Source organism: Agarivorans gilvus, from assembly GCF_001420915.1.
Lineage (GTDB): Bacteria > Pseudomonadota > Gammaproteobacteria > Enterobacterales > Celerinatantimonadaceae > Agarivorans > Agarivorans gilvus.
On sequence record NZ_CP013021.1, the window covers coordinates 298,358 to 355,542 of the forward strand.

Sequence of the window (57,185 nt, forward strand, 5' to 3'; positions counted from 1 at the left end):
CTGTACCGTGAAGCGCGTAAAGTGGAAGGTGTTAAAAAAATCTTAATTGCTTCTGGAGTGCGTTACGACTTGGCAATTGAGGACCCTCGTTATGTGAAAGAGTTGGCGCTGCATCATGTGGGTGGCTATTTAAAAATTGCCCCAGAACATACCGAAGAAGGGCCTTTATCGAAGATGATGAAGCCGGGTATGAGCACCTATTACAAATTTAAAGAATTGTTTGATAAATACTCTAAAGAAGCGGGCAAAAAACAATACTTAATCCCTTACTTTATTTCTGCCCACCCCGGCACCAAAGATGAAGATATGGTGACCTTGGCGCTGTGGCTGAAGAAGAATAAATTTAAGTTGGATCAAGTGCAAAACTTCTATCCATCCCCTTTGGCTAATGCTACTACCATGTACCATACCGAGCGTAACCCTTTGCATAAGGTGAGCCATACCAGCGAGCGGGTATCGGTAGCCAAGAAGGGGCGTCAGCGCCGTCTGCACAAAGCCTTATTGCGTTATCATGATGAGAAGAACTGGCCGATTATTCGTGAAGGTCTAAATAATATGGGCTTAAGCAAATTAATCGGCAACGGACTGCATCACTTGGTGCCGCCAGATAATCGCCGCGGCGGACGAGGGGCGGCTCAACGTGGTTTTAAAGGAGCGAAGAACAGCCAACTGGCGGCGACTCGCTTTACCAATAAACAGTTTAAGCAAAAGCGATAAATTGATGATTAAGGCACTTGTTTCGATAAGTGCCTTTATTTTATCTTGCGCTGGGGTGAGTTAAAGCTTAGAGAAGTCCACTTGAGGTAAGCTTTGAAAGCCCGGTTTAGCGAAGTAATAACCTTGCATGAGCTCGACCCCACAGGCGTTTAAAAAACGCATTTCTTCACGGCTTTCTATGCCTTCAGCCAATACCGTTACCTTCAGCTCCTTAAACATCGCCAAGCTGTGTTTTAATATGGTTTGCCGCGCAGCGTCACTATCAATGTTACGGATCAGTGCCATGTCTAACTTAACGATGTCGGTTTGAAAATCAGCCAACAGATTCAGATTTGAATAGCCGGCACCAAAATCGTCGATGGCCGTTTTAAAGCCTAGCTGCTGATAGTGCGCAACAATATTTTTAATGTGCTGGGTATCGGTGACTTGTTCGGTTTCGATAAACTCAAACATGATTTGTTGGATCGGAAACTGATACTTTTGGGCGGCCTCAAGGGTCGTGCGAATACAGCGCTCTGGCTGATAAACGGCATTGGGTAAAAAGTTAATGCTGAGCATGCCCGGTAGTTTAAGCTCGGCGGCCAGCGCAATGGCTTTAACTCGACATAGCTGGTCGAAACGGTAGCGGTTCTGCTCACTTAGCTGCGAAATAATGGTGTAGGCTGGTTCATTGTTTAATCCTCGCACTAAGGCTTCATAACCAAAAATTTGTTTACTGGGGTAGTGAACAATCGGTTGAAAGGCCATGCTGAAGTCAAAGTCTAGTGGATGTGATTCTCGGCATTGCTGACAAGAGCTATCTTGAGTAGTGTTTGCTTGTTTCATCAAGTTCATGAATGACCCAGTGGATGGATTTTATCTCTAAGCATTAGACTAGTTGCTGACATATCGCTGAACAACTTCAATCAGTATAAAGCGTTAACTCAGACCAATAATAAATCATTGGTCTGCGGTGGGTTATAGCAACAGATCTGGTCTTTAGCTCTTAACAGGAGCGCTATTTATGCCATATGTTCTAAGTACATAACGGTTAACTCCACTCGAGATTTTGCATTCAGTTTACGAAGCAAACTTTTAACGTGAACCTTAACCGTGCCCTCGGTAATACGCAGTTTGTCGGCCACTTCACGATTGCTTGCGCCTTTAGCAATTTCATTAAGGGTTTGTAATTCTCGCTTGGTAACGGTCTCGAGTTTGTTGGCAAATTCGTCACTTTCGTGAAGGCAATTTAGGTAGGGCAATAGTTCATCACTGAGCACTTGCTGGCCAGCTGCGGCCAATTTGAGTTGCTCATGTAATTGCTCTGGCTCCATATCTTTTAGCAAATAGCCGTCGGCACCGGCATTAATTAGCTTAATTACGTCTTGTTTAGCATCCGATACGGTAAGAATAATAATGGTGGAGCTGATGTTTTTTTCTCTGAGTAATTTAAGCGTATCTAAACCAGATAAACCCTTCATGTTTAGGTCTAATAACACTATGTCGGGTTCGAGTTCACTACAAATCTCTACCGCTTGAGCACCGCTGCCAGCCTCGGCGACTACTTCAAATCCCGGCTCTATATTTAGAAATTGCACAATTCCCTTGCGCATTAAAGGGTGGTCATCCACCACTACAATTTTGATAGCTTGGTTCATCGCTAGCTTTTCCTTACTGAGTTTTTCTTGGAACGCTTAGTTTGACTGAAACGCCGCCGCTGAGTGACTGCTCAAAACATATTTTACCGTTTAGACGTTCAGCGCGTTCCTGCATAATTTGTAAACCGTAGTGTTCGTCGAGGTGTTTAAGTTTGCTTCCGTGTAAACCGTTATCCGCAACTTCGATGGTAATTTGCTCCGCATCCCCGACACAAGTTATTGAAATTTTATCACAGTCAGCGTGTTTTAAGGCATTGATGATCGCTTCTCTAACGATCTGAATAATATGAATTTGCTTGTTGGCTTCCACCATGTCGTTGGCGATATCGGTAGTCAGTTCAATCTGTTGCGGATATTGGCTGGCTAACTCTTCCACTAATACTTGCAGTGATTCTACCAATAGGGCGCTTTTTATGGTTAAGCGGAAGGTCGATAGTAACTCCCTCAGTTGTACATACGCGGCACTCAGCACCGATTGGATTTCTTCGCTTATTTCCAGGCTTTGCTGGTAGTCACAGGGGATTGTTTAAGTTGCCTTTGCAATAAGCTGGTTTGAATTTTTAAATAAGACAGCGTTTGGGCGAGTGAATCGTGTAGTTCGCGAGCAATGGTGGCGCGCTCTTCCATCAATAATAGTTTTTGTTTTTGCAGTAAACCCTGCTCAAAGCGTAATACCTTAGTAATGGTTCGACAGTAGCTGTTAACAATAGCGGCTCTGCTTTCAGGCACTTCAGGCAATATTAAGTAACCGTAACGCTCTCGGTCTAACTCCAAGGCAATGGGGGAGATAGCTCAACTTCACCGGCTTGGTAGTTTACTTCCATACCCAGTTTATTTAGCTGTAGTTTAGCACCCCGAATGCTAAGAGTTTCGCAGAGTAGCTGCAAAGACTGCTTGAAATGTTGCTGGTTTAAGGTGCTGTTAAAAAGAATTTGCTCCAAATTATAAAGGAAGTTGAGATCTTGGTTGGCGCGACGCAGCTCTTTAGTTTTCTCTTTGACTTGATTTTCCAGCGTTTGATAACTGCTGTCTAAATCTTGTGACATCGAGATGATTCCCCGTGCTAGGGTTTCCATTTCTATGCTGGCATAACGGGTGGGAATAGAAATTTTGAAGTCGCCACTTTGTACTTGGCGTACCGCTTCCACCAGCCGATAGATCGGCTTAGAAATATTCCGCTGAATGTACCAAAGGGTGTAAATGGCGATTAAAGTGATAATAACAAAGGCGAATATTTGAAGATAAGTCAGTGAAAAGACTTTTCCCTCAGAATTATATTGGGTTTCCGCAACGAATTGATCAATCAGATCAACAAAACCCACCACATGATGGTCGAAGTAGACCGTGTCGTGATTCACAACATAGGGCTTAAGCTGCTGCCAGCGTTGCTTAACCTTTAAGTAACGCTGGTTCATTTCATTATCTTGCTTAGCGACCTTTTGTAGAGCCGAACTATTTAAAGAGCTCTCAAAACGAGCAATCTTGTCTTCTAGTGCTTGGTCGTTAATATTCAGCGCATGGGCCATGCGGTAGCTTTGCATGCGCAAAGAGCCCGCGATATTGATGGCCTCTGCATCATTTAAACTATTGATTAAGGTGGTAAGCGAGCCCATGGCCACCAAGGCAAAAAATACCATCATTAAGCTAAGTAGCCGAATAACGGCGGTGGCGATAGAACGTTTCCCGAAATAAAGCTTCAACTCAAAATCCTTGTTAAGTCGACAATTTGATTAATCTGCTTACTGTCATTTAGTGTAACTTTTACAAAGCACTTAACAAATACTATTTTTTTGCATAGCATTGACAGTATCACCGAAGTCTAAAATGACCTAAGTCCTAATGATATGGCGTTTAGACCCTTAGCACTGACTAAGCAGGGTAAATCGCAGAAATGGTTTTGCCTCCCGTATTTGGAAAGGTTGATTTATGTTATCGGATGCGTTTAACCGAAAATTTTTCTATTTGCGTTTGTCGCTGACTGACGAATGTAACTTCAAATGCAATTACTGCCTGCCTGACGGCTATCATTGCGATGCGCCTAAGCAAAATCTTAGCTTGTCTGAAATCGAGCACTTAGCTAGTGGGTTCGCTAAGCTGGGTACTAACAAAATTCGCTTAACTGGCGGTGAGCCGAGCTTGCGTAAGGATCTTACCGAGGTTATGCAGATTTGTGCTAATACACCCGGTATTAAACAGCTAGCTATGACCACCAATGGTTTTCGTTTAGCTTCTCAAGCTAAGCGCTGGAAACAAGCAGGCTTAAGCCACATTAATGTGAGTGTTGATAGCCTCGACCCCCGTCAGTTTGAATTGATTACCGGCACCAAAACCTTCACTAAGGTAATGGCCGGTATTGATGAAGCCTTAAATCAAGGTTTCAGTGCCGTTAAGCTAAACGCCGTGTTGTTAAAGGCCGAAGCGCAAGCGACCTTTGAAAAATATTTGCAGTGGATAAAACAGCGCCCAGTGGAAGTGCGTTTTATTGAATTAATGCAAATGGGTGAGCGGCCAGAATATTTTACCCAGCATCATATCGACGGCGCTGGGTTTAAGCAGTACCTGTTAAGAGAGGGCTGGGAACAACAAATTCGCGCCCACAATGCAGGACCCGCACAAGTTTTTCATCATCCCGATTACGCTGGTAAGGTGGGTTTGATCATGCCTTATGCCAAAGATTTTTGTTCCACCTGTAACCGACTACGGGTTTCTTCTCAGGGTAAACTACACCTTTGTCTGTTTGGTGAAGAGGGCATTGAGCTTCGTGATTTGTTGCAGCAAGCAGAGCAGCAAGAAGCATTATGCCAACGTATCGAATCAGCCTTACAAACTAAAAAAGTTAGCCACTTCCTTCATCAAGGCAATACCGGCGCTACCCCCCACCTCGCTTCCATCGGCGGCTAAGCTCTAGTGCGTGATAAATATCACGCACTATACTTGATCTAAGTCAATCATTTTAGCAAACACCTCTTTAGAGGTATGTTATTGAATGTTAATAGAATCTACGCTTTACCCCATTAAAGCTAGGGTTAAGCTCGTAGGTGGGGGAGTCATGTCTATAGATCTGTCTAAACGGCGTCTGTTTAGTAACAGTCCTAGCTTAAGAAGTAAACAACATCATCGCCTACCGTGGTTGAAGCAGCCAATAGAGCAAGCTTGTACTCAGTGTGGTGAATGCATAAAAGCCTGCCCAGAAAAGATAATTGTAAAAGCCAGCGGTGGCTTTCCTATTGTGGATTTTACCCAAGGTGAGTGCAGCTTTTGTTATCAATGTGCCGCGGTGTGCCCCGAAGGTTTGTTTCACGAGCAGCATCAAGCCGCTTGGGATAACAGTATCGCGGTGCTTGAGACTGCTTGCCTGGCGCAAAACGGCGTTTATTGCCGTAGTTGTAGTGACAACTGTGAACAAGCTGCCATCAACATTCGGCCGTTAATTGGCGGTAGAGCCGAGGTAAGGGTAGATGATGATAAATGTAATAGCTGCGGTGCTTGTATTAGCGCTTGCCCAAGCCAAGCCATTGAGATTAAGGAAGTACTATGAGTGATGAATACCATATAAGTAGTGCGGTGGTGCTCTGTAAGCCGGATAAAATTCAGCAGCTTATTACGCAAATTAGCGATTTTTCCGGTGTGGAAGTACATGGCTTTAATCCTGAAGGCAAAATCGTGGTCTCTATTGAGAGTGACAAGCGCCACAACATCGTTAGTACCTTAGAAGATATCGCTAAGTTAGATGCTGTGCTAAGCAGTAACTTAGTTTTTCACCAATTTGAATCAGCTAGTGAGGAAGTATCATGAAATGGACTCGCCGACAATTTGTTAAAGCGAATGCGGTAAGCGCCGCAGCCACGGTTGCGGGGATCACATTACCAGCCAGTGCCACCAATCTGATTACTTCATCAGAGAAAACCGAAATGACTTGGGCAAAAGCCGCATGCCGCTTTTGTGGTACAGGTTGTAGTGTATTGGTAGGCTCGCAAAACGGCAAGGTGGTGGCCACCCAAGGGGATCCTGAGTCGCCAGTTAACCGCGGTTTAAACTGTATTAAAGGCTATTTCCTTTCCAAAATCATGTACGGTAAAGACCGCTTAACCACGCCCCTACTGAGAATGAAAGACGGTAAGTTTGATAAACAAGGCGAGTTTACTCCGGTGTCTTGGGATCAGGCCTTCGATGTGATGGCGGAAAAATGGAAACAAGCCATCGCCGATAAAGGGCCGACTTCGGTGGGCATGTTTGGTTCTGGTCAGTGGACGGTGTGGGAAGGTTATGCCGCAGCCAAGTTGCATAAAGCGGGCTTTTTAACTAACAACATTGACCCCAACGCGCGCCATTGTATGGCTTCTGCTGTGGGTGGTTTCATGCGTACCTTTGGTATCGATGAACCAATGGGCTGTTATGATGATTTAGAGGCTGCCGACGCTTTTGTGTTGTGGGGCTCTAACATGGCCGAAATGCATCCGATTCTTTGGTCTCGCTTAACCGATCGCCGTTTATCCGCGCCGCATGTAAAAGTGCACGTATTGTCTACCTTTGAACATCGTAGCTTCGAGTTGGCTGACAATGGCATTGTATTTACTCCCCAGACAGACTTGGCGATTCTCAATTACATTGCCCATTACATTATTGAAAATGACAAAGTGAATTGGGACTTTGTGGATAAACACACCCACTTCAAACGTGGTACCACCGATATTGGTTATGGCTTGCGTCCAGAACACCCATTGCAGCAAGCTGCGGCTAATCCTGATTCTGGCAAGATGGTGGATATGAGCTTCGATGAATATCGGGAGTTTTTAAAAGATTACAACCTAGAAGCAGTATCGGCTTTATCTGGTGTACCGGCAGAAAAACTAGAAGCCTTGGCTAAAGATTATGCCGATCCAAAGGTTAAAGTCACCTCTTTCTGGACCATGGGCTTTAACCAACATACGCGCGGCGTATGGGCAAACTGTTCTTGTTACAACATTCATTTGTTAACCGGAAAAATTTCTGAGGCGGGTAACAGCCCCTTCTCACTAACCGGCCAGCCATCGGCGTGTGGTACGGCTCGTGAAGTAGGTACCTTCTCGCATCGTTTGCCTGCTGATATGGTGGTGGCGAATCCTAAACACCGTAAAATTGCTGAAGACATTTGGCAGCTTCCTGACGGCACCATCCCGCCTAAGCCTGGTTATCACGCGGTATTACAAAACCGCATGTTGAAAGATGGTAAATTAAATGCGTATTGGGTGATGTGTAACAACAATATGCAGGCCGCGCCCAACATGAACGAAGAAGGCTTACCCGGTTACCGTAACCCCGAAAACTTCATTGTTGTATCTGATCCTTATCCAACAGTGACGGCTCAAGCGGCCGACTTGATCTTACCCACCGCAATGTGGGTGGAAAAAGAGGGTGCTTACGGTAACGCCGAGCGCCGAACTCAGTTTTGGCATCAACAAGTGACGGCACCGGGTGAGGCTAAGTCAGATCTTTGGCAGCTGGTTGAGTTTTCTAAACGCTTTAAAGTTGAAGAGGTTTGGCCTGCCGAGTTGCTGGCTAAAAAGCCGGAGTACCAAGGTAAAACCCTTTACGATGTGCTGTTCCGCAACGGCGTAGTCGATAAATACCCATTAGAGCAGATAGATTCGCCATTAAATGATGAATCACATGATTTTGGCTTCTATTTACAAAAAGGCTTATTTGAAGAATATGCCAGCTTTGGTCGTGGTCATGCTCATGATTTGGCCGACTTTGATACCTACCACCAAGTACGTGGCCTACGTTGGCCGGTGGTGGATGGCAAAGAGACTCGCTGGCGTTTTCGCGAGGGCCACGATCCTTATGTTAAAGCTGGGCAGGGTGTGCACTTTTACGGTAAGCCAGATGGCAAAGCCTTTATTATCGCCACACCTTATGAACCAGCAGCGGAGTCCCCTGATCAAGAATATGATCTATGGCTCAGCACGGGTCGGGTTTTAGAACACTGGCATTCAGGCTCTATGACACGGCGAGTACCTGAGCTGTATCGAGCTTTCCCTGACGCGGTATTGTTTGTGCACCCTGAAGATGCGGCACAGCGCGGGCTTAAGCGTGGTGACGAAGTTCTGATTCAATCGCGTCGCGGAGAAGTGAAATCACGGGTGGAAACTCGCGGGCGTAATCGGCCACCAAAAGGCTTGGTATTTATGCCTTGGTTTGATGCTAAACAGCTCACTAATAAGCTGACCTTGGATGCAACGGATCCTTTGTCTAAAGAAACTGATTTTAAAAAGTGCGCCGTGAAGTTGCTTAAAGTTTAAGGCTTTATTCAGAATTATTTGCCGAGGTGGCGGAGAGATTATTATGAAAATGAGAGTGATTCTATCAGGGTTAATCGGCGGTTTGCTGCTCTGTGGTGCAGTTGTTGCCAACGACTATGTCACTAATGGGGGCCTGCAGTCCTTGCGCGGTAGCACTGAGCTAGATAGCCAGCAAGACGCTCAACAAATGAAAAAGGTGGTTGAACAGGCCAAACCTTACGAAAACGATTACGTTTTCCAACCGCCTTTGATCCCACATCAAATTCGTCATTACGAAGTGAATTTAAATGCTAATAAATGCCTGTCGTGCCATAGCTGGAAAAATGCTCGAGACAGCGGTGCCACCAAAATTAGCGTGACTCACTATGAGGCAAGAGATGGCGAAGTATTGTCTGATGTGTCGCCCCGTCGATACTTCTGTTTGCAATGCCATGTACCGCAAAATGATGCGCAACCGCTAATAGAAAACCAATACCAACGTGTTGAGTCTTTACGCTAAGCATGAGTTTAACCGAGGCTAGATTATGAAGTTATTAAAAGCATTTTGGCGAAAGCTTCGCACACCGAGTAAAGCCGCGGTGGGGCTGGTGTTGGCGCTGGGCTTTATTGGCGGTATTTTGTTTTGGGGGCTTTCAACACCGGTATGGAAGCCACCAATACCGAAGCCTTTTGTTCTGGCTGCCATGCGCCAATTGTGGCTGAAATACAAGAAACCATTCACTATTCCAACCGTTCAGGGTAAGGGCGATTTGCTCCGATTGCCACGTACCACATAACTGGACCGATAAAATTGTTCGTAAAGTTCAGGCCAGTAAAGAGCTAGTGGCTTTTGCTATGGGCACCATCAGCACTCAAGAAAAATTTGAAGAACGCCGCAAGCATTTGGCGAGTCGAGAATGGCACCGTATGAAGAAGAACGACTCACAAGAATGCCGTAACTGCCATGAATTTGATTATATGGACTTTTCTGAGCAGCGCCCGCGTAGTGTTGCCCAGCACCAAGATGCTCTAGCCAGTGGTGAAAAAACCTGTGTGGACTGCCACAAAGGCATTGCCCACCGTTTACCGGATATGAGTGGTGTTGAAGGCTGGCAATAAAGACAAGGAAAATACATGAGTACCTTAGAATCGATTATTTGGCACGTATTGGGTTATGCGGCCATGCCAACCATATTGGTGATGGGCTTTATTGGGGTGGCTATCGTCTCTTTGGCGATCCTGTCCAAATGGGATAAAGACCAGTAACTTGTTGGTAACAAGTCTTTTAATTCACGGGCTTAGTAGGCATTATTAGCCTATTAAGTCGTTTTAAGCTGAACTGAATGGACACAAACTGTTTCGCTACTATTACAGGTGTAGTGCTCGCTGGCGGTCAATCTCGCCGTATGGGTCAAGATAAAGCCAAGCTTAACTGGCAAGGGCGCAGTTTGCTGGAAGCGCAGCTTCAGTTGTTAGAGTCGGTATTGCCCACACCCGCGCTAGTCAGTGGCAGCTATTCAGAGTTTAACTGTATTGCCGATCAACAACCCTCGCTAGGTCCCTTGTCAGGCCTAGCCAGTTGCCTAGAGGCGCTGCCCGAGCAAAGCTGTTTGTTCATTCCGGTTGATATGCCGATGATTCATCAACAGCTATTGGATTACTTACTCGAGCAGTATCGCGCAGCACCAGGAAATTACTTTTGTGAAAACAGCGTATTTCCGATTATTTTGCAGTCTACCCAAGCTAACCGAGTTAGCTTGCAAACCGTGTTGAACTATCCGCAGGCTAAACAACGATCAATTAAAACCTTTCTTCATGCTATTCAAGCCACTGAACTTAGCTTACCTTCGCAGTGGGCGAGCGCCTTGGTTAATACCAATACGCCGCAGCAGTGGCAGCAAGTGCAACAACTCATCGAGGAAAAATCATGAGCCATTTGGCCAACGATAAACAAACATTCTTAAACATTGCCGTACTTACGGTATCAGATACGCGTGACGACACTACCGATAGCTCTGGCCGCTACTTGGCTGAAGCGTTAGTCGAGGCTGGGCATAGCCTAGCGGATAAAAAAATTGTGGTAGATGATGTTTATCAGATCCGTGCGGTACTAAGCCAGTGGATAGCCGACCCTAAAGTGGATTGTGTTATCACTACCGGTGGCACCGGCTTTACTGCTAGAGACAATACCCCAGAAGCGGTAAAAGTCTTATTTGATAAAGACATTGAAGGCTTCGGTGAGCTGTTTAGATACATCTCTTACACCGAAATTGGCACTTCTACCGTACAAAGCCGAGCCTTGGCTGGTTTTGCTAACAAAACGGTGGTTTTCTGTGTCCCAGGCTCAACCAACGCCTGTAAGACTGCTTGGCAAAAAATACTGTTAGAGCAGTTAAATAGCACTCACAGACCTTGTAATTTTGTTCCGCATGTAGGTTAGCTTTATGAGTCAATTAAGTCATATTAGCGCCAAGGGTGAGGCTGTAATGGTGGATGTATCGGATAAATCCGAGACTACACGCATGGCCAAGGCGCAAGCACTGATCAAAATTAATCAGCAAACGGTGGCCAGTTTAGTGGCGGGTGAACATCATAAAGGGGATGTGTTTGCCTGTGCTCGAATAGCTGGCATACAAGCGGCGAAGAAAACCTCAGACTTGATCCCGCTGTGTCACCCTTTGATGCTAAGTAAAGTCACTATTGATTTAAGCTTAGATGAAGCCGCGGGTGAGATTAAAGTGTTGAGCACGGTAAAACTTAAGGGGCAAACAGGCGTTGAGATGGAAGCCTTAACCGCAGCAAGTGTGGCTGCGCTAACCATTTACGACATGTGTAAAGCGGTGCAAAAAGATATTGTGATTAGCGAGTTAAAATTACTTGAAAAACACGGTGGAAAGTCGGGGGAGTTTATCGCTAATGAAGGTGACAAATGTTAGTTAAGGTACTTTTTTTTGCCCGCCTAAAAGAACAGTTAGGTGAGGCCTCTATACAAGTGGAATTGGCTGAAGGTGAAACTAGCCAAGCTTTAAAGCAAAAGCTGATAGAGCGCGGCGATAAATGGCAGGCCCTCGCCGATAATTCAATCTTGATGGCGGTGAATCAACAACATGTCAGCGAGGCAGTGGCTTTGCACCATGGTGATGAGCTTGCATTTTTCCCACCGGTAACGGGTGGGTAGATGATTAAGGTTCAAACCAAAGACTTTGATGTCGCCGAGCAATATCAGCTGTTAAAGCAGCGCAGCAGTGCTGGAGCAATCGTGTTTTTTGTGGGCTTGGTTCGGGATATGAACTTAGGCTCTGAAGTGAGTGGTTTGCATCTTGAGCATTATCCGGGAATGACAGAAAGCCAATTGCTAAAAATAGTTGAGCAAGCCAAGCAGCGCTGGCCCATTCAAGATGTCAGTTTAATTCATCGGGTGGGCGATCTTGAGGTGAACCAGCAAATTGTATTTGTTGGCGTTAATAGTCCGCATCGAGAAGCCTCGTTTGCTGCTTGTCAGTTCATCATGGATTATTTGAAAACCGAAGCGACCTTTTGGAAAAAAGAACGCAGTGCCCAAGGAGATTCTTGGCTAGATGCGCGGCAAAGTGATGTTAAAGCCAAACAGAAGTGGTCTTAAGCCACTAAAGCTGCCTTGAGTGAAATGACATACTCAAGGCTGGCCTAAGGTTTAAACAACTGGTTCGGCAAACATTTCGATAGTCACTTGTTCACCAGCCTCCACTGAAGCCCTGTCTTGCTCTAATACAATGAAGCAGTTGGCTTGGCTAAGGCTAGTAAATATTGCGCTGCCTTGTTTTCCGGTGCTACTAACTTGTAATTGTCCTTGCGAGTTAAGCTCGGCGTAGCCACGCTGAAAGTCGGTTCTTCCTGGAGATTTTCTCAATTTATTTGCCGCGTAAGCTGGCAGTTTTAACGGCGCTTGATAGTTCCAGCCGCTGGCTTTGGCTATCACCAACATGGCCAACTTATAGAAGGTGACAAAGGCCGATACCGGGTTTCCAGGGAGTCCTACAAAATAGGCTTGGCTTAGTTGGCCAAAGGCAAAGGGCTTACCGGGTTTAATAGCCAACTTCCAGAGGTTAATCTGGCCTAATTCGTCTAATACTAGCTTGGTATAGTCGGCTTCGCCGACCGAGACGCCACCGCTACTAATTATTACATCGGCACTTTGATTGGCTTCAAGAAAGGCCTTTTTTAGTCGTGCTTGACGGTCGGGAATGACCCCTAAATCAATGATCTCAACCGGAAGTTTTTCTAGTAGTGCGCGTATGGCAAAACGATTGCTATCGTAAATTTGGCCGTGTTTTAGTGGCTGGCCGGGCGCCACTAATTCATCTCCACTGGATAACAGTGCAACTTTAAGTTGACTTTGTACTTTCAGTTGGTTAATTCCCAGCGTGGCGAGCAAGCCAATGTGGCTGGCATTAAGCTTAGTACCGACGCTAATGACGGTGTCGCCCTGTTTGACATCTTCGCCTTTACGGCGAACATTTTTACCTTGGCTCAGAGCTTGAGTAAATACAATGCTATTGCCAAGTTGCTGAGTATTCTCTTGCATTTCTACGGTGTCACAACCTTGAGGAAGCGGAGCACCCGTCATTATTCTCACGCAGTGGCCGTCAGCCAATGAGTATTCTTGAGTATCACCTGCTAGCACCTTAGCCGCTAAAGGCAGAGTAGCATTTTTGGGAAGTTGCTCGGCGCATAGGGCATAACCGTCCATTGCACTGTTATTAAAAGGTGGGATATTCAGTGGTGAAACTATGTCTTCAGCTAATATGCGGTTTAAGGCTGACCCTAGCGTGATAGTTTCCACGCGAGTTTGGCAAGAAACCTGAGAAAGCAAGGCTGCTTGGGCTTGTTCTAATGGCATTAAGCCTGGCTGGTTGCAACAATCCATTGATCTTCCTGTTGTTCAGTTATGCTGATTAAAGCGGAGGCCATTTTTACTATTTAGCCTAAATTATCGCATTTTTATTTAGCGTCATCAGTTGGCTTTTAGTGTATCTTATTTAGTTGATAATGCTAACTAGTGCAGCTGGTTTAGTGTATCTATTGGACGTTTTTCTTGAGAGTTGGTGTTTTCATTATCTTTAGCCGCAAATTTAGATTGAATCCGTTGTGCACTAACAGCGCCTTAGGCATTTATTAGGCATAAATTTTCAGTATTTACTTTTAACTCAAGCCTATACTGTATAACATATCGTTTACAAGTGGTCATGGATCACGTTTTGTTTTCTGCAAGGGAGTAAATATGTCTAGTGAGGTGACACCTAGTTTGGTGGTTCGTGCAATTTCTAGCATCGAACTTTACCAGTTTTGCGAGCTACTCATGGAAGCCGCTAACTGGTTTGAATCTAGAGGGGAGCCTTTATGGAAGTTTGACCAAATAACGCCCCATTCGTTGTTAGCCAATTACCGCTTAGATGAAATGTATATGGGTTATGTAGCTGGCAAGCCAGTCGCGGCGATGGTGTTAAATAACCGCAGCGGTGGAATTGAGGTTGACGTTAGTATTAGACGGGCCAGTTTGTTTATGCATAAGCTCACGGTTGCCCGTGATTTTGCTGGTAAGGGGCTGGCTAAACTGATGGTTGATTGGGCTCGCCGGCATGCACAAAAACAAGGTTTTAGTTTGTTGAGCTTGATCTGTAATTGCCGAGATGAAAGATTACGTTGGACTTTAAGCCAATTCGGTTTTGATGAAGTTGAGCAAGTTAACGCCCAACATCAGTTACAGCGATATTTTTGCTTAGATTTAGCCAATTGCAAGGTGGCATTGGAACCGAGTACTCAGTATTCACCCCGCTTCAACTATACTTTACTCAAGGAAAACAAACCGCTATTGGGGTAGGCCGTGTATCGTTTAAAAGCGTTGGCGAAGGGTAGAGTTCAGGGCGTGGGCTATCGTTATCATGTTCAAGTTGAAGCCACAAAGTTGAAGTTGCTGGGATACGCTAAAAATCTCGACTCCGGAGAGGTGGAAGTGTACGCCGAGGGCGCTGAGCAAGACTTGCTTAAGCTATTAAACTTTCTTTATAGTGCTTCACCTTATTGTTCAGTAGAAAGCGTTGAGACCTTGGAGTTTGTGGCTATAGAGCAGCCGCGTTGTACGCGATTTAGTAGTTATTAGTGGTGTATTGCTAAGCTTATATAGCAAGCTTTAAGCTATACAACAGCAAGTAAAAAGGCGCCAGAGGCGCCTTTGTTATTTACATGACTCGCATACCCGGCTGGGCACCATCGTCAGGGCTTAATACCCAAATGTCTTTTCCACCGGGACCTGCGGCTAGAACCATGCCTTGAGATTCCCCGAAACGCATTTTACGTGGCGCTAAGTTCGCGACCATCACGGTGAGCTTTCCTTGTAAGTCTTCTGGTGCATAGGCAGACTTGATACCGGCAAATACTTGTCGAGTTTCATTGCCAAGGTCGAGCTCTAAACGTAATAGCTTTTCGGCTTTTTCTACATGCTCAGCTTTGACGATACGGGCTATGCGTAAGTCAATTTTGGCAAAGTCATCAAAGCTGATGGTATCGGCGATGGGTTCTATTTCAGTATTGCTTGCGTCTTCGCTGCTGGTCTTTTGCTTAGGTTCTGGTTCAGCTTGGCTCAGGCTTTCCTTAGAGGCGTCTACCATTGCTTCGACGTGGTTCATGTCGATACGCTGCATTAAGGCTTTAAAGCTTTCAATTTTGTGCGATACCAAGGTAGAGCTAAGCTCTGACCAAGTTAGCTCAACATTTAGGAACTGTTCTACTTTTAGCGCCAGTTTTGGAAGCACGGGTTTTAAGTAGGTAACCAGAATCTTAAATAGGTGGATCCCCATAGAGCAGACTTGATGAGCACGTTCTAGGGTTTGTTCTTCTTTAGCCAGCTGCCAAGGTGCTTCTTCAGCGATGTATTGGTTGGCTTTATCGGCTAAGGCCATAATTTCGCGCATCGCCTTACCAAACTCACGGCCTTCGTATAAGGCGGCAATAGTTTGCTCAGCGTCGATGAACTCTTGCAGTAATTCTGGCTTACTAACCGTAGCAGATAGGGTGGCGTCAAAGCGTTTGTTAATAAAACCAGCGGTACGGCTAGCGATGTTAATTACTTTACCTACCAAATCTGAATTTACTCGTTGAGCAAAATCATCAAGATTTAAATCTAAATCATCGATGCGATTATTTAGCTTAGCAGCGTAGTAATAACGTAAATATTCAGGATCAAGATGGTCTAGGTAAGTACGTGCCTTAATGAAGGTGCCACGTGATTTAGACATTTTGGCGCCATTTACGGTTACGTAACCATGTGCATATACGCTGCTTGGTTTACGGAAACCTGCGCCTTCTAACATCGCTGGCCAGAAGAGACTGTGGAAGTAGATAATATCTTTGCCAATGAAGTGGTACACCTCAGCATCAGAATCTTTACTCCAATAATCACTAAATTCTAAATCGTCGTGCTTATCACAAAGATTTTTAAAGCTGCCCATGTAACCAATAGGGGCATCCAACCAAACGTAAAAGTACTTGTCTTCGGTATTAGGGATTTTAAAGCCAAAGTATGGCGCGTCGCGGCTAATGTCCCATTGTTGCAAACCTTGCTCAAACCACTCATTAAGCTTGTTAGACATCTCTTCTTGTAGCGAACCAGAAATTGTCCATTGCTTAAGCATGTCTTGGAAAGCCGGTAAATCGAAGAAGTAGTGCTCGGAATCTTTGAGTACAGGCTCGGCACCGGAAATAACCGACTTGGGAGAGACTAAATCTGTAGGGCTGTAAGTTGCTCCGCAGTTGTCACAGTTGTCGCCGTTTTGGTCTTCACTGCCACACTTAGGGCATGTACCTTTAACAAAACGATCGGGTAAAAACATGTTTTTCTCAGGATCAAACAATTGAGAAATTGTTTTTGTTTTAATGTGTCCAGCTTGATTAAGTTTGTTGTAGATTTCTTCAGATAGCGCCCGATTCTCGGGGCTATGTGTTGAGTGGTAATTATCAAACTCAATATGAAAATCTTTAAAATCCGCACTGTGTTCTTTATGAACCTGTTCAATCATCTGTTCCGGTGTCATTCCCAGTTGCTGAGCTTTTAGCATGATGGGAGTACCGTGGGCATCATCTGCACACACGTAGGTACAGCGATGACCGCGCAGCTTTTGGAAACGAACCCAGATATCGGTTTGAATATATTCTAATAAGTGGCCTAAGTGGATGGGGCCATTCGCATAAGGTAATGCACTGGTGACCAGTATTTTGCGTTGTTCGTTTGTCATGGGATTTAACGTAAGCTCAGTCAATTAACAGGTAATTCAAGGCAGCCAATGTTACCTTAAGCTAAAGATAATGCCTAGGGGGAGATGCCGTTTGGCTAAGTATTTTCGCTTTAACTGCCTTTACTTACGCTATGTAATAATGCGCTTTTTGTCTTTGGCTAGCCTTTAATCTGTAAGTTGCTTTTTAGCCCAATTTAAATTGCTTAAGGAAACAACAAGCGGTTTTAGTCACTCCAATTAAATCAGCTTTTAGCGGGCTTTCGCAGCTTGCTCTTGATGACTAATGCTAAGCTTGAGCTTATAATTGCGTCAAATTTATCGGGCTTATTCTATGCAAAATCAAGATCATAATATTGTCGTTATTGGTATTTCTGGTGCGTCGGCTTCCGGAAAGAGTTTATTTTCCCAAACTATTGTTAATGATATTCGTGCCGAGTTAGGCGATAGCTGCATTGCCGTTATTAACGAAGACAGCTATTACAAAGATCAGAGCCATCTGACGCCAGAGCAACGCAAGTTAACCAATTATGACCATCCCAAGTCAATGGATCACGACTTATTAGTCAGCCAATTAAAATTGCTTAAACAAGGCATTAGTATCGAGCAGCCGCAATACAGTTATAAGGTGAACAACCGTTTACCTGAAAGCAAAACTGTTGAGCCAACTAAGATTATTGTGCTGGAAGGTATTTTATTATTCACCGATCCGGCGATTCGTGAGCAACTAGACATTAGTATTTTCGTTGATACGCCACTAGATATTTGTTTAGCCCGTCGCATACAACGTGATGTAAAAGAACGTGGACGCACTTTAGATTCGGTATTGGCGCAATATAACAATACAGTTCGTCCAATGTTCTTGCAGTTTGTTGAACCTTCTAAGCAGTACGCAGATGTTATTGTGCCTCGCGGCGGCAAAAACCGCATTGCGATCGATATAATTAATGCCAAAATTCGCCATTTGTTAGCATCGTAATAGCTGCATTGAGCACAGCCCTTTAAGGTAAAATTTAGCGCGCTATTTGTAAGTCACTCGTTCATGATCAATAGTATAAGCTATTGTTGTTATGACTTAATACTAGGGAAAATTATGAAAAAGTTGCTTTATGCTATCGCCGCTTTGTTGCTGGTTTTTGTTGTGGTCATTGTAGTGGCTGTTTCCTTAGTCAATACCGATGACATTAAACAGTTACTAGTGACTAAAACTAAACAAGCCACCGGACGAGACTTAGTTATTGAAGGGGACTTATCTTGGCGTTTTTTCCCTAGTATCGGTTTCGAGTTAGGCAAGCTTCGTTTAGTCGACCCTCCTGAATTTGGTGACGGCAATACTTTTAGTATGGACGGCGCAGAAATGTCGGTGGCTTTGCTTCCTTTATTTAGCAAAACCATAGAAGTGGGGGATATCAATATTGCTGGCCTCAACTTACGTTATCAAACTAAGGCCGATGGCTCGACCAACTTAGATGACTTAACTCAGGCGGGTAGCTCACAAACGGCATCAGAATCCGATCCTACGCAGTCGCAACAGCCCGCTTCAAGCAGCGCTAGCGATTGGCAAATTCGTTTATCGGGAATCAATGTGTCTGATGCTAACGTTCAGTTAATCGATTTAAAACAGAACAAAACTCAGCTCTTAGGGCCTGTTAACTTTACTTTGCAAGGCTTAGAACTAGACCAAGACAACGCCTTTAGTATGTCTTTAAAATACACCGATGGTAAGCTGCAGTTAGCAGATGAGTTGCAGGGTTTGTTATTTGTAGCTAGTGATTTTGACCAGCTGGCCTTAAAAGGTGTGACGAATACATTAACCCTAGAAGGCGCATCACTACCCAATGGCAAGATGAACATTGCCAGTGAGTTTGAGCTCGCTTATACCCTGAGCAGTAAAACAGCACAATTGAGTGAGCTAAAAGTTGATATTGATGGTAATACTCAGTTAAACGGTTCTAGTAGCGTGGTATTGGCCGATTTACCCTTAATCAAGTTTGACCTGCATATTCCTTTATTAGATAGCAAATACTTCTTAGCTGCTGATACCCAGAGTAGCAGCAGCGAGCAGCAAACACCTAGCAATAAAGAAAGCACAACACCGAGTGAGCAGGAACCCGATTTAAGCGCACTAAAGTTATTTAATTTAGATGGTCAGCTAAGTATAGATAAGCTGCAACATGGCAAATTGCACATAGAGAATCTAAAGCAACAGCTTAGCTTGAAAAATGCGGTTTTACGTTTGAATGAGCTTAGCGCCGAGCTTTACGGTGGTAAATTTAATACTAGCGCTAGCTTAAATGCTCAAGGAAAAGTCGCCACTTATAAGTTAAACGCTAATCTTGCTAATGTTCAAGCGCGGCCTCTACTTAGCGATGCGGCAGATTTTGAATTTATCGCAGGCTCCTTACAGTCTACGCTTAAGCTACAAGGCAAGGGCTTAACTCAGACTGCGATTAAACAAAATATCAGCGGTCCGATAAACGCATCTTTCACTGACGGTGCTATTTATGGCATCAACATTCCACAAATGATCCGCACCACCAAAGCGCAGCTTCAAGGTGGGGACAGACAACAGGCTCAGCAAGAGCAAAAAACTGACTTTAGCGAACTACTATTAGAGGTTAACTTAGGTAACAGCCTAGCAACAGTCAGTAAAGCACAGCTCATTTCGCCGTTGTTACGTGTTGACGGGCAAGGCAATAGCCATTTAGTGAGAGAAAGCTTGGATTTTGATTTTATTGTTAAAGTGGTCGCGAGTCTTGAGGGGCAGGGTGCCAAGAATGATTTAGCTGGACTTAATATACCGCTAAAAATTGGCGGTAATTGGACTAGCCCTGAAATAAATCTAGACATGAAAAAGTTACTTCAAGGTCAAGCTAAAGAAGCCTTGAGCAAAGAGTTGAACAAGGCCTTGGGTGACGATGAGAATAGTAAGAAATTACTCGACAGCCTGGGTAGTTTTTTTAATTAAAGCATAGCGGCGGCTAAGGCTGCCGCTAATAAGATTAAGGCTTAACGTGAATAAACTTCCTAAGATAAAGTCGATCCTAGTGGTGTGCATGGGTAACATTTGTCGCTCTACCACTGCCGAAGCGGTGTTAAGGACCAAGTTAAAGCAGCGAGGCTTTAACATTAAAGTAGACTCTGCTGGCACTACCGACTATCACAAAGGGGACAAGCCAGACCCAAGGGCTATTAGCATTGGAGAAAAAAAGGGTTATAGCTTCAAAGGGATCCGCTCGAGAAAGGTTAGCGAAAAAGACTTCGCTAAATTTGATCTTATCTTAGCGTCTGATCAAAAAAACTTGGCGTATTTAAGCAAGCGCTGTCCCGAGCAATACTTAGCCAAACTGGATTTATATTTACCGGCTGGTGGTTTAGCTGAGCAAGAAATACCAGACCCTTATTACGGCAGTGTACAGGGCTTTAAACAAGTATTAGAAATGATTGAACAAGCCAGCGACGGCATTATTGAGCGTTTGTCTTAACGCTGATTACTCTGCTTGTAAGACTATACTTGTCAGCAAAACAGACGGTTAATCATTGAAATAATAAAAAGGCCAGCTTATTAGCTGGCCTTTCTGTGTGTAAATAACAGCTTGTTATTCAGGTTTAGCCATTGGACTTTGGGCGCTACTTGAAGAGCTACTGTTTCTCGCTCGTGGCTTACCTACGTTGATAGGTTTACGCACATAGGCTTTTTTAGGTTCTTCAGTTTTGCTTGCCGTGACCTGTACAGGAGCTGGTTTGGCCATGGCTGCTGACGCATTACCTTTACCTTCAACCTTACTCGGTTTCAATTTACCGCGGTTGCTGCGTTTAGGTTTAACTTCAGCCTTACTTGCTTCAACTTCAGCCTTACTTGCTTCAACCTCAGCAGCCGCTTCAGGCGCTTCCGCTTTAGTTGCAACCGGGGTTTCGGTTGTTTCTTCAGCTGGTGCTTCGGCTTTGGTTTCAACAGGTGCTTCCGCTTTTGCTTCAACTGGGGCTTCCGGTTGTTCTTCAACAGGTGCTTCGGCTTTGGTTTCAACCGGTGTTTCAGCTTTTGCTTCTACAGGGGCTTCGGTTTTGGTTTCAACTGCTGCTTCGGCTTTAGCTTCAACCGTTGCTTCGGCCTTGGTTTCAACCGCTGCTTCCGCTTTTGCTTCAACCGGGGCTTCGGTTGTTTCTTCAACTGGTGCTTCGGCTTTAGTTTCAACTGCTGCTTCAGCTTTGGGTTCAACTGGTGCTTCAGCTTTGGTTTCAGCTGCTGCTTCAGCTTTAGTTTCAACTGGTGCTTCAGCTTTGGTTTCAGCAGGAGCTTCGGCTTTAGTTTCAACTGGTACTTCAGCTTTTGCTTCTACAGGGGCTTCGGCTTTAGTTTCAACCGGTGCGTCTTCAGCTTCTGGGTAACGTGCATCTACCACTTCAGTGGCTGATTCGGCTTTGGGTAAATCGTTAAAACGTTTACGTCCGGCATTACTAGACGCGCGACGGCGACGCTTTGGTTTTGCTGGAGCTTCAGAAGCCTCGTTAGCTGGCTTAGCCTCTGGCGCTTTATTTCCTTCAACTGGCGCGTTTTCTTTGCTTGGCGCAGGCGGAGGAGTAGGTTCTACTTTCGCTTGGCTAGCAGTGTCGTTATTAGCGGCCGCTTCTACGCGTACTTTTTTACGTAAATTACGGCGTTCTCGACGTTCTTTGATTTTCTGCTCTTTTGGCGCTTGTTCTTGTTTTGGAACATTGCTGTCTTGCGCCACGTCGTTGCTATCAGGCTTCGGCTTATTACGTTGATCCTTACGACGACGGTTGGTTTGGCCTTCTTTACGCTCGGTTTTCTCTTTGCGTTCAGGGCGTTCTTGGTTGCGGTTATTGGTGTTACGCTTGTCTTTAGCAGCTCGTTCACCGCGTTGTTGGTTGTTACGACGGTTATTGCGCTGCTTGTCGTTATTGTTATTCGCTTTTGTCGCCGAGCTGGATTTGCTTTCAGGTGCTGGCTCAGAAGCAAATATCGAGCTAAAGAAAGCCACAATACGTTCTAGGAATGAAGGGCTGTTGGCGCTGCTTATTTTATTGGCATTAGCAGGCTTAGCCGATTTAGCAGGCACAGACGGGGCAGCAGGCGCGCTAAAGCCTTGTAGCACAGGTTGCTCTGCCTCAATACGCTCTTTTGCTGTTTGATTTGGCTGATAAACAGGAGAAGGGTTTTCAGCTGTTAATTGGTAGCTGGCCTCTTGTGTTTCTTCGCCGCTGCGAATACGGGTAACGTCGTAATGAGGGGTTTCCATATGTTGGTTAGGAATAATCACCAAGCGAACAGTATGGCGTTTCTCAAGCTTGTTAATGGCAACACGCTTTTCATTTAGAAGGTAAGCGGCAACCGGTACCGGCACTTGAGCATGAACTTCAGAAGTGTTCTCTTTAAGTGCTTCTTCTTCAAACAAGCGTAGGATCGATAAGGCTAAAGATTCGTTATCGCGAATAGTGCCCTGACCGCTACAACGAGGACAAATATGGGTGCTTGATTCGCCTAATGACGGACGTAGACGTTGACGTGACATTTCTAATAAGCCAAAGCGAGAAATGCGGCCTACTTGTACACGCGCGCGGTCTTGGCGCACAGCTTCACGGAAGCGGTTTTCAACTTCGCGTTGGTTTTTCACTGGTGTCATATCGATGAAATCGATAACGACCAAACCACCTAAGTCACGTAGGCGTAATTGGCGAGCAATTTCATCGGCTGCTTCTAAGTTGGTTTGCAGCGCTGTTTCTTCGATGTCTCCGCCTTTGGTTGCGCGAGCTGAGTTGATATCGATAGAGGTCAGTGCCTCAGTTGGATCAATTACAATTGAGCCACCAGAGGGCAGGCGAACTTCCCGTTGGAAGGCCGACTCAATTTGTGACTCAATCTGATAATGGTTGAACATTGGCACTTCGCCTTCGTAGCGCTTCACGCGATTTACGAAGTCAGGGCGAACCAGCTCAATGTGTTTTTTAGCTTGCTCAAAAATAGTTTTGTTATCGATAAGGATTTCGCCCACATCGCGACGTAGGTAGTCACGAATGGCACGAACAATAACGTTACTTTCTTGGTGAATTAAGAATGGGGCAGCTTTAGATTCGGCAGCGTCGGTTATCGCTCCCCAATGATTTAGCAGTACTTTTAAGTCCCATTGCAGCTCTTCAGCAGATTTACCTACACCGGCAGTGCGAACAATTAAGCCCATTCCTGTAGGTAGTTCCAAGCCGTTCATGGCTTCTTTCAGTTGAGTGCGTTCATCTCCTTCGATACGACGCGAGATACCGCCAGCACGAGGGTTATTAGGCATTAGTACCAAGTAGCTGCCAGCTAGGCTTATAAAGGTAGTGAGGGCGGCGCCTTTGTTGCCTCGTTCTTCTTTATCAATCTGAACGATGACCTCTTGACCTTCTTTTACTACTTCTTTAATGCTAGGACGGCCTTGATAAACGTAGCCTTCAGGGAAGTATTCGCGGGCGATTTCTTTCATTGGAAGGAAACCATGTCGCTCTGCGCCATAGTCAACAAAAGCAGCTTCTAAACTAGGTTCTACTCGAGTAATTTTACCTTTGTAAATATTCGCTTTTTTCTGTTCGTGACCAGGACTTTCTATGTCTAAGTCGTATAGCCGTTGGCCATCGACCAATGCAACGCGCATCTCTTCAAGCTGCATTGCATTAATTAACATTCTTTTCATTCTTGTTGCCTTGGGGTTGTATTGTTAAAACAACCTTTTGGACAGCAATTAACCTGCCTTAAATGGCCAGACCCTGTGTTTTGGTCAGAGCGTATAGGTAACCTCCCGGTTAGCTTCTCTAGTCTTTAGGGCGCATTTTGGCGCTTTTATAAATAATAGGTCCCGCAGATTTTGCTTGCCGGACTAAACAATCTATTCTATATAGCTTTGATTTAAGGCAAATAATTGTGATTGCCCATCAGGTTGCTATGAAAAATCTTAGTTTTAAGAGCGCCAAAATATACAAATTAATGCGCTCTGAATGCTGTGCCAAATAAGGAAAACCTTTAAAAACGGGCACTTTAAGCCTTACAAATATAGCAAAGCTATATTTTTCCATCAAATTATTTATGAGCATGTTACAATTTTTGCTATGAATACTGAAAATAAAGCAGTTCAGATGGTTACGGTAAGTGACGACGAAGCTGGACAAAGAATAGATAACTTCCTTTTAAAACACCTGAAAGGGGTACCGAAAAGTCGTATTTATCGTATTTTACGTAAAGGTGAGGTTCGGGTTAACAAAAAGCGAGTTAAACCTGAATACAAGCTGGCCGCGGAAGACGTGGTGAGAGTCCCTCCGATACGGGTATCTGAAAGCACTAGCTTGCCTTCAAATAAACTCAATCAAGTCACTCAGCTTGAACAGCACATTGTTTATGAAGACGATTGCTTGCTAGTGATTAACAAACCTTCAGGTATGGCGGTTCATGGTGGCAGTGGGCTTAGCTTTGGTGTAATTGAAGCGCTGCGCTCCTTGCGCCAAGACTGCCGGTATTTAGAACTGGTTCATCGCATCGACAGAGATACCTCTGGTTTATTAGTGGTGGCTAAAAAACGCAGCGCCTTACGTGAAATGCATCGTCAGCTTCGCGAAAAAGTGGTGCAAAAAGATTACCTAACGCTGGTTCACGGCCAGTGGCCAAAATCGATTAAGACAGTGGATGCTCCTTTAAGAAAAAATGCCCTAGCATCTGGAGAGCGGATTGTGATTGTAGATTACCAAGAAGGTAAGCCATCGTTAACCCGTTTTCGTATCGAGCGCCGCTACGCAGATATGACTTTAATGAAGGCCAGTCCGGTAACTGGGCGAACTCACCAAATTCGGGTGCACTGTTTAGAGCAGGGTCACAGCATTGCCGGTGATGATAAATATACCGACAAAGCCTTATTAGCCGAAACACAAGCGAAGGGCTTATCACGCTTATTCTTACATGCTTGGCAAATTCGCTTTGTGCATCCGGCTAGCCAAAAAGAAATGCATCTTACTGCTCCGCTGGAAGCGAGTCTGCAACAATTTTGTGAGCAGCTTACACCACTATAAGCGATAAGTAGCGCATACGGATGATGGCGTGTGCGCTGCTAACGACTTTAGCTAGCCGTCATAATAAAGGGTAATTTTGTCCTTCCAACAAGCCACATAGCTTAATTAGCGGTAAACCAATAAGCGTGTTGGGGTCGTCGCCGCGCAAATGCTTAAATAACACAATACCCGAGCCCTCGCTTTTGAAGCTGCCGGCGCAATTGTAGGGTTGCTCGCTTTGCAGGTAACGTTCTATAAGCGAAGGACTTAATTTGCGAAAACTGACTTCAAAGGTATCTAGCAAACTGTCCATATGCCCAGTTTCACTGTTATAGAGTGCTAAGCCGGTATAAAACATAATGGTTTTACCGCTTGCCCGGCTTAGTTGTTTTACCGCGTTGGCGTGGTTGCCAGGCTTGCCCACGATTTCTCCATCAATACAGCAAACCTGATCAGAACCTATAATTAAATGCTGAGGATAATCGGTGGCGCCCACCAGTGCTTTTTGCTCGGCTAAACGAACTACTAATTGCTGTGCAGATTCGTCTTTTTTGGGGCTTTCGTCGATATCCGGACTAAAGCATGAAAAATGAGGGCTTATTTTTTCTAGGATCTGTTTTCTAAAAGGGGAACTTGAAGCGAGAACGAGTCGATTTTTCATCGTTTTTTAACCAAAATTGAAGCTTACAGGATTGTAAACACAATTTATTGCTGTGACGATGCTTAAAGCCATGAAAAAAGCAGAAATTGTTTTGACTATCTCTAAGCGTAACTATATTATGCGCGCCTTATGCAAAAAGTGAAATTACCAGTAGAGATTGACCCGTTTAAGACGGCTAAACGAAAGTTAGATTATCAAGGCATACTTGAAGTCAAACGATTACCCCGATTAAACGATGCAAGCTTGAAAGTGAATAGTGATGTAGACGTCTGGTTGCGCTTTGAAACCGATCCCCAAGGATTGGTTGTCGTTCAAGGCAAAGCGTTAACTGAGGTGGAGTTGGAGTGCCAACGATGCGGAGAAAGTTTTACTTATCCAATTCATGTTGAATTCAACTACTCACCAGTCTGCGATGAATCGCAAGTGGAAGCGTTACCTGAAGATTACGAACCACTACAGTTGAATGAAGACAACTATTTCTTGGTCGCTGATTTGATTGAAGACGAGCTATTGCTGGCCTTACCAATCATTCCTAAACATGAATTAACAGCATGTAAGGTTCAGCAGAGCGAGCAAGTATTTGGCGAAATCGACAAGGTAGTAGAGGAAGAATCTAAACCGAATCCGTTTGCAGTGTTACAAAGTTTAAAAAAGAAAGACTAGGAGACTGGGTCAATGGCTGTTCAGAAAAGTAAAGTTACACGTTCAAGACGTGGCATGCGTCGTTCACACGACGCAATTGAAAACAATGTTGCATTAACTACTGACGCAACTTCAGGTGAACTTCACCGTCGTCACCATGTTACTGCTGACGGTTACTACCGCGGTAACAAGGTTATCAACAAGTAAATTTTTGCATTTTGCAAAAACTTACTATTGCAGTTGATGCAATGGGGGGCGACATTGGCCCCCATGTTACAGTGCCTGCCGTTGCGCAGGCACTTAACGATTACTCCCATCTCTATGTTACCTTAATTGGTGACCAGCACTTTATACACCCCTTACTGATTCAATTTGGTATTGCTCAGCATCCGCGCCTGTTGTTTATGCATACTAGCCAAGTGGTTACTGCTAATGATAAGCCGATCACTGCACTGCGTTCGCGCCGTCAATCCTCGATGCGTTTAGCGCTGGATTTGGTTCATCAAGGCCAAGCCGATGCCTGTGTTAGCGCTGGTAATACCGGCGCACTAATGGCCATGGCCAAGGTCGTTTTGAAGCTGCTACCAGGAATAGAACGCCCCGCATTGATTAGCCATTTACCTGAAGAAAATGGTAGAGGCTGTTTGTTATTGGACTTAGGCGCCAATTCTAGCTGTGACTCAGAGGTGTTGATGCAGTTCGCTGTAATGGGGGCCGCCTTGGCCGAAAGTGTATGGGGATTAACTCGTCCGCGAGTGGCCTTGCTTAATATCGGCGAAGAGCAAATAAAGGGTAATGATGTGGTTAAACAAACCGCGCAGCTTCTTGAAAACTCAAACGCAATTAATTACATTGGCTTTGTTGAGGGGAATCAGCTATTTAGTGGTAAAGCTGATGTAATTGTCTGTGATGGTTTTGTCGGCAATATTGCACTAAAAACTGCCGAAGGTGTATCTAAGCTGATTCTTACCAAACTAAAAGCCCAGTTCGATGTAAACTGGTTTGCTCGATTTATATTAAAATTGTTTTTGCCAAGCTTAAAATCACAGTTAAAACAACTGAACCCCGACCAGTATAATGGCGCGAGTCTGGTAGGATTGCGCGGCATTGTGATTAAGAGCCATGGTCATGCCGACGAGACGGCATTTTTACAAGCTATTCACCAAGCCGTTGCCGAAATACAGCAGCAAGTGCCAAGCCGTATTACCGACAAACTAGAATCTTTATTAATTGATAAGCATTAAGTCATTTATGTACTCAAAAATATTATCTACGGGTAGTTATCTGCCAAGTAATGTAAGAACCAACTCCGATCTAGAGCAAATGGTGGAAACCAGTGATCAATGGATCACTGACCGCACGGGTATTAAAGAGCGTCGAATTGCTGGTAACGATGAGTCGGTAGCCGATATGGGCGCTTACGCGGCAGAGTTAGCGATAGAAAGAGCAGGCATCGACAAGAGTGAGATTGGCCTGATTATTTTGGCTACCACCTCTAGTGAAAATGCTTTTCCTGCGGCCGCTTGTGAAGTTCAAGCCAAATTGGCGCTGCCAGGCGTGCCCGCCTTTGATATTGCCGCAGCTTGTGCCGGCTTTACCTACGCCTTAAGTGTGGCCGATCAGTACATAAAAAGTGGTTTAGTTAAAACCGCTTTAGTGATTGGCGCCGATAAACTATCTCACATGTGTGATCCTGATGATCGCTCAACCATTATCTTATTTGGTGATGGCGCGGGGGCTGTATTACTTGGCGCTAGTGAGCAGCCGGGCATTTTGTCTACCCATATTCATGCAGATGGTCGTTACGGAGATCTTTTAAAACTACCTCATCCACGTCGTGGTATGTCGGGTAGTGAAATGGAGTCTTACATGACCATGAGTGGTAACGAGGTATTTAAAGTAGCAGTAACTCGCTTGAGTGAAATTGTTACTGATACCTTATCCGCAAACGGGATTGATAAAAGTGAACTTGATTGGTTAGTTCCCCATCAAGCCAACTTCAGAATTATTAACGCCACAGCTAAAAAGCTATCCATGCCGATAGATAAAGTTGTATTAACCTTAGACAGACATGGCAATACTTCTGCTGCTTCTGTGCCTATTGCTTTAGATGAAGCAGTCAGTGACGGACGTATTCAACGCGGACAGCTAGTATTATTGGAAGCCTTTGGTGGTGGTTTTGCATGGGGCAGTGCCCTAGTTAGATTTTAATTAGTAGGATAGATGATGAGTAAATTAGCATTTGTTTTTCCAGGTCAGGGCTCACAAAGCGTTGGCATGTTGGCTGAATTAGTTGAGGAATACCCGATTGTTGCTGATACCTTTAAAGAGGCATCAGAGGTTTTGGGTTATGACTTAGCCGGATTAATTGCTAACGGCCCTGCTGAATCACTAAATGAAACTAGCCGTACCCAGCCTGCTTTATTAGCTGCCTCTGTAGCTTTATGGCGCCTATGGAATCAACTGGGTGGCGAACAGCCTAAACTGTTAGCTGGGCATAGCTTAGGTGAATACTCTGCCTTAACTTGTGCTGGAGTCTTAGAGTTTGCCGACGCATTAAAACTGGTTGAATATCGTGGCCAGCTTATGCAGCAAGCTGTGCCTGCAGGAGTAGGGGCTATGTCAGCGATTATCGGCCTAGCCAACCAAGATATTATTGACGCTTGTGAAAAAGCCGCCGAAGACCAAGTAGTGACTGCGGTTAACTTCAATTCACCGGGCCAAGTAGTGATTGCAGGCCACAAAGAAGCGGTAGAGCGTGCCAACGTATTATGTAAAGAAGCCGGCGCCAAGCGTGCTCTTCCTTTACCGGTTAGCGTGCCATCTCACTGTGCCTTAATGCAACCTGCAGCAGATGAGTTGGCTGGCTACATTGAAGGTATTTCTTTTTCAGAGCCTAAGTTTGATGTAATCAATAACGTAGATGTTGCTATTGAGAAAGATGCTAAAGCGATTAAGTCTGCTTTAATTAAACAATTATACAGCCCAGTTCGCTGGACTGAGACGGTTGAAGCAATGGCTGCTAAAGGCATCGACACCGTTTATGAGTGTGGCCCAGGTAAAGTACTCAGTGGTTTAGTGAAGCGTATTCACAAGCCTTTGGTTGCGGCCGCAATTAACGATGTAACATCGATAAAATCAGCTTTAGATAATAAGTAACGAGGATATTTTAATGTCTTTACAAGGTAAAGTGGCTTTAGTCACTGGGGCAAGTCGCGGTATTGGCCGTGCAACAGCTGAAACCTTAGTCGCCAGAGGTGCAACGGTTATTGGTACCGCCACTTCTGAGAAAGGTGCAGAGGCCATTGCTGCTTACTTGGGAGAAAATGGCACAGGCTTAGCCCTAGACGTCACATCAACCGAGTCGATTCAACAACTGTTTGCCGATATTAAAGCCAAATATGGTGATATTGACATTCTAGTAAACAATGCGGGTATCACTCGTGATAACTTGCTGATGCGTATGAAAGACGAAGAGTGGGAAGATATTATTAGTACCAACCTTACTTCGGTTTATCGTTTGAGTAAGGCTGTATTACGTTCCATGATGAAAAAACGTCATGGTCGTATTATTAGCATTGGTTCAGTGGTGGGCACGATGGGCAACGCTGGCCAGGCTAATTACTCGGCAGCCAAAGCTGGAGTACTAGGTTTTACTCGCTCATTAGCTCGTGAAGTCGCTTCTCGCGGGATCACAGTAAACGCGATTGCTCCAGGTTTTATTGAAACAGATATGACCAGAGCACTTGACGATAATCAACGTGGTGCTATCTTGTCGCAGGTGCCTATGGCTCGTCTTGGTGACGCTGAAGAAATCGCCAAAACCGTAGCTTTCTTAGCCAGTGAAGATGCTGCCTATATTACGGGCGAAACGATCCATGTGAATGGCGGAATGTACATGGTTTAAGCAGTGGCTTAAAAAATGTGCAAAAAATTGATAGATCGCAAGTTTTTTAGAAAAATAACTACGAAAAACGTGGTTAGACCACTACGGTTAGACTTGCAATGTAATTCGGTTTGAATACACTATCGCAACAACGCAGAAGCGTATTTACTAAGGAAAAATATTGTCATGAGTGCAATTGAAGAACGTGTTAAAAAAATCATCATCGAGCAACTAGGTGTAAGCGAAGACGAAGTTAAAAACGAAGCTTCTTTCGTTGACGACTTAGGCGCTGACTCTTTAGATACTGTAGAACTAGTTATGGCTTTAGAGGAAGAATTCGATACTGAAATTCCTGATGAAGAAGCTGAAAAAATCACTACTGTACAAGCTGCAATTGATTACGTTCTAAATAATCAAGATTAATAAAAAGTGGGCGACATCAGTCGCCCATTTTGCATCCCCCTAAGACATGTAAATCCCCCCTTGGAGGCATTTCAGTGACCAAACGTAGAGTCGTTGTTACTGGTATTGGTGCATTATCACCAGTAGGTAATACAGCAGAGTCAACTTGGCAAGCACTACAAGCTGGCCAAAGTGGCATAGGCCCTATTGAACACTTTGATGTAGAAGCATTCCCAACCCGTTTTGCAGGTTTGGTTAAAGACTTCAATGTTGAAGAATTTATGAGCAAAAAAGACGCCCGTAAAATGGACGCGTTTATTCAATACGGTGTAGCAGCCGGTGTCATGGCTTTTGATGACGCAGGTATTGAAGTTACTGAGGAAAATGCTGATAGCATTGGGGTATCTATAGGCTCTGGTATCGGTGGTCTTGGACTTATCGAGCAGAACCACGAAAATTACTTAAAAAATGGGCCACGTAAAATTAGCCCGTTTTTTGTTCCATCTACCATCATCAATATGGTAGCTGGCCACCTTTCTATTATGAAAGGCTTAAAAGGCCCTAACATTGCGGTTACTACCGCTTGTACTACTGGCGCGCACGCTATTGGTTTAGCTGCTCGTATGATCGCCTATGGCGATGCTGACGTGATGTTAGCCGGCGGTGCAGAAAAAGCCTCAACCCATTTGGGTATGGGCGGTTTTGGCGCGGCTAAAGCCCTATCTACTCGAAATGACGATCCTACTAAGGCCAGCCGTCCTTGGGATAAAGATCGTGATGGTTTTGTGCTTGGCGACGGTGCCGGTGTTATCGTACTTGAAGAATACGAAGCAGCCAAAGCGCGTGGTGCTAAAATATACGCAGAATTAGTCGGCTTTGGTATGAGTGGTGATGCTTACCACATGACTTCGCCACCAGCTGACGGTGATGGTGCTGCTCGTTCTATGGCCGCAGCAATTAAAGATGCAGGCATTGAACCTTCAGAAATTGATTACATCAATGCCCACGGCACATCAACTCCAGCAGGCGATATCGCAGAAACTCAAGCGGTTAAAACGGTATTTGGCGAGCACGCTAATAAGGTATTGGTAAGCTCAACTAAATCGATGACCGGTCACCTATTGGGTGCAGCGGGAGCCGTTGAAGCGATTATCTCTATCTTGGCAATTCGCGACCAAATTGCACCACCTACCATTAATCTAGAAAACCCAAGTGAGGGTTGTGACTTAGATTATGTAGTAGGTAAAGCGCGTGCAACGAAAATTGATTACGCCTTGTCTAACTCATTTGGTTTCGGTGGTACTAACGGTTCACTGATATTCAAGAAAATTGATAGCTAATCGCGTATCTTCGCTATAGCAAATTAAAGCCTGATGTTATCATCGGGCTTTTTTATATATAGGATTTTTAACTTGCACGACTCTGGTTTGTCTCAGCTTGATCGGGGCTTAAGTTATGGTGACGGCTTTTTTACTACCATGCTGGTTGAAAACGGCATTATCCAGTTGTGGTCTTATCACCAGCAGCGCTTACTAACAGCTCAGCAGCAACTTGGGTTTCCAGTTCTTCAGCTCGATAAGATAAAAGCGAAACTCGAACAAACTTTGCAGGACAAAGCCTTGGCTGTGGCTAAAATTACTGTTACTAGAGGACTGGGGGGACGAGGTTATAGTCTTCCCGAACACGTTAGCCCTTCTGTATTTACCAGTATTAGCGAGTTTCCTTCTCATTATCTAGATTGGCGTCAGCAAGGCATCCGCTTGGGTATCGCTAAGCTGCGTTTAGCCAGTGGCAATATCACCGCCCATTTAAAAACTCTCAACCGTTTAGAGCAGGTATTGCTCAAACAAGAAGCCGATACCCAACAAGTCGATGATTTGGTTTGTTGTGATATTTTTGATCATGTTGTTGAGGGGGTGGCATCCAATTTATTCTGGGTAAAGGATAATTGTATTTATACCAGTGATCTTAAGGGGGCTGGTGTGGCTGGTACCCAACGGGCATTTTTATTGGATACTGTTAGCCAGTCACCCTATCAGCTGAAAACAGGACAGTTTGCAATTGAGCAACTTTATCAGGCGGATGAGCTATTTGTTAGTAATGCCTTGTTGCAATTTGCGCCAGTTAAGCAGTTCGCAGAATATAGCTATAGCCAGTTTCCAGTTTGTCGGTGGTTCCAAGAAGTGGTGAAGCATGCTTCGTAAAGTTATTTTTAGTGTTATTTTAATCTCCTTAGTAGCGGGTTTTGGTGCTTATCGCTGGTTTGATCACTATTTGAACCAGCAATGGCAGCGGCCGAGAACCGCCTTGCTTGACCAAGTTTCGGTGGATGCCGGGGACAACTTGTATCGGGTTGCCGGTTCTGTGTTTGCCAACGCCGATAAGGATGTTTGGTGGTTAAGAGTGTGGTTTAAGCTGCACCCTCAGCATAGCCAGATAAAGCGGGGTTATTATGCACTACCTGAACAACTCAGTTACGCCGAGCTAGCACAATTACTGGCGAGCGGTAGGGTGATGCAACTTAAAGTCAGCCTTATTGAGGGCGAAACCTTCGCTGAGTTTTGGGCCAAGTTGAATACCACAGAAGGTATTAAACCCAGTGATAAAACCGAGCAGCAGTTAATCGAGTGGCTTAAGTTAGAGCACAGCAAGCTAGAGGGTTTGTTACTGCCAGAAACCTATTTCTTTGTACATGATACTCCCGCGGAGCAGATCGTATTACGAGCCAACCAAGCTCTAAACAAGGTCTTAGAAGAGCAGTGGAGTCAGCGCCAAGAAAATCTGCCTTTAACCAATCCTTACCAAGCATTAATACTGGCATCGATTATTGAGAAAGAAACAGGGGCTAAGTTTGAGCGGCCTACCATTGCCTCGGTATTTGTTAATCGTTTGAATAAGGGCATGCGTTTACAAACTGATCCTACCGTTATCTATGGTATGGGCGAGCGTTATGATGGAAATATTCGCCGCAAAGATTTACGTGAAGCCACCCCGTACAATACTTATGTGATAAAGGCTTTACCGCCTACGCCTATTGCCATGGCCAGTGAGGACGCCATTATTGCAGCCTTAAATCCAGAACATACGCGCTATTATTATTTTGTTGCCAAAGGCGGCGGTGAACATTATTTCTCCAAGTCCTTAGCCGAGCATAATCGAGCCGTAAGAAAATATATTTTAAAGAAGTAAAAGAATGAAGCCTGGAAAGTTTATTGTAATTGAAGGATTAGAAGGCGCTGGAAAAAGCACTGCGGTAGCGGTTATTCAGCAGCAGCTAGAGCAGCACGGTATTGAATATATTCATACTCGTGAGCCTGGCGGTACACCCATTGCCGAAGCATTGCGCAACATTGTTAAGCAAGGGGTAGACGACGAACAAGTCTGTGATAGTACTGAATTATTACTGATGTATGCTGCTCGCGCCCAGTTAGTGGAAACACGAATTAAACCTGCCTTAGTGCAGGGGACTTGGGTTATTGGCGATCGTCACGACCTGAGTTCGCAGGCCTATCAGGGCGGAGGACGGCAGTTAGGCTTAGCTAAACTACAGGCGCTTAAACAGCTAGCCATTGGTGATTTTGAACCCGACTTGACCCTGTATCTGGATATTGAGCCCAGCCTCGGTTTAAGCCGAGCCCGCGAGCGTGGCGTCTTAGATCGCATAGAGCAACAAGCCTTAAGCTTCTTCGAGCGTAGCCGAGAGGTGTATCTGGCTCAAGCGGCAGCCTCTGACAAAATAAAAACCATTGATGCGAGCCAACAATTGGCTAGCGTTTCTAGCGACATTGAAGCGGCCATCAGGGCATATTTAAAGGATGTTGATTAAATGAGTTTGCCTTGGCTGCGTCAAAGTTGGCAACAACTGTCTAAGCAATTGGCAGAACAACAGTTGCCACCGAGCTTGTTGATTCGAGGTGAAAAAGGCCTAGGCAAATTGCAACTCGCTCAGTTTGTTGCCAAAACCTTATTATGCAGCGAACAGCAACACCAGGCCTGTAATCGCTGCCATAGCTGCCAGTTGTTTGATGCAGGAGCGCACAGCAGTGTGTTTCATTTTTCCCATGACAAACCCAAGATAGATGACATTCGCGCTTTAACGGCTTGGGCTAACCAAACTAGTCAACTTGGCGCCTATAAAGTCGCGATTTTGTCTGATATTGGCGCACTTAATCCGGCTTCCAATAACGCCTTACTGAAAACCTTGGAAGAGCCGGTAGCAAATACTCATTTCATATTAATCAATCATTTGCCATTTAAGCCGATCCCCACTATTGCTAGCCGTTGTCAGTTATTGACCATTAATGTTCCGCCGATAGAGCAAGTACAACAGTGGCTGGTTCAGCAGAAGCTCAGACTTGATCAGTATTTCCCGTTGATCCATCGCTTCTGCAACGGCTCTCCCTTAGCCATAGCCGATTTCTATCGAGAACAACAACTGAGTGAATTACAAAGTTTTGTCGAGCAATATCAGTTGGCGTTGAGCCAGCAACCAAATAAATTGGCAGAGCAGATCAGCAAAGACCCGCTTAAGTTGCAATGGTTAGGACATTGTCTATTACTCAGCATTAGTATCGCTAGGGGCTTGGTGAGCGAAACCATGTTTGAGACCTTTAACTTTAAGGCTGCGTCGGTAAAAGCGCTTGAATTGGCTTATCAAGACTGGTTAGATCTTTGTAAACAATGGGAAACATTTCCCGGGCTCAATCTAGGCCAACAGCTTTACCCTCTGATTAGTAGATTTAAGGATTGATATTAAATGTTAGTCGACTCCCATTGCCATTTAGACCGTTTAGACTACCAAAACAACCATAAGAATGTTGCCGATGCCTTGGCTAAGGCAAAATCTGCTGGAGTCGATTACTGTTTGGCGGTGGCTATTTCACCAGAAAAATTTCCATCCATGCTAGAGAAGGTGGAACAGTTCGAGCAAGTGTTTGCCTCCTGTGGTATGCATCCTTTGTATGTGCAAGATCAGCCCTTCGACTCAGCGCAAATGGAGGCTTACATACAGCATCCCAAAGTAGTGGCTGTTGGGGAAACCGGGCTGGATTATTTTTATGCCAAAGAACACAAAGTTCTGCAACAACGGGTGTTTGTTGAGCAAATTAAACTGGCGGTAAAACACAACAAGCCGCTGATTATTCATACCCGCGATGCTAGAGAAGATACTCTTGAGTTGCTCAAAGAGCATCAAGCTGATAGCTGTAAAGGGGTACTACATTGCTTTACTGAAAGTTTAGAAATGGCTGAAGCCGCCATGGAGATGGGCTTTTACATTTCAGCCTCGGGAATCATTAGTTTTAATTCCGCTAAGGAGTTACAGCAAACCTTTAAGCAGATCCCTTTAGAGCGGATCTTGGTTGAAACCGATAGCCCTTATTTGGCTCCTGTTCCGTATCGAGGAAAAGAAAATCAACCCGCCTATACGCGGAAAGTGGCAGAGTGCTTAGCGGAAATCAAGGGAATAAGTTTGCAGCAAGTAGCAGAGCAAACCACGCAAAATTTCTTTGACTTGTTCAGTTTGGCTAAGCCTTAAAAAAACGGCTCCACTCTAGTCCTTGAGCGGAGCGTAGGGGAAGGGCTCTTTTTGTTAGAGCCTTGCGCTAATAGTAATTAAGTGTAGTCGCGCTTAGCCACTTTGCAAGCTGAGCGCGACGCTCCCCATTAGCCTAGCCCCTTGTCTTTCACCAGCTCTCGCGGGTAACCATTCTTAATTTTGTTGCGAACCCACTTACCTAGACCAATAATTTGTCCCTGATAACTGACCGCCAGTTCGCCTTGGTTATTATTGGGGTAACTAATATCTTTGCCTTGATAATATTGGTGCGCCTGCTGATGGTCTAATTCCATAAGGTTTTTACTGACTAAGGGGCCTAAGGCGGTTATCGCATCGTGGCTGGTACGAAAGCCTTGTTTAAACTCTTCTGCTAGTTTTATACCTACGCGCTCAAAGCGCATCTCATCTTTAACTCGAAGAAAACTGTTAGGCAGTAGCCAATAATCTTTGCCTTTAAGGTATACGCTGTGGCTTTCTGGTAACTGAATACCAAATTGTTGAGTAAAATGCGCCTGAATAGCCGCTTGCTGTTTTTTGCTAGCGGCCTGGTAAGCAAAGGGTTTTATGCGTTTGTTAACCTTTGGAGTTGGCATCGAGTCAGCGGTTTTGCGTAAAGCGGCAACAAAAAAACCTTCGCTATCGTAATAGTGCGGCCATACATGCAGATAACCTTCTTTAGTAAGGGCTCGGGCACTATCTTCAAACAAACGCTCCAAGCTAATTGGCTCAAAATGCTGTGGATAATTTTGGGCTAGTGTTGCGATCACTTGTTGGTTTTCTTGCTGATTAAGGGTACAGGTAGAGTAAACGACGACGCCGCCAGGCTTTAAGGCCTGTAGCGCACTTTCTAATAGAGTGGTTTGTAGCGCCGATATCTCCGCCACATGCTGTTCACTCCAGTTATCTAGTGCGTAGGGATCTTTACGTAGGGTACCTTCGCCAGAGCAGGGCGCATCAAGCAAGATGGCATCAAATTGTTCACTCATCCATGGGCCAAATACCTCGGCACTAAAATGAGTGATGGCGGCATTAGTCACTCCGCAGCGGATTAAATTGGCAGCTAAGACCTTCACTCGGCTAGCCGAGTATTCATTGGCAACAATAGCACCTTGTCCTGCTAACACCGCGGCGAGTTGAGTAGTTTTAGAACCCGGTGCGGCGGCCGCATCTAACACTAAGCTGTCTGCTTGTGGCGCAAAACAGTGAAATAGGGCGCTAACCGGTAACATTGAGCTGGCTTCTTGAATGTAAAATAAACCTGCGTTGTGTTCGGCGGTATTGCCCAAGGATATTGACTCATCTTGGCGTTCTAGCCAAAAGCCAGTATCACACCAAGGAATAGGGCTAAGTTGCCAAGCTAATTGTGCAGCAAGGGTTTTGAAATCTTGCACGCTGATTTTTAAGGTATTCACTCGAATACTCTTACGCATGGGCTGTTGGCAGATGGCTTTAAAGCTAGCCAAACTCAAATCACTAGGCAGGTCTTGCTCGATACGTTCAATGAATTTGGCTGGAAAATTAATTGTTTTAGTCAAGGTTACAATGTTTATGGCTCAATCGATGGGCTCCATTGTAGCCATTTTTCCTGGTAAGTGGACTGTAATTCAAATTTATCTTGGTCCTGTGCTGGATTAGCGTAAGGCTTGTCATCAGGGGTGGCAAAGGCAATGCCACCGCTTAATAAGGTTTCTACCGAATCAAGACGAATATCGGCGCCACCCAAGCCGACTTTCACATCCACTCCCGAGGCATTCCAAAAGACGCTGTTTTTGCGGACTAAGTGGCGGTATTCACTGCTGATACTCAAACGCGCCAATATTTGTGAGCCATCGGTAGCAAGCTTGGCATCATCAACTTTTCCGACTTGGAATTGCTTGTACAGTACTGGGCTGCCAATTTTTAAGGAGCCAAAATGGCGACTGCTTAACCAAATGTGTAAGCTATTAGGATCACTTTCTGGCGCTTGTTTAAATAGTTCAAAACTAAGCGTCGGTTTACCTTTACCGGGCAGGGCATTAATAAAATCCCCTTTAACTAATGTGTCGAGGTTTTTCACTGAGCTTAGGCTAATAGTGGCACTTTCTTGCCAGTAACGGCTACCTGTACGAGCAAAATCACGATAGTAAGGGAAATCGAGATCGGCTTTGGCATAAAGTGTTTTTAGATCTTCGCTAAAACGTAGTGAGTCAATTTTTCCTATTTGTTGGTCTTTATACTTGATAGGCATATTGGCATAAATACCTTCGCTATTGTTGGTGCTTAGCTCGATGGCAAGGTGGCGCCTTGTGGCGTCGTGTTTGCTACGGTACAGAGTAGCTACGCTCTCTTTAGCTAATTCATCAAAGTTATCGAAGCTTACCCCGCCCATCACTAGGGCTTTTAACGATTCACTATTGACCGACAAGCCTTCTAAACTGGCTTTCACTTCGATACCAGAGGCATGCCAGAATCGGCTACTGTCGGTAATCAAATGCTTATAACTGCCGTCAATACTCAAGCTAACGTCAATTTGTCCATCGGCTTTTAGCTGATAAGCGCTGACTTCACCCACCGGGACACGGCGATAAAGCACCGGAACTCCCTTGGCGATAGAGCCTAAATACTCGGTATTTAGCGTCAATTTGAGCGGCTTTAAGATTTTTCCTTTGGAGAGCTCCGCTGCCTTTTTGTTTTGATAAAGTTTGAAGTTTTGCTGGTTAGACGGTGTATTGGCACTGCCGGGTAACAGCATTATTGGACTTTGAAGAAAACCCGATAATCCGCCACTTTCTACACTAATACCATTAAGGTCGGCGGCAATTTCTAAGGGGCTTTGTTGGTAGAAACGACTATTTTGGCTAAGTAACTCTCGATACTCAGCATCGATATAAGCCTCAAGCTGAAATTTTCTATCCTGAACCTGTATGGCACTTACTTTGCCAATAGTTAAACCCTTGTAGACAATGGGGCTACCTGTTGTGACACCATTAATTTCATCGCTACTTAAGCTAAACACTCGGCTACCTGCAGGGGCGGGAGGCGCGAGGCTTAAATTAAAACTGTTAGCTAAGGGGCCATCTGCGGAGAATACCTCAATCTGTTTGGCACCAATTAGCGCACTAAGGTTTTTAACACCGCTTAAGCTAATATCGGGTTGCAATAGCAGCAGTTGGCTGTTTTCAGTAAACAGGTCTTCATACTTGGGTTCTATTAGCGCATTGGCTTGAAACTGCTGATGGTCGTCACTGATCTCGATATCATTAATAAAACCTACCACATTACCGCGATAGAGTAGCTTACTGTGTTTAGCTACCAGGCCGTTTTGCTGTTGCATGCGAATGCTAATTGGGGTTCCGCGCTGCGAACTTTTAAGACTCTCGAAGAGGGTAAATTGCTGGCCGGCTTCGGCTTGTTGTGATTGGCTTGGGCTATCAAAACTGACTCCGCCACTAATCACACTGGCGAGGCTTTCACTGTCTATTTGCACGCCATCTAAAGAAATATCGGCTTTAAAGCCACTCACGTTCCAAAAGCGACTATCTTGCTTCACCAAGTCGGCAAACTGCGGTTTGACTAAAATATCAAACTCCACTTGTTGCTGTTGGTTGAGCTGATAGCGCTGAACTTCACCCACCCGAATTTTTTTGAAGTAAACACCAGAACCGATGGTTAGTGAACCTAAGTCGTCGGCCAGTAAACGTAGATTAAGCCCTTTACCGCGAATGATGTTAGGTGGCTCATTTAAAGCCACAAAATGTTCACTGGGCTTGCCCGTGCCTGGATTTAACTCGATATAGTTACCCGATACCAAGGCGTCTAAGCCACTGATTTCGGTGATTGATGCTTTAGGAGTAACCAGCCAGAATTGGCTATCGGCGGTGAGTAGTGTTTCTGCTTCTCTTTTGATTTCTGCGTTAACAACAACACCTTCTAAATTAGGTGCCAGCTCAACCGATTTTACTACGCCAATATCGAGCCCCTGATAAAAAATCTGGGTCTCGCCAGCTGTGATGCCTTTAGCGCTGTCGAATTGAATATCAATGCTAATGCCGGCTTCCGACCAAGCTTTAAATAATAACCAGGCTCCCAGCAATACAGCTAGGGTAGGCAACAGCCATATAGGGGAGATGACTTTTTCTTTTTTTATCTCTGGCGCACTGGCATTATTCAACTTGGGCATCCCATATTAAACGTGTGTCAAAAGACTTAGCGGCAAACAGCGTTAGCATTACTACAGCGCCAAAGGCGGTGGCTCCTGGCCCAGCTTCTACACCGACCAAGTTATTCCGCTCAAACACCGCAATCATAATCGACAGCACGAATAAATCGAGCATCGACCACTTACCAATTATGTCTATGATTCTATAGATAACAATACGTTGGCGGCTATCTAAATTTACATGAAAGTGCAGGCTTAATAATATTACTATTAGTCCCAGTAGTTTCATCACCGGAACCACGATGCTGGCAACAAAAACCACGATAGCAATACTGACCATATCGTCTTTAATCAGACTAATCACTCCCGACATAATGGTTTCGTACTGAGGAGCACCACGGGTAGTGAGAACGGTAATGGCCATGAGGTTCGCCGGGAACAAACCAATACAGGCGGCAATAATAAACGCCCAACAGCGCTGAGTGCTTTGAGGAATGCGACTATGCACTCGCATATGACAGCGCTGACAATGGCTTTGCTGCATGGGTAATACCATGTGGCAGTGGCCACACAGCTTTAAGCCAACTTGTTTAGCGGATGTCGGCATAACGCTCCCAATATTCAGAGGGGTCGAGGCGTTGAATTAAACGGGTAGACAAAAATAAGGTAATACAGATACACCAAAGACCATAGCCAAGGTGGATTTCGGCAAAGTCCACCAGTTTTACCAAAGCCACTATAAAACTGACTAAGTACACTTCTATCATGCTCCAGTGAATCAGGTCTTCTTGGAAGTGCAGGGCAGTGGCAAGCATTGGCGATTTCCAGCCAATGCTTAGAGAAAATGAGGTATAACAAACCAAGCTGAATAATAAAATCGGCGCAATAAAACTGGCTAAAAAAACACAAAACCCCACTAAATAGTAGCCGTGGTCTAGCAGCAGTATTGTCCCCCTTAGAATGTTGGCAGAACTCGGAATATTTAAAAAAGAGAAGCTAAGTAAGGGGTAAGTATTAGCCAGAATCACCATGATCAGACAACATAAGGCCAAAGCGAGTTGGTTAGAAAAGCGAGGTTTGCTGCCGCGACATAAACGGTGCTTACAACGTGGGCACACCAATATCTGCCCAGACTGGCATAGATGGGTTGCTTCGATCAATAAGTCGCAGCTGGGGCAAATGGATAGCTTTGATATATCGGGAGTTTCCATGTTTGTTATATTAGCGAAATCTTGCTGGATATGCTGAATAAATTTGGCATTAGGGTCTGTTGACCTTTCGCGTTAACTTTTACTGCTGAGTGTTTGGCTTTTATACAAGGCAGAGCCTGTGTAGCATAGTTATTCTAAGTAAATAGGCGATAACACCGTAGAAAAGCCAAACACACGCTGCCCGAAGGGGTCATTTAAAAGCCATTTACTCTTTGTTGTAGCCCGTTTATATAGAGTAACTATACATTACTCGCTACGCCTCAATTAAATGGCTTCTAATTTGAACAAATTCTAACTTCGAAAGGTTAATAGACCCTAGTAGTTTAAATGTTAATGATGCATACTAACCTGTATATAAAAACAGTAAACGGAGGCAGCGGTGGCTGTAATTATTAAATATGTCGTCGAACGTAACGGTGTAGAAAAAATGACTTTTAGTTCAAAAAAAGAGGCAGACAATTACGACAAAATGCTGGATGTGGCAGATCAACTCACGTTGATGCTCCATCATGCCGAACCCGAATTGACTGAGCAACAGGCAGAAAACTTAGGTTTTTATTTATCTGCGCAACGTGATGCCCTACAAAAGGTACTAAAAGGGCAGGAGTTTGATGTTTCAATGTTAGAACAGGTCGGTGAATAAGTGGAACAGTTATCAGCAGCCTATCAAACCTTAGGTAAACAATTAGACGCCATTCTTGACCCTAAATTGCCACTGGTTTCCAATTTGGCGAATTTTTCGGCTTTATTGTGGTTAGAAATGGACAACATCAATTGGGTGGGGAGTTACCTTATCAATTCAAACAAAGACCTCTTGTTGTTAGGTCCTTTTCAAGGCAAACCCGCTTGTACCACTATTGCTGTAGGTAAAGGCGTGTGCGGAGAAGCATTTCAACAAGCCACGACCTTAAGGGTGGCCGATGTGCATGCCTTTCCTGGACATATCGCCTGTGATGCGGCTAGTGAGTCTGAAATAGTGGTGCCGTTTTACCGCAATGGACAGCTTTTTGGGGTGATAGACATAGACAGCCCACAAGCTTCTCGCTTCGATGAAAGCGACCAGTTAGGCATCGAGTATTTAGTTAAACTGTTGGAAAATAAACTCGGAGAAGAGCATTTTTAATGGCTTTTCAATATACGCTCACTATAATAGCCGAAATCAGCCCTGTAGCTGTACCAGTAAAGATGTATTAAGAAAGGTCATCATGGAACAAACTAATAAACTGAAAAATAGCAAAGAAGTTATTCAATATTTGGCAACGCAATTCCCTAACTGTTTCTCTACAGAAGGTGAAGCCAAGCCACTTAAAATTGGTATTTTTCAGGACTTAGCCGAACGTCTTAAAGAAGACGAAAAAGTGAGTAATACCGTATTGCGCTCTGCGCTACGTCAATATACGTCTAGCTGGCGTTATCTACATGGCGTTAAAGTTGGCTCTAAGCGCGTTGACTTAGACGGTGTTGAAGGTGCAGAAATCGAGCAAGAGCACGTAGAACACGCTCAAAAAACCTTGAAAGAAAGCAAAGAGAAAGCATTTGCGAATAAAAAGGCACAAGCCGAAAAGGCGAATAAAGCTAAGCCTGCGGCGCGTAAAGCAAAAGCAGATTTCAAACGTACTAGCAAACCTAAGCCAAGTTCGTCTAAACCCGCGGCTGAGCAAAAGCCAGTTGAAAAACTAGATAGCAAAGACTTGGTAACCGGTAAAGAGGTACGGGTATTAGTGGGTAAAACACCTATGCCTGGTCAGATCTCTGAAGTCACAAAAGATGGCATTGCAGTTACACTGAAAAGCGGTATGTTAGTTAAAGTTAAAGCTGAACACATCGTCGCATAATTGATTTGGTAATGAGATAGGTGCCTATGAAATATTTGAGCCGTTTAGGGCTATTTTTTTTAACCTTTAGTTTTTCTACGTTGTTGTTGGCGCAAACGCCGATCTTGGGGGAGGATGCGCTACCAACTTTAAGTCAGCAGAGCCAACACGCAACAGCTGCTAAACGAATCAGTGCCTTATACACCCGCTCTCACTACCGAAGTGTGCCCTTCGATGACCAACTTTCTAGCAAAATCTTTGATAAGTACATTGAACACCTAGACAGCAACCGCAGCTTGTTCTTGGAAGAAGACATTCGTCGTTTTGAACGTTACCGTTATAGCCTCGACCAAGACATTCCTGCGGGCCGTTTAGAACCGCTTTATGCCATGTTTGATTTATCACTACGCCGGCGCTATCAGCAGCTAGTGTATTCCTTGCAGGTAATAGATCAGCCTATGGACTTTACTAAAGACGAACAATATCAATTTGATCGTCGAGATGCTGAGTGGCCTAAGACTCAAGCTGAAATTAAAGAACTATGGCGTTTAAAAGTTAAATATGATGCCTTAAGTTTAAAAATGGCTGGGCGCGAACACGATAAAATCGTTGAAGTGTTAGCTAAGCGTTATAACAGCGCGATTAAACGTCTTGCGCAAACCGAAAGCGAAGATGTTTTTCAAACCGCTATGAATGCCTACTCACGTAGCATAGAACCCCATACCAGTTACCTTTCACCTCGTACTGCCGAGCGCTTTAAAATGGAAATGAATCTTTCCCTTGAAGGCATCGGAGCGGTATTGCAAGGCGAAGATGAGTACACCGTTATTCGTAGCTTAGTTCCCGGTGGCCCTGCGGCCTTAAGTAACCAGCTCGGTCCAGAGGATAAAATTGTTGGCGTAGCTCAAGGTGAAGACGAAATCGTCGACATTATTGGTTGGCGTTTGGATGATGTGGTTGATCTAATTAAAGGTCCTAAAGGAACGACGGTTCGCTTAGAAGTGCTATCTGCCGGTGGTAAGGTAGATGGTAAAACTAAGATTGTAGATATCGTACGCGACAAAGTGCGCTTAGAAGACCGCGCTGCCAAAAGTGAAGTGCTTGAGCTGGAAGGCGAAAAGGTAGGGGTGCTTACCGTGCCTAGCTTCTACGTTAACTTGAGCGAAGATGCAGCCAAAGAGCTAGATAAACTTAAGCAACAGGGCATTAACTCTTTAGTGGTTGACCTTCGTGGTAACGGCGGCGGCGCATTGACCGAAGCCACAGCCTTAACCGGTTTGTTTATTCCTCAAGGTCCAGTGGTTCAAGTTCGTGACCAGTTGGGCCGGATCAGCGTTAACAACGATACTAGTAATTCAGTGACTTATCGTGACCCAATGGTGGTATTGATTGACCGTTACAGCGCTTCGGCTTCAGAGATTTTTGCTGCGGCCCTACAAGATTATGGTCGTGCGATTGTTATAGGCGAACACAGTTATGGTAAAGGTACGGTGCAACAACACCGAGGCTTAGGGCGCATTTATGATCTTTATGAAAACGAACTAGGCCATGTGCAATACACCATTGCTAAGTTTTACCGGATTAACGGTGGCAGCACTCAGCACCGTGGCGTGATTCCAGATATTGCTTATCCTGCGGCGCTTCCACCTGAAGAAACCGGTGAAAGTGTAGAAGATAACGCCTTGCCTTGGGATAAAATTAAAGCCGCTGATTACCATGCCATTGCAGACTTAAGTTCCTACATAGCGCCTTTAAATCAAAAGCACCTAGCGCGAATTGAACATGATCCCGAGTTTCAATACATTATTAGCGACATTGCGGAGTATCGTAAAGATAAAGATACCACTTCAATTAGCTTAAATGAGAAAACGCGAATTGCTCTGCGCGATGAGAAAGAACAGCAGCAGTTAGAGCGCTTGAATGAACGTTTACAACGTCTAGGTTTAGAGCCAGTTGAAAAACTTGAAGACGCGCCAAAGGATATTGAGTTAGAAGACGCTTATTTAACTGAAGCGGCAGAAATCGCTATCGATTATCTCAACTTATTAAAAGCCAGTTAAGCCTTTAACTAATACAAAAAAAGGCCAGCATCACGCTGGCCTTTTTATTTGTGGTTTGTTATTAAATTTTTAACAAGGGCTCGCCACAATGCTTTGCTGTAGCTTTTTCACTTCACTGATAGTCACCGTGATGATGTCACCCAGCTGATACTGTCGCTGTGGAGTGCTTAAGCTCCCCATTTCACTATCGATAGTCAGATCTTCTTTATTCTCCGCTAGTTTCGACTTAGGGATAAATGCTGAAGCGCCACTGTCTACTAGGCGAACATTCAAACCACCTCGATTAATGTTGGTGACTTCGGCGGCGAGTTCGGCCTTAGGATCTTGTTCGGCAAAGTACTCGCAATACAGGTAGTTGGCCATTTCACGCTCGGCCATGCGTTGGCGCTTACGGCAATCTACTAAATGTTCGGCTAGCTCATCGTCCAGTGGCGAGCTTGGGGTTTCACCTTTTAGCACCGATTTAATTAAGCGGTGGTTGAGCAAATCACTGTATTTTCTGATCGGTGAAGTCCAAGTGGCATACTTAGGCTCACCTAAGCCAAAGTGAGCTAAGCCCTGCGGCTGATAAACGCCAAAGTTGTAATGACGTTTGACCAATTGATCTAAGGTTTTGTTTTCACTAGCGGTAATTTGCCGTCTTAATTGGCAAAAGTAATCCAGCTCGGTTAAACGCTGTTTTTCTACGGTAATGTCGAATTTAGCCAGTAGTTCTACCAAGCTGTCGAGTTTTTCTGGTTTAAAACCTGAATGACAGCTAAATACCCCATAACCTAAGCGCTCATCCAAGAAGCGTCCGCCACATATGTTGGCGGCTACCATAGCTTCTTCCACCATTTTATTGGCGCTGCGCCGTGCTTGGCGAAGAATGTCGATGACCTGTCCCTTATTATCTAAGACAAACTCATAATCGGCTTGGTCGCCAAATACCGAGCTGTGTTCGGCTCGCCATTGGTGGCGCTGTTGGCTAAGCATATTTAGCTGCTGCAAGGCTTCAACTAAGTCTGGGTGTTCAGCAAAGTCTTGGTTATTTTGCTCAATAAAATCAGACACCTGTTGATAGCTGAGGCGGTGCTTCGATTGTACCGTAGCTAAATAGAAATCAGCACCGTCGAGTAATAAACCATCGAAGGCGATTTTCATTTGGCAAACTAATGCAGGGCGAGTTTGCTCAGCCTGCAGGGAGCAATACTCATTGGCTAATTGGCTGGGCATCATCGGTACGGTGCGCGCGGGTAAATACAGGGTGAAGGCGCGTTGTTTGGCGGCTTGTTCTAATTGACTACCACTGCTGATGTAGGCGCTCGGATCGGCAATCGCTACTTGCAATAACCAATGATCGCTTTGCTTGCTAATGGCGATGGCGTCATCCATATCTTTGGTATTGTCACCATCAATGGTAAAAAACAATTGCTCGCTTAAGTCTTTGCGCTCGCAGTCTTGATCAATAATCTGCAATTCATCGGCTACATCGGGCTGGTCCCAAGCTAGGTCATGCTTGGCGGTAGTGGCTTTCCAGCGGGCAAAGTGATCGTCTTTGTCGGCGATGTGCTTAATGATTTCTGCTTGGAAATGCTGCTCGCTTAGGGCGTGTTTGAGTAATTTGGCCATCACCCAATCACCCTCGTTGATGGTGATGCCTTGATCTTTTTTCACTCGCGCATTAAGCAGATTATTGATGAGCGGATGGTCGACTTGCAGTTTAGTGCGTTTGTCGACAAATTTAACCCGCGCAACAAAGGTGTCGAGAGCGGCTTCGATTAAGCTTTCTGGCTCGGCGGATTCCTTACCTTTGTCTTCACGAAGCGCCGCAGTAATGCGGTCACCATGTACTAGTTTCTTCATCATGGGGGGAGCAATAAAATAGCTTTTTTTATTATCAGTCTGAAGAAAACCAAAGTTCTTTTCGGTAGCTTTTACCACACCTTCAACGGTGGGAATGGTTTCTCTAATTTGCTGTTTAAGCTGCGCTAATAGAGGGTTATCTTTAAGCATAGAAGCGTCCATCATTTATCAAGTGGGCACTATACCCAAAGGTTTATTGGTATTCTAGCGAAACAGTGCTGGTTTAGCGGGTTTCGCTCAGGCTACACTAGCTGCTACGCGTAATAAATGAGAAGGCAGGGATGAGTAAAGATCAACAAAAACATCAACAACGACAGCAAAAGATCAAAGACCAAGTGGACCAAAAAATCGAGCAAGCGCAAATCGAGAAAGGCTTGCTATTGGTCATTACGGGTAATGGTAAGGGGAAATCCACCGCCGGTTTTGGCAACGTACTACGAGCCACCGGTCATGGTTATAAGGCTTGCGTTGGCCAGTTTATTAAAGGCGGCTGGGACTGCGGAGAGCGCAATCTATTGGAACAACATCAGGTGGAATTTGCAGTGATGTCTACCGGTTTTACCTGGGAAACCCAAAACCGTGAACTGGATACTCAAGCCGCTCAAGAGGTATGGCAGCGTTGTAAGCAATGGTTGAGTGATCCTTCCATTTATTTGGTATTGCTTGACGAAATCACTTACATGCTCAGTTATGACTATTTGGACGTAGACGAAGTGGTGGCCGCAATTGCTAATCGACCGGCCGAACAAAGCGTAGTAGTAACCGGGCGCGCATGTCATCGTAAACTCATTGAGATAGCCGATACTGTATCCGAGGTAAAAAATGTTAAACATGCCTTTGAAGCGGGAGTAAAGGCGCGCCAAGGTATCGACTGGTAGTGCTCACTTGAGTAAATACCACTAATTATATTTCGATATTGAGTTTTTCTTTCTAATAAATTCTTAAGTTAAGAAAAACTCGCCATATTTTTCTGCACCTTGGTGGGTACACTGAGTTTAGGTTTCTTTAAGCATATATTCTCATGAAAAATTGGCAGCAATACATCGCTTTGGTTCAACAACAAGTCGTACCCGCATTAGGTTGTACCGAACCGGTTACCGTTGCCTTAGCCAGTGCTAAGGCTGCGCAAATTTTACAAGCTCAACCAGATTATCTGCACGTTCAAGTTAGCCCCAATCTCTATAAAAATGGCATGGGGTGTTCATCCCCGGCACCGGTCAAACTGGTTTAGTGATGGCCGCAGCTTTGGGCGCTACCGGGGGCGATGCCGACATGGGCTTGCAAGTATTAGCCAATGTGTCAAAGCCCGCTTTAACTCAAGCCAAACAACTTGTTAGTCAGAATAAAGTGTCGCTTAGCATGTGCGATAGCGAGGATGTGCTGTATACCGTGGTGACAGCAGGATGTGGTGGGCGCGAGGTGGAAGTGTGCATTGCTCAGACCCATACTCGCTTTGAGTATATTAAGGATCAAGGCAAGCTTATTTATCAAGCCGAAGCGCTAAGCACGGTGTCCCAGCAACAGGTAATACCGCCTGAATTAAACTTAGCCGACATCCTAGTGTTTGTTGAGCAAGTTCCGCTAGCGCAAATTGCTTTTATTGGTCGCGCTGCCGAGCTTAATCGTCAGCTCGCCGAAGAGGGCTTAAGTGGCCACTATGGGCTGGCCTTAGGCGCGAGCCTACAAGCGCAAGTGGCTAAGGGTTTATTAAGCGATGATTTAATGACTAAAGCGATGAGCTTGGGCGCCGCCGCTTCCGATGCCCGCATGGGCGGGGCGATGTTAGCTGCGATGAGCAATTCGGGCAGTGGTAATCAGGGCATTGCCGCTACCATGCCGATACTGGCCTATGCGGAATTAAAAACGTTGAGCGAGGAGCAACAGTTAAGGGCGCTAATGCTCAGCCATTTGGTGGCGATTTATGTAAAGTCGCAGCAAAACAAACTGTCGGCCTTATGCGCTGCTACCACCGCATCAATGGGGGCTTGCGCTGCGCTAACTTGGCTCATGGGCGGTGACTTGGCCGCCATTCACCGAGCGATTAACGCTATGGTGGCCGATGTGTCGGGAGTATTTTGTGACGGGGCCAAGGCCGGTTGTGCTATGAAGGTCTCTACCGGCGCTAGTAGTGCAGTGAAGTCGGCAATTTTAGCGATAGCGGGGCATGAGGTGTCGGCGCAGCAAGGCATAGTATTTGAGTCTGCCGATGCCAGTATCGCAAGGCTAGGGCAACTGTCTAAAACCGCGATGTTAGCCACCGATCAAGCGATAATTGCCACCATGCAAGCTAAACAAAATCAGCTATTGAGTTAAGCCGCTGGCTTACCCCTTGTTATGGCTTGGGCTGTTGTTTGAATACTCGCTGCAACTCTGCCATACCTAGGGCAACTTTCTCTTTTTCGTTGGGGTTCATCTTCTGCACCAAACTTAGCTCAAAGGGGTAGTGCAGTTGCTCTGGTTTGATCAAGCGGATCTGTTGGCTTTGTAAGTAGGGTTTTAGCTCACTCTTAGGCAGGTAGCCGATAAATGCACCAGATAAAATCAGCGCGACTCGGCTATCAAACTGGTAACCCTTGGCGCCAAAATTAAGTTGGGCTAATAGGTCTCGCCCCATTGGATTAAGCTCGATGCCTGGATGGATCGCCGAATACTGCGCTAGCAGTTTGCCATCGATGTCTTGGTCGTTCACATGATAAAGCTCGGAGCTTTGCGCTACCGATAAATACAGCTGCTCACTAAATACCACCTCACTGATCAAGCCGTCGATTTTCCTATAGGCCGGATAAAAGCCAATATGGGCGCGGTTATTGATGAGCGCCGCCTCGATATTGGCCACGGTTTCCATATTTAAAAAGATACACAAGCGCGGCGCTTGTTGCTTAATGGCCGCCACCGCGCGGCCAATATTGTGAATGCTATGTTGGTCGAGTAGGTCGGAATACAAGATAACCAGTTCGCCGCTTAAGGTTTTGCCTAGGTTATCCACTAAGCTGCCAAACTCCTGAATTGAAGAAAACAGCTTCAAACAGGCTTGATAAACCACCTGACCTCGCTCTGTTAGGGCAAAGCCGCTGCGGCCCCGTACGCATAACTTAATATTCATGCGACTTTCCAGGCTGGCCATGTGCACACTAATAGTAGAGCGGGTAATACCAAGGCTGCTCTCGGCAGCGGCAAAGCCACCATGTTCTACCACCGCTTTAAATACTCGAAGTAATCGAAGATCGTATTCACTGAGCTGCTTAGTATTGCTGGGATCTAACATAGTTTTATCTACTTCAAACTAAAGTTTTATTGTTTGATATTTAACATCGTTTTATTTTGATATTCAATGACTATTACCTGCAATTCAGCCAGTAAATGAGTGACAAGCAATGGAAGCGATAAACAACGTAAACTTGGTAAAAACCCAGTCTTATATTAATGGCCAGTGGTATGCCTCTGAAGAAAAATTCAGTGTGTCTAACCCAGCCAATCAACAAGTTATTGCCACCCTAGATGATGCCGGTTGTGCTGGTGTAGCCAGCGCCATTGCCGCGGCAAAGAGTGCTTTTAAGTCATGGTCGGCCACCTCGGCCAATGAGCGCGCCAAATTGCTGCGCCGTTGGTATGAATTGATGATGGAACATCAAGACGATTTAGCCAGCATATTGACTCAAGAACAGGGTAAACCCTTGGCCGAAGCCAAAGGCGAAATTGCCTATGGTGCGGCTTTTTTAGAATGGTTTGCTGAAGAAGCCAAGCGGGTTTATGGCGATACTATTCCTGCCCCTAGCGGCGATAAGCGCATTGTGGTGGTAAAGCAGCCGGTTGGGGTGGTGGCTGCGGTTACGCCGTGGAACTTCCCTAATGCGATGATTGCGCGTAAAGCGGCCGCCGCACTGGCCGCCGGTTGTACCTTTGTGGTGCGCCCCGCTCAGTTAACCCCACTATCAGCCTTAGCCATGGCCGAACTAGCGGAACAGGCGGGCATTCCTGCCGGCGTATTTAACGTGGTAGTGGGCGAAGACTCGCGTGGCATGGGTAAGCTGCTGACCGAGAGCCCCGATGTCGCCAAATTCACCTTTACCGGTTCAACTGCAGTGGGTAAACAGCTTATCGCTCAGTGTGCTTCTACGGTTAAAAAAGTCTCTATGGAGCTGGGCGGCAATGCGCCATTTATTGTATTTGATGATGCCGACTTAGACGCCGCCGTACAGGGAGCCATTGCCTCTAAGTACCGTAATGCTGGACAAACTTGTGTTTGTGCCAACCGTTTCTTGGTGCAAAAAGGGGTTTACCAAGCCTTTAGCGAAAAGCTTGCCAAGGCGGTGGCCGAGCTAAAAATGGGCGACGGCCTAGCCGAAGGGGTAGCGATTGGTCCAATGATTAGCGAACAAGCCAAGCACGATGTTGACAAACTGGTTAAGGCCTCGGTCGAGCAAGGTGCCAGCGTATTATGTGGTGGCGAAGCCGACGCAGCAGGCTCGCAGTTTTACCAGGCCACCATTATGACTGGGGTTACCAACGACATGCCGATTGCCAAAAACGAAATTTTTGGTCCAGTGGCCCCGCTGATTATGTTTGACGACGAACAGCAAGCGCTGGCCATGGCCAATGATACAGAATATGGCTTAGCCGCGTATTTTTATACCCGCGATATTGGCCGGGTATGGCGAGTCGCAGAAGGGCTCGAATACGGCATGGTGGGTATCAATGAAGGCATTATTTCTAATGCTGCAGCGCCCTTTGGTGGGGTAAAACAATCCGGTAATGGCCGCGAAGGCTCTCACTATGGCCTAGACGATTACACCGAAATTAAATATTTGTGCATGGGCGGCTTAAGCGCTTAATTCAAGGAAGACGATGATGACAAACCAACAATTGCAACAAAGAAAACAAGCCGTTATCGCACGGGGTCAAGGCAATATCTACCCTGTGTATGTGGAGCGGGCGCTAAACTCTGAAATTTGGGATGTAGAAGGCAAACGCTACATCGATTTTGGTACTGGCATTGCGGTATGTAATACCGGCCACAGTCACCCCAAAGTGGTGGAAGCGGTAAAACAGCAGCTTGATAAATTTAGCCATACCTGTGTGATGGTTAATCCCTATGAAAGTGCGGTGGCGCTAGCCGAAAAGTTAGTCAAACTGGCGCCGGGAGAAAGCGAGAAGAAAGCCATTTTTGTTACCACTGGTGCAGAGGCGGTGGAAAACGCGGTAAAAATTGCGCGGGCAAAAACGGGACGTCGCGGCGTGATTGCCTTTAATGGTGGTTTCCATGGGCGAACTAACCTCACCATGGCCTTAACTGGCAAAATCAGTCCTTATAAACATTTGTTTGGCCCCTTTGCTGGCGAAATCTACCATGTGCCTTTCCCAATGCTGGCCCATGGCGTGAGCTGTGAACAAAGCCTGAAAGCCATACAAAATTTATTTAAAGTGGATATTGCACCGCAAGATGTAGCAGCCATGATCATTGAGCCCATTCAGGGTGAAGGCGGCTTTTATCCCGCACCAGCGAGTTTCTTGCAAGCACTGCGCGACTTGTGTGATGAACACGGCATTGCCTTGATAGTTGATGAAATTCAAAGTGGTTTTGGTCGCACCGGTAAAATGTTCTGCCATGAAGATGCGGGTATTGAAGCTGACTTGATCACCATGGCTAAAGGCATTGCTGGCGGCTTCCCTCTATCGGCGGTAGTGGGTAAAAGCGAATTTATGGACGCGCCATTACCGGGCGGATTGGGCGGCACTTACGGTGGCTCGCCTATTGCCTGCGCCGCGGCTTTGGCGGTGCTGGACCAAATCGAGCAACAGCAGTTAGTGGCACGCGCCCAGCACATTGGCGAGCGTTTCGAGCACTACCTTGGCCAGCTTAAAGGTGATTTCCCGCAGCACATTAGTGAAGTGCGTATCGCCGGTGCGATGATCGCCATCGAGTTATGTAAAGACGGTGACCCAGAGCAAGCCAATACCCAGCTTACTCAAGCGCTGATTGCTAATGCACCGGACTACGGTTTGGTATTGTTGGCTTGTGGCTTCTACGGCAACGTATTGCGTTTCTTACCTGCTTTAACCATCGAAGATGAAATCCTTGATGAGGGCATGCAGCAATTCGCCAAGATGTTTGCAGCCTTAGCTCAGTAACTTAAAGTACGCGTTGATAACGGGCCTTTTGGCCCGTTTTTTTGTGCTTAAAAGCTATACAAGCTAAAGTGGCTTCGATATGTTGTTAGCTAAGGTTATGATTAACAGCCATCTTTTCTGTTAAACTCGCGCCTCGAAAATAGTCACAAGTGTAAATTTAGGAAGTGCAATGTCGAGCCCTCTTCGCAATAGTCCCCAATCCATCTTAACCATGCTTCGTTGGTTGCTGTTGTTGATCCCCCTAGCTTTGGTTGTGGGCTCATTAAATGCGTTATTTCTTTATCTATTAGAATGGGCCAGCGATACCCGCGCCCTTAAGCCGTATTTATTGTATTTTTTGCCCTTAGCTGGCGTATTAGTGGTGTTTATTTATCGCCGTTTTGGCAAGAATGCCGAGGCCGGCAATAACCTGATCATCGATGAAATCCATCAGCCGGGGGCGGGCATTCCTGCGCGAATGGCGCCTTTAGTATTGCTATCTACGGTGGTGACTCACCTATTTGGCGGCTCGGCGGGGCGCGAAGGCACCGCAGTGCAAATTGGTGGAGCCTGCAGTGCCGCCTATGGGCGTTTTTTTAAGTTAAGCGGCCACGATTACCAAATTTTGCTTAGCGCCGGTGTGGCGGCCGGTTTTGCCGCGCTATTTAGTACCCCCTTGGCAGCAACGGTATTTGCCTTGGAAGTACTGGCGGTAGGGCGGATCCGCTTTGATTCGGTGATCCCTGCCTTATTTGCGGCGATTCTTGCCGATTTAGTGTGTACCGCTTGGGGCACCCCGCATACTCAATATAAAGTGGATTTCCTCGAACATGTGATGTTATTTCACCATTTAGTCCATGTTGATTTGCTGTTATTAGGCAAAGTGCTGTTGGCCTCGATTGCCTTTGGTATTGCTGGATTTTTGTTTGGCGAAACCACCTTCATCTTTAAAGATCTATTTAAACATACTCTAAAAAATCCTTACCTTATCGCGGTGGTGGGCGGCCTAATTGTGATTGCCATTGTCAGTTTGATTGGTCATCAGGATTACGTAGGTTTGGGGGTGAACGCTTATCGCGAGGGCGGGGTGAGTATTATTAGTGCCTTTAGTGAAGGTGGAGCCGAATGGTATAGCTGGATACTGAAATTACTACTTACCGCCATCACCTTGGCGGCCGGCTTTAAAGGGGGTGAAGTCACGCCACTGTTTTTTATTGGTGCCACTTTGGGTAACTTCCTTGCTTGGGTGATGGGCGCGCCGGTGGATTTATTTGCCGCGCTAGGTTTTATTGCGGTATTTGCTGCGGCCACTAATACGCCTTTAGCCTGTACTATTATGGGAGTAGAGCTATTTGGCTCTGAGCATTTATTGTATTTTGCGGTAGCCTGTTTTGTGGCGTATTTTTTCAGTGGCCATACTGGAATTTACTCGTCACAGCGTATTGCAGTACCCAAATCGTCTAACTTGGCCACTCATGAGGCCACCTTGGGTGAAATTCGCGCCGCCAATAGCCGTTTTGTCGCTTGGTTAAATAAGAGAACGCAGCAAAAATGAGACAAAGCTTAAGGATTACAGCCAGCGCACTGGCACTGTTAAGCAGTGCCGTGGTTGCTTATCCCGGCACCTTGAGTACCTTACTTGAAGGCGAGCAGTTAGTGGCCACGGTGAGCTCGCAGGTGGAGCAGCCAATCCGTTGCCAGCTGGTAGCAGAGCCTGACATAGTGTGGTTTGAGCTAGAGGAAGAGCCAATTAGCTTTCGTATTGAAGCGGGTTACCGCACCCATGACTTAAGCCTGTACTGCAAAATCATTGAGCAAAAAACTAAACCACGTCCGTGGCGGATTAATCCTTACAATACGCCCATTCCTAGCTGGAATAAGAAGATCTTCCCCGAGTAGCCTACACCAAATAGACTTGCACGTTGTGCTCTTTAAGGCGCTCTAATACTTTAGGATCGGCTTGTTTACCGGTGATAACGATGTCAATTTCATCCAGAGTAAACAACGATACCCCCCAAATACACCCACCTTATCGGCTTCTACCATCGCTACCACCTTATCGGCATAGCGCAACATTTTCTTTTCTTCCATAAAGGTGAGTAGGGCTGATTTAGTTAAGCCTGCTTCGGTTAAACCGTCTCCACTCACGATCAGATAACGTCCTTGATAGGAGCTATGGTTGTCTGGAGAGACCAGCAAACTCTGACTCTTGATGTACTGGCCGCCTAATACCACTAAGTGGGGGTAGTCTTGGGAAATCAGGTAGGTGAGCAGCGGCAAGTAGTTTGAATAAACGTGCACCTGACTGGCCAACAGGTATTTGCCCATTAAAAAGGTAATGCGACCTTCACCTACAAAAATGTTATCACGTTGTTCACATAGTTCAACGGCTTGCTGGGCGATACGGTCCGATTCCTCGTAATTACTGTAATCCGATATGTTGGGATAAAAACCCACCATGCCAGGCGACGATTCCGCATTGGGTGACAATATCTTCTCGGCACCGTTACGGATTTTTTTCAGTTTTCCTTCGTTGTCTAAGTCGATTAAATCGCGCCTGATGGTTGCCGGAGAACAATCTAGCAGTTCGACTAATTGTTGCACGCTGGCAAAAGTGTGTTCTTCTAAATACTGAAGAATTTGGTTGTGGCGAAGCTTGGCAGACATAATGAATTCAGTTGAAGTTTAATGATTAAAAATGATTATAAATGATTACGGTTTGAAAACTTTTACCCCGATCACAGTGTATTTGATTACAAAAGTTCACAAATGATTACAAATGAGAAAATTTTTCCTGCTGTTGCATAGATGTTAAAAGTGCTCGCAATATGAGCTAATTTGGCTTGGTGGTTTTTGACACATTTTCGCGCCTACCTATACTCGCACTAAGGTAATGCGAGGGACGAAAATGAACCAAAAATTAATCACAGAGCAAAGCATTTTGTTGGATTTTGAAGCGGACTCAAAAGACGAAGCTTTATACGGCATTTGTGCACAATTGTTTCTGTTACGAAAAACCAGCAACCCATCTGGATTATATAAGGACATCATTCAGCGTGAAAATGTCGTCAGCACCTTCGCTGGCCAACACACTGCCATTCCTCATGTCATTACTCAGCACATAAACGAACCGGTTCTTTGTTTTGTGCGCATGCAGAATCCAGATTTTTGCTGGAATAGTGCGGACGAAGATGTACGCATTATTTTTCTACTAGCTGTACCCCCTAAAGAAAATCTACAAAAACTCAGAGAGTCTCAGTCCTACGTTTTTTCATCGATCGCCCAACTAATGAACGATCCACAGATGATTGAATGTTGGCTAACAACTAGTGAAGAGCGAGTGATACTCGACAGTTTGCAATTGGCCTTTAAGTCCAATTTAGACAATTAAAAAAAACATAAAGGAATAAGGAGATAGACAGATGTCTAGCAACAATTTAAAGGTTGGCGTTCAGTCAGTCGGCCGCTTTTTAAGTAGCATGGTGATGCCCAATATTGGCGCTTTCATCGCTTGGGGTTTGATTACTGCCCTGTTCATTCCAACCGGATGGTTACCTAACGAAAGCCTCGCTTCATTGGTCGGACCGATGATCCTCTACATGTTACCACTATTGATTGGTTACACCGGCGGTAAAATGGTAGGTGGCGAGCGCGGCGCGGTAGCTGGTGCCATCACTACCATGGGGGTGATTGTTGGGGTAGATATCCCGATGTTCATGGGTGCCATGATAGTGGGTCCATTAGGTGGTTTGGCCATTGCTCACTTCGATAAATGGGTACACGGTCGCATCAAACCCGGTTTTGAAATGCTAGTGAACAACTTTTCACTGGGTATTATCGGCATGGTGATGGCCTTAGTGGCTTACTTATTAATTGGCCCCATCGTAACCGTAGTGACCACCGCACTAGGTGATGGTGTAGGCTGGATTGTTGAACGCTCATTGTTGCC

Annotated in this window: 59 protein-coding genes, 2 pseudogenes and 1 riboswitch (2 of these 62 running past the window's edge); of the genes and pseudogenes, 45 read left to right on the forward strand and 16 right to left on the reverse strand. The window is 45.3% G+C overall.

Going from position 1 to position 57,185, the window contains the following annotated elements; translation table 11 throughout:
• Positions 1 to 717 (forward strand): annotated as a pseudogene (locus tag AR383_RS01395) (YgiQ family radical SAM protein) (it extends 1,424 nt beyond the left edge of the window).
• Between the two features lie 60 nt (positions 718 to 777).
• Here AR383_RS01395 and AR383_RS01400 read toward each other — a convergent pair.
• From AR383_RS01400 to AR383_RS01420, 5 genes are all read right to left on the reverse strand, one after another.
• The gene (locus AR383_RS01400) at positions 778 to 1,542 is read right to left on the reverse strand and encodes an EAL domain-containing protein (RefSeq protein ID WP_373869457.1); all 765 of its coding nucleotides are present in this window, start codon (positions 1,540 to 1,542) and stop codon (positions 778 to 780) included.
• A 176-nt stretch (positions 1,543 to 1,718) separates the two neighbouring features.
• A complete protein-coding gene (locus tag AR383_RS01405; RefSeq protein WP_055731515.1) occupies positions 1,719 to 2,354 on the reverse strand; it encodes a response regulator in 636 nt (211 codons plus the stop codon).
• 13 nt (positions 2,355 to 2,367) lie between these two features.
• Positions 2,368 to 2,826 (reverse strand): ATP-binding protein, encoded by a 459-nt coding sequence (locus tag AR383_RS01410; RefSeq protein ID WP_055731516.1) that lies wholly within the window; start codon positions 2,824 to 2,826, stop codon positions 2,368 to 2,370.
• Between the two features lie 17 nt (positions 2,827 to 2,843).
• Positions 2,844 to 3,128 carry a histidine kinase gene (locus AR383_RS01415; protein ID WP_055731517.1) on the reverse strand — a complete coding sequence of 95 codons (285 nt, stop codon included), beginning with the start codon at positions 3,126 to 3,128 and terminating at the stop codon, positions 2,844 to 2,846.
• On the reverse strand, positions 3,119 to 4,054 hold the full coding sequence (locus AR383_RS01420) for a type IV pili methyl-accepting chemotaxis transducer N-terminal domain-containing protein (RefSeq protein WP_055731518.1): 936 nt from the start codon (positions 4,052 to 4,054) through the stop codon (positions 3,119 to 3,121). Before AR383_RS01420 ends, AR383_RS01415 begins: the two co-directional genes overlap by 10 nt.
• A gap of 98 nt (positions 4,055 to 4,152) precedes the next feature.
• Positions 4,153 to 4,292: riboswitch (molybdenum cofactor riboswitch) on the forward strand.
• Here AR383_RS01420 and moaA point away from each other — a divergent pair.
• From moaA to moaE, 12 genes and pseudogenes are all read left to right on the forward strand, one after another.
• Positions 4,281 to 5,255 carry a GTP 3',8-cyclase MoaA gene (moaA, locus tag AR383_RS01425; RefSeq protein ID WP_055731519.1) on the forward strand — a complete coding sequence of 325 codons (975 nt, stop codon included), beginning with the start codon at positions 4,281 to 4,283 and terminating at the stop codon, positions 5,253 to 5,255. It overlaps the preceding riboswitch by 12 nt.
• Positions 5,256 to 5,403: 148 nt before the next feature.
• On the forward strand, positions 5,404 to 5,892 hold the full coding sequence (gene napF, locus AR383_RS01430) for a ferredoxin-type protein NapF (RefSeq protein ID WP_055731520.1): 489 nt from the start codon (positions 5,404 to 5,406) through the stop codon (positions 5,890 to 5,892).
• Positions 5,889 to 6,149, forward strand: coding sequence for a chaperone NapD (locus AR383_RS01435; protein ID WP_055731521.1), 261 nt, complete (start codon positions 5,889 to 5,891; stop codon positions 6,147 to 6,149). The genes napF and AR383_RS01435 overlap by 4 nt, the downstream gene beginning before the upstream one ends.
• Entirely contained in the window at positions 6,146 to 8,635 is a 2,490-nt protein-coding gene (napA, locus tag AR383_RS01440; protein WP_055731522.1) for a nitrate reductase catalytic subunit NapA, read from the forward strand. Before AR383_RS01435 ends, napA begins: the two co-directional genes overlap by 4 nt.
• A 43-nt stretch (positions 8,636 to 8,678) precedes the next feature.
• Positions 8,679 to 9,134: a nitrate reductase cytochrome c-type subunit gene (locus AR383_RS01445; protein WP_373869458.1), complete on the forward strand. Its 456-nt coding sequence runs from the start codon at positions 8,679 to 8,681 to the stop codon at positions 9,132 to 9,134.
• A 25-nt stretch (positions 9,135 to 9,159) separates the two neighbouring features.
• Positions 9,160 to 9,733: pseudogene (locus tag AR383_RS01450) on the forward strand (NapC/NirT family cytochrome c).
• Between the two features lie 15 nt (positions 9,734 to 9,748).
• The gene (locus tag AR383_RS21140; RefSeq protein WP_083481454.1) at positions 9,749 to 9,880 is read left to right on the forward strand and encodes a TIGR02808 family protein; all 132 of its coding nucleotides are present in this window, start codon (positions 9,749 to 9,751) and stop codon (positions 9,878 to 9,880) included.
• A 77-nt stretch (positions 9,881 to 9,957) separates the two neighbouring features.
• Complete coding sequence (locus AR383_RS01455) at positions 9,958 to 10,545, forward strand: molybdenum cofactor guanylyltransferase (RefSeq protein WP_055731523.1); 588 nt, start codon at positions 9,958 to 9,960, stop codon at positions 10,543 to 10,545.
• Complete coding sequence (gene moaB, locus AR383_RS01460; RefSeq protein ID WP_055731524.1) at positions 10,542 to 11,054, forward strand: molybdenum cofactor biosynthesis protein B; 513 nt, start codon at positions 10,542 to 10,544, stop codon at positions 11,052 to 11,054. The genes AR383_RS01455 and moaB overlap by 4 nt, the downstream gene beginning before the upstream one ends.
• Before the next feature lie 4 nt (positions 11,055 to 11,058).
• Positions 11,059 to 11,550, forward strand: a complete 492-nt coding sequence (gene moaC, locus AR383_RS01465) for a cyclic pyranopterin monophosphate synthase MoaC (RefSeq protein WP_055731525.1) — start codon at positions 11,059 to 11,061, stop codon at positions 11,548 to 11,550.
• Positions 11,544 to 11,792, forward strand: a complete 249-nt coding sequence (gene moaD / locus AR383_RS01470; protein WP_055731526.1) for a molybdopterin converting factor subunit 1 — start codon at positions 11,544 to 11,546, stop codon at positions 11,790 to 11,792. Before moaC ends, moaD begins: the two co-directional genes overlap by 7 nt.
• The gene (gene moaE / locus AR383_RS01475) at positions 11,793 to 12,236 is read left to right on the forward strand and encodes a molybdopterin synthase catalytic subunit MoaE (protein ID WP_055731527.1); all 444 of its coding nucleotides are present in this window, start codon (positions 11,793 to 11,795) and stop codon (positions 12,234 to 12,236) included.
• Positions 12,237 to 12,287: 51 nt separating this feature from the next.
• Here the strand turns inward: moaE and moeA are convergent, their stop codons facing one another.
• On the reverse strand, positions 12,288 to 13,520 hold the full coding sequence (gene moeA / locus AR383_RS01480; protein ID WP_055731528.1) for a molybdopterin molybdotransferase MoeA: 1,233 nt from the start codon (positions 13,518 to 13,520) through the stop codon (positions 12,288 to 12,290).
• A gap of 354 nt (positions 13,521 to 13,874) precedes the next feature.
• Between moeA and AR383_RS01485 the strand changes: the two genes are divergently transcribed.
• Positions 13,875 to 14,474 (forward strand): GNAT family N-acetyltransferase, encoded by a 600-nt coding sequence (locus AR383_RS01485; RefSeq protein ID WP_055731529.1) that lies wholly within the window; start codon positions 13,875 to 13,877, stop codon positions 14,472 to 14,474.
• A 3-nt stretch (positions 14,475 to 14,477) separates the two neighbouring features.
• A complete protein-coding gene (locus tag AR383_RS01490) occupies positions 14,478 to 14,753 on the forward strand; it encodes an acylphosphatase (protein ID WP_055731530.1) in 276 nt (91 codons plus the stop codon).
• A gap of 79 nt (positions 14,754 to 14,832) precedes the next feature.
• On the opposite strand, the gene metG is transcribed toward AR383_RS01490, so the two are convergent.
• Positions 14,833 to 16,884 (reverse strand): methionine--tRNA ligase, encoded by a 2,052-nt coding sequence (gene metG / locus AR383_RS01495; RefSeq protein ID WP_055731531.1) that lies wholly within the window; start codon positions 16,882 to 16,884, stop codon positions 14,833 to 14,835.
• A gap of 331 nt (positions 16,885 to 17,215) precedes the next feature.
• Here metG and udk point away from each other — a divergent pair, with 331 nt between their 5' ends.
• The 3 genes from udk to AR383_RS01510 all read left to right on the forward strand — a co-directional run bounded on the left by udk (position 17,216) and on the right by AR383_RS01510 (position 20,366).
• The gene (gene udk, locus AR383_RS01500; RefSeq protein ID WP_055731532.1) at positions 17,216 to 17,860 is read left to right on the forward strand and encodes a uridine kinase; all 645 of its coding nucleotides are present in this window, start codon (positions 17,216 to 17,218) and stop codon (positions 17,858 to 17,860) included.
• Positions 17,861 to 17,974: 114 nt separating this feature from the next.
• Positions 17,975 to 19,849 carry an AsmA family protein gene (locus tag AR383_RS01505; RefSeq protein ID WP_055731533.1) on the forward strand — a complete coding sequence of 625 codons (1,875 nt, stop codon included), beginning with the start codon at positions 17,975 to 17,977 and terminating at the stop codon, positions 19,847 to 19,849.
• Between the two features lie 64 nt (positions 19,850 to 19,913).
• Entirely contained in the window at positions 19,914 to 20,366 is a 453-nt protein-coding gene (locus AR383_RS01510) for a low molecular weight protein-tyrosine-phosphatase (protein ID WP_055734938.1), read from the forward strand.
• Positions 20,367 to 20,480: 114 nt separating this feature from the next.
• Here AR383_RS01510 and rne read toward each other — a convergent pair whose 3' ends face one another.
• Positions 20,481 to 23,570, reverse strand: coding sequence for a ribonuclease E (gene rne / locus AR383_RS01515; RefSeq protein WP_055731534.1), 3,090 nt, complete (start codon positions 23,568 to 23,570; stop codon positions 20,481 to 20,483).
• A gap of 412 nt (positions 23,571 to 23,982) precedes the next feature.
• Here rne and rluC point away from each other — a divergent pair, with 412 nt between their 5' ends.
• A complete protein-coding gene (gene rluC / locus AR383_RS01520) occupies positions 23,983 to 24,933 on the forward strand; it encodes a 23S rRNA pseudouridine(955/2504/2580) synthase RluC (RefSeq protein ID WP_055734939.1) in 951 nt (316 codons plus the stop codon).
• Positions 24,934 to 24,991: 58 nt separating this feature from the next.
• Here the strand turns inward: rluC and AR383_RS01525 are convergent, their stop codons facing one another.
• Positions 24,992 to 25,573, reverse strand: coding sequence for a Maf family protein (locus AR383_RS01525; RefSeq protein ID WP_055731535.1), 582 nt, complete (start codon positions 25,571 to 25,573; stop codon positions 24,992 to 24,994).
• A gap of 129 nt (positions 25,574 to 25,702) precedes the next feature.
• Between AR383_RS01525 and yceD the strand changes: the two genes are divergently transcribed.
• The 13 genes from yceD (at position 25,703) to AR383_RS01585 (ending at position 36,039) form a co-directional block, all read left to right on the forward strand.
• On the forward strand, positions 25,703 to 26,236 hold the full coding sequence (yceD, locus tag AR383_RS01530; RefSeq protein WP_055731536.1) for a 23S rRNA accumulation protein YceD: 534 nt from the start codon (positions 25,703 to 25,705) through the stop codon (positions 26,234 to 26,236).
• Between the two features lie 12 nt (positions 26,237 to 26,248).
• On the forward strand, positions 26,249 to 26,422 hold the full coding sequence (rpmF, locus tag AR383_RS21145) for a 50S ribosomal protein L32 (protein ID WP_016403344.1): 174 nt from the start codon (positions 26,249 to 26,251) through the stop codon (positions 26,420 to 26,422).
• 11 nt (positions 26,423 to 26,433) lie between these two features.
• Positions 26,434 to 27,459 (forward strand): phosphate acyltransferase PlsX, encoded by a 1,026-nt coding sequence (gene plsX, locus AR383_RS01535; protein ID WP_083481457.1) that lies wholly within the window; start codon positions 26,434 to 26,436, stop codon positions 27,457 to 27,459.
• A gap of 7 nt (positions 27,460 to 27,466) precedes the next feature.
• Positions 27,467 to 28,426 carry a beta-ketoacyl-ACP synthase III gene (locus AR383_RS01540; RefSeq protein ID WP_055731537.1) on the forward strand — a complete coding sequence of 320 codons (960 nt, stop codon included), beginning with the start codon at positions 27,467 to 27,469 and terminating at the stop codon, positions 28,424 to 28,426.
• Positions 28,427 to 28,441: 15 nt separating this feature from the next.
• Positions 28,442 to 29,374 carry an ACP S-malonyltransferase gene (fabD, locus tag AR383_RS01545; protein ID WP_055731538.1) on the forward strand — a complete coding sequence of 311 codons (933 nt, stop codon included), beginning with the start codon at positions 28,442 to 28,444 and terminating at the stop codon, positions 29,372 to 29,374.
• A 13-nt stretch (positions 29,375 to 29,387) separates the two neighbouring features.
• Entirely contained in the window at positions 29,388 to 30,122 is a 735-nt protein-coding gene (gene fabG / locus AR383_RS01550; protein ID WP_055731539.1) for a 3-oxoacyl-ACP reductase FabG, read from the forward strand.
• Between the two features lie 165 nt (positions 30,123 to 30,287).
• A complete protein-coding gene (gene acpP, locus AR383_RS01555) occupies positions 30,288 to 30,524 on the forward strand; it encodes an acyl carrier protein (RefSeq protein ID WP_016403339.1) in 237 nt (78 codons plus the stop codon).
• Positions 30,525 to 30,598: 74 nt separating this feature from the next.
• Entirely contained in the window at positions 30,599 to 31,843 is a 1,245-nt protein-coding gene (fabF, locus tag AR383_RS01560) for a beta-ketoacyl-ACP synthase II (protein WP_055731540.1), read from the forward strand.
• Between the two features lie 72 nt (positions 31,844 to 31,915).
• Entirely contained in the window at positions 31,916 to 32,707 is a 792-nt protein-coding gene (gene pabC, locus AR383_RS01565) for an aminodeoxychorismate lyase (RefSeq protein ID WP_055731541.1), read from the forward strand.
• Complete coding sequence (mltG, locus tag AR383_RS01570; protein WP_055731542.1) at positions 32,697 to 33,692, forward strand: endolytic transglycosylase MltG; 996 nt, start codon at positions 32,697 to 32,699, stop codon at positions 33,690 to 33,692. The genes pabC and mltG overlap by 11 nt, the downstream gene beginning before the upstream one ends.
• Before the next feature lie 4 nt (positions 33,693 to 33,696).
• Positions 33,697 to 34,329, forward strand: coding sequence for a dTMP kinase (gene tmk, locus AR383_RS01575; protein WP_055731543.1), 633 nt, complete (start codon positions 33,697 to 33,699; stop codon positions 34,327 to 34,329).
• Positions 34,330 to 35,253: a hypothetical protein gene (locus AR383_RS01580; protein WP_055731544.1), complete on the forward strand. Its 924-nt coding sequence runs from the start codon at positions 34,330 to 34,332 to the stop codon at positions 35,251 to 35,253.
• A 6-nt stretch (positions 35,254 to 35,259) separates the two neighbouring features.
• Positions 35,260 to 36,039, forward strand: coding sequence for a TatD family hydrolase (locus tag AR383_RS01585; RefSeq protein WP_055731545.1), 780 nt, complete (start codon positions 35,260 to 35,262; stop codon positions 36,037 to 36,039).
• Between the two features lie 128 nt (positions 36,040 to 36,167).
• Here the strand turns inward: AR383_RS01585 and rsmF are convergent, their stop codons facing one another.
• Genes rsmF through AR383_RS01605 form a run of 4 tightly spaced genes read right to left on the reverse strand, consistent with a single transcriptional unit; the run spans position 36,168 to position 41,358 of the window.
• A complete protein-coding gene (gene rsmF / locus AR383_RS01590) occupies positions 36,168 to 37,595 on the reverse strand; it encodes a 16S rRNA (cytosine(1407)-C(5))-methyltransferase RsmF (protein ID WP_055731546.1) in 1,428 nt (475 codons plus the stop codon).
• 11 nt (positions 37,596 to 37,606) lie between these two features.
• On the reverse strand, positions 37,607 to 40,210 hold the full coding sequence (locus AR383_RS01595) for an MlaD family protein (RefSeq protein WP_055731547.1): 2,604 nt from the start codon (positions 40,208 to 40,210) through the stop codon (positions 37,607 to 37,609).
• Complete coding sequence (locus AR383_RS01600) at positions 40,203 to 40,805, reverse strand: paraquat-inducible protein A (RefSeq protein WP_055731548.1); 603 nt, start codon at positions 40,803 to 40,805, stop codon at positions 40,203 to 40,205. Before AR383_RS01600 ends, AR383_RS01595 begins: the two co-directional genes overlap by 8 nt.
• Entirely contained in the window at positions 40,789 to 41,358 is a 570-nt protein-coding gene (locus tag AR383_RS01605; RefSeq protein ID WP_198150198.1) for a paraquat-inducible protein A, read from the reverse strand. Before AR383_RS01605 ends, AR383_RS01600 begins: the two co-directional genes overlap by 17 nt.
• 430 nt (positions 41,359 to 41,788) lie before the next feature.
• On the opposite strand from AR383_RS01605, the gene AR383_RS01610 reads away from it, so the two are divergent.
• The 4 genes from AR383_RS01610 (at position 41,789) to prc (ending at position 45,283) form a co-directional block, all read left to right on the forward strand.
• Complete coding sequence (locus AR383_RS01610) at positions 41,789 to 42,052, forward strand: YebG family protein (protein ID WP_055731550.1); 264 nt, start codon at positions 41,789 to 41,791, stop codon at positions 42,050 to 42,052.
• The gene (locus tag AR383_RS01615) at positions 42,053 to 42,532 is read left to right on the forward strand and encodes a GAF domain-containing protein (RefSeq protein ID WP_055731551.1); all 480 of its coding nucleotides are present in this window, start codon (positions 42,053 to 42,055) and stop codon (positions 42,530 to 42,532) included.
• Positions 42,533 to 42,614: 82 nt separating this feature from the next.
• Entirely contained in the window at positions 42,615 to 43,244 is a 630-nt protein-coding gene (gene proQ / locus AR383_RS01620; RefSeq protein ID WP_055731552.1) for an RNA chaperone ProQ, read from the forward strand.
• A 26-nt stretch (positions 43,245 to 43,270) separates the two neighbouring features.
• Positions 43,271 to 45,283, forward strand: coding sequence for a carboxy terminal-processing peptidase (prc, locus tag AR383_RS01625; RefSeq protein ID WP_055731553.1), 2,013 nt, complete (start codon positions 43,271 to 43,273; stop codon positions 45,281 to 45,283).
• A gap of 69 nt (positions 45,284 to 45,352) precedes the next feature.
• Here prc and AR383_RS01630 read toward each other — a convergent pair whose 3' ends face one another.
• A complete protein-coding gene (locus tag AR383_RS01630; protein ID WP_055731554.1) occupies positions 45,353 to 47,278 on the reverse strand; it encodes an exoribonuclease II in 1,926 nt (641 codons plus the stop codon).
• Positions 47,279 to 47,409: 131 nt separating this feature from the next.
• Between AR383_RS01630 and cobO the strand changes: the two genes are divergently transcribed.
• From cobO to AR383_RS01640, 3 genes are all read left to right on the forward strand, one after another.
• Entirely contained in the window at positions 47,410 to 48,006 is a 597-nt protein-coding gene (cobO, locus tag AR383_RS01635) for a cob(I)yrinic acid a,c-diamide adenosyltransferase (protein ID WP_055731555.1), read from the forward strand.
• A 143-nt stretch (positions 48,007 to 48,149) separates the two neighbouring features.
• On the forward strand, positions 48,150 to 48,359 hold the full coding sequence (locus AR383_RS21880; protein ID WP_232304773.1) for a hypothetical protein: 210 nt from the start codon (positions 48,150 to 48,152) through the stop codon (positions 48,357 to 48,359).
• A 2-nt stretch (positions 48,360 to 48,361) separates the two neighbouring features.
• Positions 48,362 to 49,441 (forward strand): L-cysteine desulfidase family protein, encoded by a 1,080-nt coding sequence (locus AR383_RS01640; protein ID WP_232304774.1) that lies wholly within the window; start codon positions 48,362 to 48,364, stop codon positions 49,439 to 49,441.
• Between the two features lie 19 nt (positions 49,442 to 49,460).
• Here AR383_RS01640 and AR383_RS01645 read toward each other — a convergent pair whose 3' ends face one another.
• On the reverse strand, positions 49,461 to 50,393 hold the full coding sequence (locus AR383_RS01645) for a LysR family transcriptional regulator (RefSeq protein ID WP_055731556.1): 933 nt from the start codon (positions 50,391 to 50,393) through the stop codon (positions 49,461 to 49,463).
• 109 nt (positions 50,394 to 50,502) lie between these two features.
• On the opposite strand from AR383_RS01645, the gene AR383_RS01650 reads away from it, so the two are divergent.
• The 4 genes from AR383_RS01650 (at position 50,503) to AR383_RS01665 (ending at position 55,135) form a co-directional block, all read left to right on the forward strand.
• Entirely contained in the window at positions 50,503 to 51,960 is a 1,458-nt protein-coding gene (locus AR383_RS01650) for an NAD-dependent succinate-semialdehyde dehydrogenase (protein ID WP_055731557.1), read from the forward strand.
• A gap of 16 nt (positions 51,961 to 51,976) precedes the next feature.
• Positions 51,977 to 53,257, forward strand: a complete 1,281-nt coding sequence (gene gabT, locus AR383_RS01655) for a 4-aminobutyrate--2-oxoglutarate transaminase (protein WP_055731558.1) — start codon at positions 51,977 to 51,979, stop codon at positions 53,255 to 53,257.
• Positions 53,258 to 53,426: 169 nt separating this feature from the next.
• Positions 53,427 to 54,791: a voltage-gated chloride channel family protein gene (locus tag AR383_RS01660; protein WP_055731559.1), complete on the forward strand. Its 1,365-nt coding sequence runs from the start codon at positions 53,427 to 53,429 to the stop codon at positions 54,789 to 54,791.
• A complete protein-coding gene (locus AR383_RS01665; protein ID WP_055731560.1) occupies positions 54,788 to 55,135 on the forward strand; it encodes a hypothetical protein in 348 nt (115 codons plus the stop codon). The genes AR383_RS01660 and AR383_RS01665 overlap by 4 nt, the downstream gene beginning before the upstream one ends.
• Before the next feature lie 42 nt (positions 55,136 to 55,177).
• Here AR383_RS01665 and AR383_RS01670 read toward each other — a convergent pair whose 3' ends face one another.
• Positions 55,178 to 55,903, reverse strand: coding sequence for a DeoR family transcriptional regulator (locus AR383_RS01670; protein WP_198150199.1), 726 nt, complete (start codon positions 55,901 to 55,903; stop codon positions 55,178 to 55,180).
• A 241-nt stretch (positions 55,904 to 56,144) separates the two neighbouring features.
• Between AR383_RS01670 and AR383_RS01675 the strand changes: the two genes are divergently transcribed.
• The gene (locus AR383_RS01675) at positions 56,145 to 56,627 is read left to right on the forward strand and encodes a PTS sugar transporter subunit IIA (protein ID WP_055731561.1); all 483 of its coding nucleotides are present in this window, start codon (positions 56,145 to 56,147) and stop codon (positions 56,625 to 56,627) included.
• 31 nt (positions 56,628 to 56,658) lie between these two features.
• Positions 56,659 to 57,185, forward strand: partial view of a PTS mannitol transporter subunit IIBC gene (locus AR383_RS01680; RefSeq protein WP_055731562.1) — the beginning only. Its footprint extends 865 nt past the window's final position; 527 of the gene's 1,392 nt are visible here — the first part of the coding sequence; its start codon is at positions 56,659 to 56,661; its stop codon lies beyond the right edge, outside the window.

Coding starts and splice junctions, on each gene's coding strand:
- AR383_RS01400 (WP_373869457.1), bottom strand. CDS start 1,542: ATGAAACAAGCAAACACTACTCAAGATAGCTCTTGTCAGCAATGCCGA.
- AR383_RS01405 (WP_055731515.1), bottom strand. CDS start 2,354: ATGAACCAAGCTATCAAAATTGTAGTGGTGGATGACCACCCTTTAATG.
- moaA (WP_055731519.1), top strand. CDS start 4,281: ATGTTATCGGATGCGTTTAACCGAAAATTTTTCTATTTGCGTTTGTCG.
- napF (WP_055731520.1), top strand. CDS start 5,404: ATGTCTATAGATCTGTCTAAACGGCGTCTGTTTAGTAACAGTCCTAGC.
- AR383_RS01435 (WP_055731521.1), top strand. CDS start 5,889: ATGAGTGATGAATACCATATAAGTAGTGCGGTGGTGCTCTGTAAGCCG.
- napA (WP_055731522.1), top strand. CDS start 6,146: ATGAAATGGACTCGCCGACAATTTGTTAAAGCGAATGCGGTAAGCGCC.
- AR383_RS01445 (WP_373869458.1), top strand. CDS start 8,679: ATGAAAATGAGAGTGATTCTATCAGGGTTAATCGGCGGTTTGCTGCTC.
- AR383_RS21140 (WP_083481454.1), top strand. CDS start 9,749: ATGAGTACCTTAGAATCGATTATTTGGCACGTATTGGGTTATGCGGCC.
- AR383_RS01455 (WP_055731523.1), top strand. CDS start 9,958: ATGGACACAAACTGTTTCGCTACTATTACAGGTGTAGTGCTCGCTGGC.
- moaB (WP_055731524.1), top strand. CDS start 10,542: ATGAGCCATTTGGCCAACGATAAACAAACATTCTTAAACATTGCCGTA.
- moaC (WP_055731525.1), top strand. CDS start 11,059: ATGAGTCAATTAAGTCATATTAGCGCCAAGGGTGAGGCTGTAATGGTG.
- moaD (WP_055731526.1), top strand. CDS start 11,544: ATGTTAGTTAAGGTACTTTTTTTTGCCCGCCTAAAAGAACAGTTAGGT.
- moaE (WP_055731527.1), top strand. CDS start 11,793: ATGATTAAGGTTCAAACCAAAGACTTTGATGTCGCCGAGCAATATCAG.
- moeA (WP_055731528.1), bottom strand. CDS start 13,520: ATGGATTGTTGCAACCAGCCAGGCTTAATGCCATTAGAACAAGCCCAA.
- AR383_RS01485 (WP_055731529.1), top strand. CDS start 13,875: ATGTCTAGTGAGGTGACACCTAGTTTGGTGGTTCGTGCAATTTCTAGC.
- metG (WP_055731531.1), bottom strand. CDS start 16,884: ATGACAAACGAACAACGCAAAATACTGGTCACCAGTGCATTACCTTAT.
- udk (WP_055731532.1), top strand. CDS start 17,216: ATGCAAAATCAAGATCATAATATTGTCGTTATTGGTATTTCTGGTGCG.
- AR383_RS01505 (WP_055731533.1), top strand. CDS start 17,975: ATGAAAAAGTTGCTTTATGCTATCGCCGCTTTGTTGCTGGTTTTTGTT.
- rne (WP_055731534.1), bottom strand. CDS start 23,570: ATGAAAAGAATGTTAATTAATGCAATGCAGCTTGAAGAGATGCGCGTT.
- rluC (WP_055734939.1), top strand. CDS start 23,983: ATGAATACTGAAAATAAAGCAGTTCAGATGGTTACGGTAAGTGACGAC.
- AR383_RS01525 (WP_055731535.1), bottom strand. CDS start 25,573: ATGAAAAATCGACTCGTTCTCGCTTCAAGTTCCCCTTTTAGAAAACAG.
- yceD (WP_055731536.1), top strand. CDS start 25,703: ATGCAAAAAGTGAAATTACCAGTAGAGATTGACCCGTTTAAGACGGCT.
- rpmF (WP_016403344.1), top strand. CDS start 26,249: ATGGCTGTTCAGAAAAGTAAAGTTACACGTTCAAGACGTGGCATGCGT.
- AR383_RS01540 (WP_055731537.1), top strand. CDS start 27,467: ATGTACTCAAAAATATTATCTACGGGTAGTTATCTGCCAAGTAATGTA.
- fabD (WP_055731538.1), top strand. CDS start 28,442: ATGAGTAAATTAGCATTTGTTTTTCCAGGTCAGGGCTCACAAAGCGTT.
- fabG (WP_055731539.1), top strand. CDS start 29,388: ATGTCTTTACAAGGTAAAGTGGCTTTAGTCACTGGGGCAAGTCGCGGT.
- acpP (WP_016403339.1), top strand. CDS start 30,288: ATGAGTGCAATTGAAGAACGTGTTAAAAAAATCATCATCGAGCAACTA.
- mltG (WP_055731542.1), top strand. CDS start 32,697: ATGCTTCGTAAAGTTATTTTTAGTGTTATTTTAATCTCCTTAGTAGCG.
- tmk (WP_055731543.1), top strand. CDS start 33,697: ATGAAGCCTGGAAAGTTTATTGTAATTGAAGGATTAGAAGGCGCTGGA.
- AR383_RS01580 (WP_055731544.1), top strand. CDS start 34,330: ATGAGTTTGCCTTGGCTGCGTCAAAGTTGGCAACAACTGTCTAAGCAA.
- AR383_RS01585 (WP_055731545.1), top strand. CDS start 35,260: ATGTTAGTCGACTCCCATTGCCATTTAGACCGTTTAGACTACCAAAAC.
- AR383_RS01600 (WP_055731548.1), bottom strand. CDS start 40,805: ATGCCGACATCCGCTAAACAAGTTGGCTTAAAGCTGTGTGGCCACTGC.
- proQ (WP_055731552.1), top strand. CDS start 42,615: ATGGAACAAACTAATAAACTGAAAAATAGCAAAGAAGTTATTCAATAT.
- prc (WP_055731553.1), top strand. CDS start 43,271: ATGAAATATTTGAGCCGTTTAGGGCTATTTTTTTTAACCTTTAGTTTT.
- AR383_RS01630 (WP_055731554.1), bottom strand. CDS start 47,278: ATGCTTAAAGATAACCCTCTATTAGCGCAGCTTAAACAGCAAATTAGA.
- cobO (WP_055731555.1), top strand. CDS start 47,410: ATGAGTAAAGATCAACAAAAACATCAACAACGACAGCAAAAGATCAAA.
- AR383_RS21880 (WP_232304773.1), top strand. CDS start 48,150: ATGAAAAATTGGCAGCAATACATCGCTTTGGTTCAACAACAAGTCGTA.
- AR383_RS01640 (WP_232304774.1), top strand. CDS start 48,362: ATGGCCGCAGCTTTGGGCGCTACCGGGGGCGATGCCGACATGGGCTTG.
- AR383_RS01645 (WP_055731556.1), bottom strand. CDS start 50,393: ATGTTAGATCCCAGCAATACTAAGCAGCTCAGTGAATACGATCTTCGA.
- AR383_RS01650 (WP_055731557.1), top strand. CDS start 50,503: ATGGAAGCGATAAACAACGTAAACTTGGTAAAAACCCAGTCTTATATT.
- gabT (WP_055731558.1), top strand. CDS start 51,977: ATGACAAACCAACAATTGCAACAAAGAAAACAAGCCGTTATCGCACGG.
- AR383_RS01660 (WP_055731559.1), top strand. CDS start 53,427: ATGTCGAGCCCTCTTCGCAATAGTCCCCAATCCATCTTAACCATGCTT.
- AR383_RS01665 (WP_055731560.1), top strand. CDS start 54,788: ATGAGACAAAGCTTAAGGATTACAGCCAGCGCACTGGCACTGTTAAGC.
- AR383_RS01670 (WP_198150199.1), bottom strand. CDS start 55,903: ATGTCTGCCAAGCTTCGCCACAACCAAATTCTTCAGTATTTAGAAGAA.
- AR383_RS01675 (WP_055731561.1), top strand. CDS start 56,145: ATGAACCAAAAATTAATCACAGAGCAAAGCATTTTGTTGGATTTTGAA.